The 57,671-nt window shown below is 42.5% G+C and carries 44 protein-coding genes and 1 other RNA gene (1 of these 45 cut by a window edge); 17 read left to right on the top strand and 28 right to left on the bottom strand.

The features are described from left to right. Positions 1-279 precede the first annotated feature (279 nt). Complete coding sequence (locus tag L2740_RS04780) at positions 280-1,911, bottom strand: methyl-accepting chemotaxis protein (protein WP_248948976.1); 1,632 nt, start codon at positions 1,909-1,911, stop codon at positions 280-282. A gap of 478 nt (positions 1,912-2,389) precedes the next feature. On the opposite strand from L2740_RS04780, the gene L2740_RS04775 reads away from it, so the two are divergent. Together L2740_RS04775 and L2740_RS04770 are read left to right on the top strand one after the other, a co-directional pair. After that, entirely contained in the window at positions 2,390-2,983 is a 594-nt protein-coding gene (locus L2740_RS04775; RefSeq protein WP_248948975.1) for a GNAT family N-acetyltransferase, read from the top strand. Then, a complete protein-coding gene (locus L2740_RS04770) occupies positions 2,980-5,178 on the top strand; it encodes a hypothetical protein (protein ID WP_248948974.1) in 2,199 nt (732 codons plus the stop codon). The genes L2740_RS04775 and L2740_RS04770 overlap by 4 nt, the downstream gene beginning before the upstream one ends. Before the next feature lie 49 nt (positions 5,179-5,227). On the opposite strand, the gene L2740_RS04765 is transcribed toward L2740_RS04770, so the two are convergent. The 3 genes from L2740_RS04765 to L2740_RS04755 form a co-directional block, all read right to left on the bottom strand. Beyond that, positions 5,228-6,274 (bottom strand): metal-dependent hydrolase, encoded by a 1,047-nt coding sequence (locus L2740_RS04765; RefSeq protein WP_248948973.1) that lies wholly within the window; start codon positions 6,272-6,274, stop codon positions 5,228-5,230. Positions 6,275-6,324: 50 nt separating this feature from the next. After that, the gene (locus L2740_RS04760; RefSeq protein WP_248948972.1) at positions 6,325-7,278 is read right to left on the bottom strand and encodes a glucosaminidase domain-containing protein; all 954 of its coding nucleotides are present in this window, start codon (positions 7,276-7,278) and stop codon (positions 6,325-6,327) included. Between the two features lie 176 nt (positions 7,279-7,454). Continuing rightward, complete coding sequence (locus L2740_RS04755; protein WP_248469817.1) at positions 7,455-7,703, bottom strand: DUF3297 family protein; 249 nt, start codon at positions 7,701-7,703, stop codon at positions 7,455-7,457. A 265-nt stretch (positions 7,704-7,968) separates the two neighbouring features. Between L2740_RS04755 and L2740_RS04750 the strand changes: the two genes are divergently transcribed. The 4 genes from L2740_RS04750 to L2740_RS04735 all read left to right on the top strand — a co-directional run bounded on the left by L2740_RS04750 (position 7,969) and on the right by L2740_RS04735 (position 12,983). Further along, a complete protein-coding gene (locus L2740_RS04750) occupies positions 7,969-8,562 on the top strand; it encodes a GNAT family N-acetyltransferase (protein WP_248948971.1) in 594 nt (197 codons plus the stop codon). Positions 8,563-8,975: 413 nt separating this feature from the next. Beyond that, the gene (locus L2740_RS04745) at positions 8,976-10,214 is read left to right on the top strand and encodes an NRAMP family divalent metal transporter (protein ID WP_248948970.1); all 1,239 of its coding nucleotides are present in this window, start codon (positions 8,976-8,978) and stop codon (positions 10,212-10,214) included. Between the two features lie 397 nt (positions 10,215-10,611). Continuing rightward, positions 10,612-12,039 (top strand): sodium:proton antiporter NhaD, encoded by a 1,428-nt coding sequence (gene nhaD / locus L2740_RS04740; RefSeq protein ID WP_248948969.1) that lies wholly within the window; start codon positions 10,612-10,614, stop codon positions 12,037-12,039. A gap of 119 nt (positions 12,040-12,158) precedes the next feature. Continuing rightward, positions 12,159-12,983, top strand: coding sequence for a hypothetical protein (locus tag L2740_RS04735; protein WP_248948968.1), 825 nt, complete (start codon positions 12,159-12,161; stop codon positions 12,981-12,983). A gap of 323 nt (positions 12,984-13,306) precedes the next feature. Here L2740_RS04735 and L2740_RS04730 read toward each other — a convergent pair whose 3' ends face one another. Next, on the bottom strand, positions 13,307-14,467 hold the full coding sequence (locus L2740_RS04730; protein ID WP_248948967.1) for a NapC/NirT family cytochrome c: 1,161 nt from the start codon (positions 14,465-14,467) through the stop codon (positions 13,307-13,309). 179 nt (positions 14,468-14,646) lie between these two features. Here L2740_RS04730 and L2740_RS04725 point away from each other — a divergent pair, with 179 nt between their 5' ends. After that, positions 14,647-17,283, top strand: a complete 2,637-nt coding sequence (locus L2740_RS04725; protein ID WP_248948966.1) for a molybdopterin-dependent oxidoreductase — start codon at positions 14,647-14,649, stop codon at positions 17,281-17,283. Between the two features lie 67 nt (positions 17,284-17,350). On the opposite strand, the gene L2740_RS04720 is transcribed toward L2740_RS04725, so the two are convergent. Further along, complete coding sequence (locus tag L2740_RS04720; RefSeq protein ID WP_248948965.1) at positions 17,351-18,457, bottom strand: M20/M25/M40 family metallo-hydrolase; 1,107 nt, start codon at positions 18,455-18,457, stop codon at positions 17,351-17,353. A gap of 228 nt (positions 18,458-18,685) precedes the next feature. Here L2740_RS04720 and L2740_RS04715 point away from each other — a divergent pair, with 228 nt between their 5' ends. Continuing rightward, the gene (locus L2740_RS04715; RefSeq protein WP_248948964.1) at positions 18,686-19,117 is read left to right on the top strand and encodes a dCMP deaminase family protein; all 432 of its coding nucleotides are present in this window, start codon (positions 18,686-18,688) and stop codon (positions 19,115-19,117) included. Between the two features lie 82 nt (positions 19,118-19,199). On the opposite strand, the gene L2740_RS04710 is transcribed toward L2740_RS04715, so the two are convergent. Continuing rightward, positions 19,200-19,997, bottom strand: coding sequence for a hypothetical protein (locus tag L2740_RS04710; RefSeq protein WP_248948963.1), 798 nt, complete (start codon positions 19,995-19,997; stop codon positions 19,200-19,202). Positions 19,998-20,298: 301 nt separating this feature from the next. On the opposite strand from L2740_RS04710, the gene L2740_RS04705 reads away from it, so the two are divergent. Next, positions 20,299-20,865, top strand: coding sequence for an imm11 family protein (locus tag L2740_RS04705; protein WP_248948962.1), 567 nt, complete (start codon positions 20,299-20,301; stop codon positions 20,863-20,865). Between the two features lie 91 nt (positions 20,866-20,956). Here L2740_RS04705 and L2740_RS04700 read toward each other — a convergent pair whose 3' ends face one another. Next, entirely contained in the window at positions 20,957-22,318 is a 1,362-nt protein-coding gene (locus tag L2740_RS04700) for an endonuclease/exonuclease/phosphatase family protein (protein WP_248948961.1), read from the bottom strand. Positions 22,319-22,656: 338 nt separating this feature from the next. Between L2740_RS04700 and L2740_RS04695 the strand changes: the two genes are divergently transcribed. Both L2740_RS04695 and L2740_RS04690 read left to right on the top strand, forming a co-directional pair. Next, on the top strand, positions 22,657-22,989 hold the full coding sequence (locus tag L2740_RS04695) for a hypothetical protein (protein ID WP_248948960.1): 333 nt from the start codon (positions 22,657-22,659) through the stop codon (positions 22,987-22,989). Positions 22,990-23,523: 534 nt separating this feature from the next. Then, complete coding sequence (locus L2740_RS04690; RefSeq protein WP_248948959.1) at positions 23,524-25,626, top strand: S8 family serine peptidase; 2,103 nt, start codon at positions 23,524-23,526, stop codon at positions 25,624-25,626. A gap of 114 nt (positions 25,627-25,740) precedes the next feature. On the opposite strand, the gene L2740_RS04685 is transcribed toward L2740_RS04690, so the two are convergent. From L2740_RS04685 to L2740_RS04670, 4 genes are all read right to left on the bottom strand, one after another. Then, positions 25,741-26,130: a glycine zipper family protein gene (locus L2740_RS04685; protein WP_248948958.1), complete on the bottom strand. Its 390-nt coding sequence runs from the start codon at positions 26,128-26,130 to the stop codon at positions 25,741-25,743. A 377-nt stretch (positions 26,131-26,507) separates the two neighbouring features. Continuing rightward, entirely contained in the window at positions 26,508-26,903 is a 396-nt protein-coding gene (locus L2740_RS04680; RefSeq protein WP_248948957.1) for a hypothetical protein, read from the bottom strand. A gap of 65 nt (positions 26,904-26,968) precedes the next feature. After that, positions 26,969-28,231: a DUF1963 domain-containing protein gene (locus tag L2740_RS04675; protein ID WP_248948956.1), complete on the bottom strand. Its 1,263-nt coding sequence runs from the start codon at positions 28,229-28,231 to the stop codon at positions 26,969-26,971. Between the two features lie 45 nt (positions 28,232-28,276). Then, on the bottom strand, positions 28,277-28,768 hold the full coding sequence (locus L2740_RS04670; protein WP_248948955.1) for a DUF6985 domain-containing protein: 492 nt from the start codon (positions 28,766-28,768) through the stop codon (positions 28,277-28,279). Between the two features lie 222 nt (positions 28,769-28,990). Here L2740_RS04670 and L2740_RS04665 point away from each other — a divergent pair, with 222 nt between their 5' ends. Both L2740_RS04665 and L2740_RS04660 read left to right on the top strand, forming a co-directional pair. Beyond that, positions 28,991-29,488: a phosphatase domain-containing protein gene (locus tag L2740_RS04665; RefSeq protein WP_248948954.1), complete on the top strand. Its 498-nt coding sequence runs from the start codon at positions 28,991-28,993 to the stop codon at positions 29,486-29,488. A 565-nt stretch (positions 29,489-30,053) separates the two neighbouring features. Then, positions 30,054-33,674, top strand: coding sequence for an Ig-like domain-containing protein (locus L2740_RS04660; protein WP_248948953.1), 3,621 nt, complete (start codon positions 30,054-30,056; stop codon positions 33,672-33,674). A 67-nt stretch (positions 33,675-33,741) separates the two neighbouring features. On the opposite strand, the gene L2740_RS04655 is transcribed toward L2740_RS04660, so the two are convergent. Both L2740_RS04655 and L2740_RS04650 read right to left on the bottom strand, forming a co-directional pair. Continuing rightward, positions 33,742-34,149: a MerC domain-containing protein gene (locus tag L2740_RS04655; protein WP_162618061.1), complete on the bottom strand. Its 408-nt coding sequence runs from the start codon at positions 34,147-34,149 to the stop codon at positions 33,742-33,744. Positions 34,150-34,358: 209 nt separating this feature from the next. Next, the gene (locus L2740_RS04650) at positions 34,359-35,516 is read right to left on the bottom strand and encodes a hypothetical protein (RefSeq protein WP_248948952.1); all 1,158 of its coding nucleotides are present in this window, start codon (positions 35,514-35,516) and stop codon (positions 34,359-34,361) included. A gap of 303 nt (positions 35,517-35,819) precedes the next feature. Between L2740_RS04650 and L2740_RS04645 the strand changes: the two genes are divergently transcribed. Beyond that, the gene (locus L2740_RS04645; protein ID WP_248948951.1) at positions 35,820-36,914 is read left to right on the top strand and encodes a hypothetical protein; all 1,095 of its coding nucleotides are present in this window, start codon (positions 35,820-35,822) and stop codon (positions 36,912-36,914) included. An 871-nt stretch (positions 36,915-37,785) separates the two neighbouring features. Here the strand turns inward: L2740_RS04645 and L2740_RS04640 are convergent. The 12 genes from L2740_RS04640 to L2740_RS04585 form a co-directional block, all read right to left on the bottom strand. After that, on the bottom strand, positions 37,786-39,075 hold the full coding sequence (locus L2740_RS04640) for an NAD(P)/FAD-dependent oxidoreductase (protein WP_248948950.1): 1,290 nt from the start codon (positions 39,073-39,075) through the stop codon (positions 37,786-37,788). 331 nt (positions 39,076-39,406) lie between these two features. Then, positions 39,407-40,246: an S-formylglutathione hydrolase gene (gene fghA / locus L2740_RS04635; RefSeq protein WP_275974003.1), complete on the bottom strand. Its 840-nt coding sequence runs from the start codon at positions 40,244-40,246 to the stop codon at positions 39,407-39,409. Positions 40,247-40,387: 141 nt separating this feature from the next. Then, entirely contained in the window at positions 40,388-41,518 is a 1,131-nt protein-coding gene (locus L2740_RS04630) for an S-(hydroxymethyl)glutathione dehydrogenase/class III alcohol dehydrogenase (protein ID WP_248948949.1), read from the bottom strand. 635 nt (positions 41,519-42,153) lie between these two features. After that, positions 42,154-43,131: a transposase gene (locus tag L2740_RS04625; RefSeq protein WP_248948948.1), complete on the bottom strand. Its 978-nt coding sequence runs from the start codon at positions 43,129-43,131 to the stop codon at positions 42,154-42,156. Between the two features lie 175 nt (positions 43,132-43,306). Then, the gene (locus L2740_RS04620; RefSeq protein WP_248948947.1) at positions 43,307-44,197 is read right to left on the bottom strand and encodes a GGDEF domain-containing protein; all 891 of its coding nucleotides are present in this window, start codon (positions 44,195-44,197) and stop codon (positions 43,307-43,309) included. A 490-nt stretch (positions 44,198-44,687) separates the two neighbouring features. Then, the gene (locus L2740_RS04615; RefSeq protein ID WP_248948946.1) at positions 44,688-45,350 is read right to left on the bottom strand and encodes a hypothetical protein; all 663 of its coding nucleotides are present in this window, start codon (positions 45,348-45,350) and stop codon (positions 44,688-44,690) included. A 298-nt stretch (positions 45,351-45,648) separates the two neighbouring features. Continuing rightward, positions 45,649-48,537, bottom strand: a complete 2,889-nt coding sequence (gcvP, locus tag L2740_RS04610; RefSeq protein WP_248948945.1) for an aminomethyl-transferring glycine dehydrogenase — start codon at positions 48,535-48,537, stop codon at positions 45,649-45,651. 212 nt (positions 48,538-48,749) lie between these two features. Then, positions 48,750-49,139: a glycine cleavage system protein GcvH gene (gene gcvH / locus L2740_RS04605; protein ID WP_220767468.1), complete on the bottom strand. Its 390-nt coding sequence runs from the start codon at positions 49,137-49,139 to the stop codon at positions 48,750-48,752. A 440-nt stretch (positions 49,140-49,579) separates the two neighbouring features. Next, the gene (gene gcvT / locus L2740_RS04600) at positions 49,580-50,674 is read right to left on the bottom strand and encodes a glycine cleavage system aminomethyltransferase GcvT (RefSeq protein ID WP_248948944.1); all 1,095 of its coding nucleotides are present in this window, start codon (positions 50,672-50,674) and stop codon (positions 49,580-49,582) included. A gap of 293 nt (positions 50,675-50,967) precedes the next feature. Further along, positions 50,968-52,188 carry an FAD-dependent oxidoreductase gene (locus L2740_RS04595; protein ID WP_248948943.1) on the bottom strand — a complete coding sequence of 407 codons (1,221 nt, stop codon included), beginning with the start codon at positions 52,186-52,188 and terminating at the stop codon, positions 50,968-50,970. Between the two features lie 126 nt (positions 52,189-52,314). Beyond that, the gene (gene ubiH / locus L2740_RS04590; protein ID WP_248948942.1) at positions 52,315-53,574 is read right to left on the bottom strand and encodes a 2-octaprenyl-6-methoxyphenyl hydroxylase; all 1,260 of its coding nucleotides are present in this window, start codon (positions 53,572-53,574) and stop codon (positions 52,315-52,317) included. A 96-nt stretch (positions 53,575-53,670) separates the two neighbouring features. Further along, positions 53,671-54,246: a UPF0149 family protein gene (locus tag L2740_RS04585; RefSeq protein ID WP_248948941.1), complete on the bottom strand. Its 576-nt coding sequence runs from the start codon at positions 54,244-54,246 to the stop codon at positions 53,671-53,673. Between the two features lie 358 nt (positions 54,247-54,604). On the opposite strand from L2740_RS04585, the gene L2740_RS04580 reads away from it, so the two are divergent. Together L2740_RS04580 and ssrS are read left to right on the top strand one after the other, a co-directional pair. Beyond that, positions 54,605-54,913, top strand: a complete 309-nt coding sequence (locus L2740_RS04580; protein ID WP_028766250.1) for a cell division protein ZapA — start codon at positions 54,605-54,607, stop codon at positions 54,911-54,913. Positions 54,914-55,006: 93 nt separating this feature from the next. After that, a non-coding RNA gene (ssrS, locus tag L2740_RS04575) (6S RNA) lies at positions 55,007-55,188 on the top strand. Positions 55,189-55,767: 579 nt separating this feature from the next. Here the strand turns inward: ssrS and L2740_RS04570 are convergent. Together L2740_RS04570 and L2740_RS04565 are read right to left on the bottom strand one after the other, a co-directional pair. Continuing rightward, entirely contained in the window at positions 55,768-56,103 is a 336-nt protein-coding gene (locus L2740_RS04570; protein WP_248948940.1) for a hypothetical protein, read from the bottom strand. 352 nt (positions 56,104-56,455) lie between these two features. Continuing rightward, positions 56,456-56,791: a hypothetical protein gene (locus L2740_RS04565; protein WP_248948939.1), complete on the bottom strand. Its 336-nt coding sequence runs from the start codon at positions 56,789-56,791 to the stop codon at positions 56,456-56,458. A 404-nt stretch (positions 56,792-57,195) separates the two neighbouring features. Between L2740_RS04565 and L2740_RS04560 the strand changes: the two genes are divergently transcribed. Further along, positions 57,196-57,671, top strand: the beginning of a protein-coding gene (locus tag L2740_RS04560) for a glycerophosphodiester phosphodiesterase (RefSeq protein ID WP_248948938.1). 985 nt of this gene lie beyond the right edge of the window; only the first 476 of its 1,461 coding nucleotides appear in the window; it begins with the start codon at positions 57,196-57,198; the stop codon falls past the right edge of the window.

Here is a 57,671-nt window from a genome sequence, read left to right as displayed (position 1 = left end):
ATATGGATAAAAACAGCTAAACTAAACAAGAAAAAACAAAGGCCTGCCAAGCTAGGTATTCTAGTTGTCATCCAGTTAACGCTAGAGATAGAGAAAACAGGAGAGCTAATGGCGACTATAGTCAGTAGCAAATTCGTTTGAAAGTAGAATCCTCATAAAGAATAGCGATCAATATAAGCAGTAAACCGAACTCAAAAGCCGACACCACGAGGCTATCTGCAATTGAATTCAGCCGCTACTAACACTTATCTATAGCTAAGTCACATTGTGCTCAAATAGTTATACCGTGCGGAATCGACGGATAATATCGGCCAAATTAACCGCTAGCTGGCTTAACTCATTACTCGACTGAGACACCTGCGCTGTGCCATCACTCACTCGACTAGCTGCATCACTAATATTAATAATATTCTGACTAAGCTCTTCTGTAACAGCTGTTTGCTGCTCAGTGGCGCTGGCAACTTGAATCGCCATATCATTGATTTGGGTAATTGCTGTGTTGATATCACCAATGGCTACGCTAGCGCAGTTTGCCTGCTCAACACTATGCCTCATTTTATCTCTGCTCGAATTCATCACGTTAACAGCGGTTTGCGAGCGGTTTTGCAATAACTCAATAGTCGTTTTAATTTCATGGGCAGAGCTTTGAGTGCGGCTCGCTAATGTACGCACTTCATCTGCAACCACAGCGAAACCACGGCCTTGCTCACCCGCTCTCGCCGCCTCAATTGCAGCATTAAGTGCCAATAAGTTAGTTTGGTCGGTAATATCCGAAATCACTTCAACAATTACTGATATTGCATCAGTATCTTGTTGTAGCTGACTTATTACCTCACTTACTGCGGTAATTTCAGATTCAGATTCGTTAATAGCGAGCATAGTATTAGCGACCACACGGCTGCCACTGTCAGCCGCGTTTACCGCCAGTAACGCTTGCTCTGCAGTTTGATTAGTATTGCGGGCAATTTCGGTAATCGAGGTTTGCAGTTCAGTCATAGCCGTTGCCACCTGATCAACCTCATATTGTTGCTGCCCCACGCCGTTAGCAGACTCACCAGCAATAGTACTCACCTCTTCAACCGCCGCAGCCAATTGAATTGATGACGCGCCAATTTGTGAGATCATATCTTGCAATTGATTACGCATTGTCAGTAATTCATTGGCCATTTCATTAAACTCACGGCTATTGAACTTTGTCATGTCGATATTAGCGGTTAAATCACCTGCAGCAATCATAGATAGTGCAGATTTAGTCGCATGCAATGGCGACAATATACGTCTTAATAAAAAGGCTGCGGAACTCACAAGCGCAAAAATAAAGATTATTGCGACAATAATCGTAGTGCTATTTAATGACTCCATTGCTTTGTCAGCTTCGTGCTTAGCTGCTGCGACTTTAGCGGCTTGTTGCTCCATCAGCACAAAAATACCTTGCTCGATATTATTGTAAATATGCCACGCTTCCATCGAGCTTAGCATTTCACCTGCAGCAGCCGCGCCTTGATTGCTGTCACTGGTTAAAAACTGCTTATGTAGCTGGCTAAACTCATTCACAGCAGGTTTAAGTCGGTTAATCTTCGCTAACGTTTCAGCACCAACTGTCTGCTGAGCGCTAAGAATTATGTCATCAATATCAATAATCTGCTGATCCAAATACTCACGTGATTCTTCACTTATCGGTGAAGCCTGTACTCGGCGCAGGCTATAGCCTAATTGCTCACGGCGCAGCCCAGAAACTTTATTGAGTAACTGAGCGATTAAGCCGCTCGTCTGGTTCTCATGCTCTAAGGTGTATATTTGCGCTTCTAATTGTTTACTATGGTATTTGATAATCCCAAGCGACAGGGCAAATATCATTAATAGGCTAATAAAAATCGTGATAAGTAATTGCTTGATGGAAATATTAGACATACTAAAACCGTTTTAACCGACATAGGCATATTAAAAGGGCTGAAATACTATCAGCTTGTTCAATATAAACTGTGATCGAACAGGGATAATTAAAGCACTAAAACCTATGACTAATTATTTCAAGCTTAATAAAGTTTATGCTGATATAAAAATAACATATTCTGTCGCTAACATTTATTATTTATACATCTAACTAGTAGTACACGACAAAAGACTAATTTAGTAGGGCGAATATAAACTAGAGGAAATTAACAAATTTAAATAAATTAAGCCCTTCCCCTATAACAGCATTTAACTTCAATATAAGCCGTAGCCAATATAGAAACGATATACATAACCAATTGAGGCAACTAAGCTCGTCATCACAGCTAACATAAAGTGGATAAAATCCAAGAAAAAGCCTTTGGTAATATTGTTTTTAGCCGAAGATTTAGGCAAGCTTTGCTAAGATTTATCAAACATAAAAATATAATAAATCATGCAGATAAAACAACTTACCCAAGCCAGCGGCGCATTATGGCAAAGCGCTATGGCAATATACTGCCAAGTCTTCCCAGATTGGGAACGTGAGCCAATAGCTGAGTTACAACAAGCCATTGATAGCGCTAGCTCGCGCTGTATTGTGCTTTGTGATGCTAACCAAGTATATGGCGTATCAATTACCGAGCTTTACCCCCAGCAAGGATTTGCGTTACTTGGCTACTTATTTATAGCTCCAAGTCATCAAGGACAAGGCCTAGGCAAGCTATTATGCGACGAACTGTTTCAGTTTATTGAGCAGCAAACAACACGCATTTTATTGTTGGTTGAAGCAGAATCAGGGCCAGCCAAGTTTTACCAAAAACTTGGCTTTAACGCTTTTGATATCGACTATTTATCACCGCATTATGATGACATGGGCTCAGCTCCTATGGCGCTGATGTATCACGCTCCTAGTCATAGCTCTGCCCCTTCTCCAAGCCAGATATGGCAAATGGTTGAACATATTTTTATTAATAGTTATTACTTAACACCCACGGATCCGAGACTCAAACAGCAGCGAAGCCACATACTCTCCAAGGAAGACTCATGACACTTGATAGAGACACACAGCAGCAATCTATTCTTGAACAATTCTTTCAATACATTCGCGCCGAAGATTTTGAGCAAGGTTTCCACTGGGCCAAAAAGAATTTACAACAGCGCCAATCTGCGGCATTCGCACTCGTTAATCAGTTTGAGCAGCAAGCGGTTATTAACGCTAAACAGCTTGAGACTCTTGCTCCAGCTGAAACACTATTAGTCTTTTGTGCCTGTTATAGCTATGCCCGCCACGAAGTAGAAGAAAGTAATTGGTATCTGCACGCCGAAACCTTGGTTCGCTCCAGTATTACCGCCCTTGAAGTGTTGCCTCAGTGCGGCATCACTAAAGTCCTACAGCAGTTTGCCGCCATTCAAATAGATATTTGTTACATTGACCGTGGAATTTATACCAGCCAAGACTGGTTAATGTCTGATGCAGCTAACAATATCGAAACTCACCTAGCTGCTGCACAAGCTATCACTCATCAGTTTAATGAATTTGAACGACAGTTTTACGCTGAGCACCTAAACGCCGAATTTGCTGCCTACCAGCACTTTAACAATGGAGTGAGTATTATTGCCGAGCTTTACGCAATACGCTGGGGAGAACCAGCGCTACTAACCACACAAATGGCTGAATTACGACCTAAATTTTTACAGGCTGTAAGTGCATTAACCGCTGATGACAAATACATAATGTCTACGGATCTTGAAGCATTATGGCCGCCGTTAACCTTCTTTAGTGAAAACAGGCAAACAGGATCTGGTGAGCTTTATGTCGAGCGAGGCTCTATCAGCATATCTTACTTTGCCAACGTCAATCATCTGATTACTCGAGAGCTAAGACAAACCTTAAGCAATATTGTTGCTAGCCCACCAGCAGTGCATCCCCTGCATTTAGCTGACTGGGGCGCCGAATCGCCACAAAGTAACATGCTCAACGATATTTGGGCTGGCATAGCCAAAGACTTTGAAGATATCTATTCATGGCAACTACCAAGCCTGAGCATGCCGTTTCGTAATAGAAACGCCAACAATAAGCAGCTTAACTTTGACGTTGAACTGATTTATTACCCTATGGGCATTTTTGCACTTAACCTTAAAGCCCCGCTAGACGACACCAGCGCCAGCGGCGTGCGTCATGCAATGTCTTTAGGCACGCCCTTTGCTATGGATCAAGATATGCGCTGGCATGAGCAACAGGTGGGACTACTAGAGGACTTTGCTCAGCAAAGATTTAGTGAGCTTGCCACCTTACTGAATTCGCACTACGCACATTACCAACAAGAAGTTGAAGACCTATTAATTTTTACCCCTTCTGAAAATCGCTTTGTTTCAACCTTGCTAGATAGAGTCGTTGAAAGAATTGACGGGCGCGATCATTCGGTTACAGCAAAATCCTTAAAATCACATTTTGCCTATCCAGCTTTCGTGCTACCACAGCGAGAACTGCGCAGCGCGGTTGATGACTGGTGTCTACGCACAGTTACCAGCGAACAACATAACCTTAATCGCGATTGCTATAACCAGGATGAGTTTGTTTTTACCAATCACCACGAATGTGTTTTAGGGCTATTACAGCAACCAAACTGGGTGCTAGAGCAGTCGGCAGAAATGATGGAAGTTGCTGCGGCGGTAAACAACCTGTTTCATTTAACCAATAAACTGCTCGATAAACAGTTAAAGATTAACTTAGAGCAGGCAGTGCCTAGCCTAAAAGATAAAGATATTTCTGCAGCTAAACTCAGAGCCCATGTTAAAAAGCTCACCGATGAAGGTGACTGTTTAAAGCAATTTACTAACGATGCACATTGGCTATTAGACTTAATTAGTGCTGGCAGCATGATGACCTTTCCCGATCATACTCGAATGATCCAAAAGGTATTTCATCATATGGATTTCGAGAAGTTACATACTCGCACGCAAGAAACCTTAGACAAAATCCAATACCGTCAAAAAGAGATCATTGCCGAAACTGCTAAGCTTTATGACAAGCTACGCACTCGCAACAGTAAGCGCTTTACCCGGATCCTTTCAGGCTCAATGGCGTTAATATCTATCGGTGCACTAAAGGATATTTTCGATATTCTCAATGGCAGTAAAATGGGCTTTGAGATCTCAGGCCCCTTGCAGGTCAGTATTGTTACCTTCTTTGGTATGCTGTTGATTATATTGCTTATCAACAAGAATGAAGGCGACAAATAGCCAATAACTAAAAGAGAGCCGCTATATCGTTAGCGGCTCGTTTACTTAGCTAATCATTAAGTTGTGAGGCGTTTAAACCACAAGGTGAGGGACACAGATCTAAACTTGCATTAATTTGCTGATCACCTAAGGCTCTATCTTTTAGCTTACTAAAATCACCTTTAAGCTCCCCTTGAGCTAAACGAGTCGGCACTATAGGTTGCCATTGCCCAGCGCTGTCTTGCTCGGCAAAGACAAACTTAAAAGCTAAATTGCCAAACATGCCTAAACGTAAATCAGCAACGACTAACTGCTTATCTTGCTGATCAAACCGCACAAAGCCATGGGTAAAGGTTTTTAATGCCTGCAAATGCTCAGGCTCTACAGGCAACGGCCAACTACCACGCCTTTGTGCAATAAACTCAACCTCTTGCTCGGCATCCAGCACAGATGCAAGCCCCTCCCAATAACGTTCACCATCAAGCACCACAATACGCCAAAGCAAAGTATTAAAAGGGGTAGGCGTAATAAACACCGCATCAGCATTAATCCCCAAGGTATCGAGGCTTGCTGCAGCACGTTGCTCAATGTAAGCCTTGGCCGCTAAACTCCAACCAAGATACATCGATGAAACACATAGGGCGATAGCACAATATCGACTCAATGCCGATTTTCGCGCCAAACCAAATCCAATCGCTATCAATAACGGCAATGTATACAAAGGGTCAATAATAAACACGCTCGACAAGGAGAAGTAGCCTGCTATTGGCCACAATAATTGCGTGCCATAACTGGTGAAATTATCGAGCAATGGATGAGTAATTAGGCAAGCAGCAATAAGCAACCACAGCCTAGAAAACGACCAGTTAGCAACAGGTTTAACCCGTTGGATTAATCCAGCCAATAACAAGGAGAACGGCAATAAAATCAGTAGCGAGTGGGAAAATCCACGATGCTTTACGGTATTACTAATATCATCACCGTAATCAATAAATACATCTAAATCGGGTAAAGTGCCCAGCAACGCACCAGCGAGCAATACTTTACCATTGCAGCGTTTACCGGCCATAGCACCAGCCACTGTGGCGCCAAGCGCCGCTTGTGTAATCGAATCCACAACATATCTCTTATTCGTAGGCTTATATATTCACTGCAGACTATCAGCAACTATTGGGCTGATTGCTTTACTGGAGTGCTAAAACGGTAACGAATACTGGCTGTACCTGTCAATTTAGCCTCATTAAAATCATCTAAACGATGCCGTTTAATCAAAGCTCTTAAGTTATCGACATACGCTTCACCACGAGTTGAATAATGGGTTAATGCTTGCACTAATTCATCACCATTTAACTTATTCTGGCCGCGTAATTGTTTGCGCAGTAATCTTAGCTCTTGGTAGGCTAGCGTTGTATTAAGGTTATGCATATAGCTCGCAGTGCTTTGATATAAATTAGAAAATGCAGCGACTTTTACATGTCCACCTGGTGTTGTTAAATACTCACCACCACTGGCAGATAAATGTTCACCGTACAAATTATTCCCCGCAACCGCAAAATAACTACTGCCCCATCCGCTCTCATCAATGGCTTGGGCGAGTACCATACCGCTAGGCACAATATCGAGTTGTAATAATAAATCGTCTATTCGAGCTGATTTAACCACATAGCTATCAAACAAACCTTGTAACCAGTTCTGCTCGGCTGCAGACCACTGTGATTTAGGCTTTTTTTCAAGTTCAATCACTTGGGATCTGACGGTAAGTATTTGCTGATTAACCGCCTTAATCGTGGGTAATAGCAAGCGAATAAACAGTGAAATCTTTTGCTGTACGGGCAAATCATTTAGATTCGGTGGCAAGTTTTCAACAAAATAACGCGGCAACTGACGTGTATTAATAACTGACTCGAGTTGATAGTTTTCTTGATTAAATTCAGCCATTAAAGCTTGAGCATTGTTAAGCTCAACCACAGCTCCTGATGGGTAGGCTTTTATCAACTGTATCGGCGGCTGAGGTAGCTGCTTAGCCAAGGGCGCATTTGACGCTAAAGTTTGCGGAGTACTGGCAGTGACTGCAGGAGAAACAACTAAAATGATACTGGCAATAATTTTGGCTAAAGACATTAAGCCCCTCTACTGAATCTGGTGAGATTTGATATCAAGCAATATATCAGCAAGACAATATTAACGACTATGGCAATCATTACTTGAATAATACCAGCCATTATAAAAACACTACATAAATTAACTGACACCAACAAAAAAGGCCGCAATAGCGGCCTTTTCAGTCAAGCATGTTATTACTTATAAAAAGCTTCAACAGTGCCTTTTACAGTAATCATCAGCGGTTGACCACGACGGTCTAGTGCTTTGTGAGATGGCACTTTAACCCAACCTTCGCTGATGCAGTATTCTTCAACATCGAAACGCTCTTTACCGTTCACTTTAATACCGATATCGAACTCGAAAATAGCCTCTACGTGGTGTGGGCTACGTGGGTTAACTGAAAGACGATCTGGTAAAGCTGGTTGTGCTGTAGTGTCAGACATAATTCTGGCCTATAGTAAAAATTGCTGTAAATAAAAAGTGCGCTATTGTAGGCAATACAGGGGCTTTGCTCAAGCGAAGAAACGCCCAAAGCAAGATTAAAAACACCGGCTATCGCCTCGTTATAACTACATTCATAGTTCAATGTGCGCCAGTTATCAAACTTAACATAGCAAGCTGAGTTTACTAGCTAATGAGTAGTATCAATTGCTATTATCAGGATCTCTAATTAACAATGTTCAACCAATAAATCATCTATCGCATCTTATGGATAATTACCTCGAAAAATATGTGGCTGCTACGCAAACTCTTTGCAGCTCATTTATGCAGCAAAATGCCTATATTTCTCCTTTAGTTGCTGAAGATATTACAGCACTTAAGGCCATTGGAATGGATCCTGATATTTGGCGATTTGCACGGTTTCCCAAAGATACTACCGACGCCTTTGACAGCTATTTTGACAGGGTGCTGAGTGATAGCGACTGCTTATTATTCACAATAAAGTGCGGCGCAAGCCATAATGTGATTGGTTTTACCCGCCTCAAAAATATCAATGTTACTGAGAAACGCGCAGAAATTGGTACTTGGCTCACGGGTCAATATCAAGGTAAAGGACTCAACCACTTTATCAAGCAACAGTTATTAAGTGTTGCCTTTAAAGTCTTACAACTCGATGAAGTCTATTGTTATGTGAGCGAAGATAACCAACCATCGATTAAAAGTCTACTGAAGTTTGGCTTTGAGGTGGATGCTAGCAAACAACGTTTCTCGCCAACTCGCAAGTCGACGATAGAGATCCCGCAGCACTATATATTTATCACTGCGGCAAACTTTGCTTCAGCTCACCAGACTAACTGTTAACTAAAAAGCAGCCTTTAATAATAGCCGCTATATTCTAGCGGCTTTATATAGATAAATACTAAAGTAATAGCTTAACGTTGCTGCTCTATTCGTTTCACTCCGCCAATAATTCAGCTTAATCTCCAGCTCTACATCCAATAACAACAGAGAATAGTTGAACTATACCGATCAAAGCCAAAAGCAAAACGTGATAGCGGTAGCACTGTTGGCTAGTTTAGTTGGCTTTAGAAATAAACACCTGAATTTTATCTATAAACGGTTGACTTGTTTTTAGTGAGTCATTAATATCCGCCCCCAGCAAAAAACGGCCCGCTGCGGCATATCCTATCTTTGTTTTTTGCTTTATATCAGCTGATCTCGGTCAGTTGTTTCTCTATTTTTATAAAGTGAGAGACAACCATTTTGAGAACAGTATGACCAGCCAAACTACAACAATAAACAACAACTCCAGCACATCAGTTTCTAGCTCTTGGAAGAATAAAGCGATCATTAGCGTTGCCTTTTTAATGGCAATGACCTCTGTTGGTCCAGGCTTTCTAACTCAAACAGCGGTATTCACAAATATCTATAAGATAGATATGGCGTTTCCTGTTTTTGCCTCCATGTTTATCACCTTTGCGATTGTGATGAACCTATGGCGCATTGTGGGTGTTTCTGGTTTACGTATCCAAGATATCGCAAATAAGATTGCCCCTGGCGCTGGTTACTTTATTGGTATTTTGCTTGCCCTTGGCGCCGTAGCTTTTAACTTTGGTAATGTCAGCGGTGCGGCGCTGGGTCTGAATGTGCTCACCGGTGTCGATACAACATGGGGGGCGCTATTCACAGGCGTTGTCGGTTGCTTATTGTTTGTTTTACATAACGCCTCAAGGCGTATGGATCAGATGGCGCGCTATTTAGGCCTATTTATGATAATCCTAATCGCTTATGTTGCTATGACTAGCCTACCACCTATGGGAGAAACCTTAACGGCAGCGGTGATGCCTGCAGACGTTGGCAGTCTGATCTTACCAACTCTCACTATCGTGGGCGGTGCTGTAGGTGGTTACTACACTGGCGCACAAAGACTGGTTGATATTGGCCTGCAAGGCAAAGACAACATAGGTGCGATTAAAACAGCTGCATGGGCTGGGATATCAATTGCAGTGATTATTCGCATTTTGCTGTTTTTAGCTGTGTTTGGCGTTATTGCCGCTGGTGGTGTTTTAGATACCAGCAACCCTGCTGCCGATGCATTCAAGCAAGGTGCTGGCGACCTAGGTTATTTCATTTTTGGTCTTGTACTGTTTGTCGCCTCGATTACCTCTGTGGTGGGTAATTCTTATATGGCTGTTTCGCTGGTTAAAACCCTGTTCCCGGTAATTGAACGCCAAGAAAAAGCATGCTGTATTGGCTTTATCGTTATTACCAGTGCTGGCACAGTATTAATGGATATGCCAATTTTATTATTGATGTTGGCAGGCCTGATTAACAGCTTAATTTTGCCTATCGTACTGGCGTTTATGCTTGCCGCCACTCGCCGCAAAGACATTGTTGGTGACTACAAGCACCCAGTTTACCTATCAATTATGGGCGTGCTAATTGTGATTGGTATGGGCGTAGCAAGCTTTGGCAACGTTGGAAACTTTATCGCCAAGTTTATGGGAAGCTAGCAATATGAGCCGCTAAAAATTATTGCCGACTCACTTTCCCCTGTTAACTCGTTTTCTATCTTACAAAAAACGTTAGGCGCGGTTGCATTAACACCGCACCTATCTATAAATCTTCTAACTTCTCAGCAATTTTAAATTCCAAGCGACTTCAAGCAATTATTCGCTAATCTCAGCTAACAGCCTTTTTTAACTTAAGAATTGATAGCTGTTCAAACTAAGTTATCCACTAAAGTCCTAACTACAAATACAGTATTCACCTGTATTGTTCTCTTCATTCACGCTAGAATGCGCAACAATTTTAAAACCAGCACTTAACATTACGTTCTTTGCAAGCTCTGTTGAAGTCCTGATGTATAGGTTGAACATTCCTCTATGCCGCAAGGAGCCTAGTCGTCACATGAAAGTCAGTCACTTAATATTAGCCATATTATTCTGGGGGTTGGCAACGCCAGCCTTTGCCAGTGAAGCCGGGTTAGATCTAACCCAGTCCGGCGTAGGCTATGCAGCATTAATTATATTCTTTCTGGCTTACTGCTTAGTAATGGGGGAGGAGTATTTACAACTACGTAAATCAAAACCGGTACTATTAGCAGCCGGCATTATCTGGCTAATGATAGGTTTTGCCTATCAACAGCAAGGCCAAATAGAGGTGGCAAAGCAAGCTTTAGAACACAACTTGCTCGAGTACTCAGAGCTATTACTGTTCTTGCTAGTGGCAATGACTTATATCAGTGCGATGGAAGAGCGTCGCCTATTTGATAGCTTGCAAGCATGGATGGTAAGTAAAGGGTTTAATTTCAGAACCTTATTCTGGCTAACGGGCTTTCTCTCTTTTGTGATCTCACCTATCGCCGATAACCTAACTACCGCCCTGCTGATGTGCGCAGTCGTAATGAAGGTCGGCGGTGATAATTTAAAATTTATTAATATCGCCTGTATTAATATCGTGGTTGCCGCCAACGCGGGTGGCGCATTTAGTCCTTTTGGTGACATCACCACGTTAATGGTTTGGCAAGCCGGTCTAGTCAGCTTTATTGAGTTTAGTGATCTACTCATCCCATCTCTGGTTAATTACATTATTCCAGCGGTCATCATGTCATTCTTTGTGCCAAAAACTAAACCTAATTGCGCTAATGAAAAAGTCGAGCTTAAACGCGGTGCCAAACGCATTGTTGCGCTATTTATTTTCACTATCGCAACTGCAGTTAGCTTCCATGCGTTGGTCCACTTCCCACCTGTGATCGGCATGATGATGGGCTTAGGTTACTTACAGTTCTTTGGCTTTTACCTACGCAAGACTCTGCCACGTTCACTTGAGAAAAAGAAAGCCGTTGCAATGGCCAATAAAGATGAAGCGGCACTAAAACGCTTAGGCTCAGTGGTACCATTTGACGTATTTAAACGTGTATCACACGCAGAGTGGGACACCTTATTGTTTTTCTACGGCGTGGTAATGTGTGTGGGCGGCTTAAGCTTATTGGGTTACTTAGGCATGGTATCAGATGTAATGTATAACCAGTGGGATCCAATCTGGGCCAACGTGATGGTCGGCATACTCTCGGCCATTGTCGATAATATTCCAGTTATGTTTGCAGTATTAACCATGCAGCCAGAGCTTAGCCTAGGTAACTGGTTACTCGTCACTTTAACCGCTGGAGTGGGCGGTAGCATGTTATCTATCGGCTCAGCCGCAGGTGTGGCACTAATGGGCGCTGCCCACGGTAAATACACCTTCTTTGGCCACCTGAAATGGATGCCAGTAATTGCCCTTGGTTATGCAGCGAGTATTGCTTGCCACCTATGGCTTAATGGTCACCTGTTTTAAGGGTCAGAACAAAAATGATATAAACAAAAGCTCGGCCTAGGCCGAGCCAAACTGATTGATTTTATAGCAAGTACCTGCAATCAGTTTTAAGGATATTTACATAACAAAATGGATTCGGAATGAGTATCAAACAAATTTTATTTGTATTTCTATGTTTAGGATTTGGCATAAACCTATGGGAGTTCGACATTTTTATTAGCTCAGCTTTAGCACTAGAGGGGGCCCTATTTATTATAGCTGCACTGATGTTAATACTGACTCAACAATACAAAATCCCTGTCACTATTGGGGCAATTGCAGCAACCATAGGACTTTATGATTCAATATTTATTACAGGTATTGCAGACAGCATTGGCTATTTTATCATTGAAGTGATTGCAGCCATCGTTTTCTATCATAACGCCATGCTGATATATAAAAACCAGCCTCTATTTCCCAAAAATATAAGCGATAAACTACCACAGCTTCCTTTAAAAGAACTCATCACAGATTATCAATTCGATAAAACAAAAGACAGCATATTTAAGGCTCTCAATATCGTATCCCTGATAATTTGTATACTGCTTGTCTTTCTCATTTTTATCTACTTTATTAGCCAATTTTATATGGCTAGCTTCTTCGGAAGTGAATATTTAGATATGATTTATGAAAGCATAAAAATAGAGTTAGGTTTTGAAAGCAATTTAGCAATGATGCTCTTTTGGGGCTTCTTTTTTATATGCTTATTATTAATTTGTGTAATTTTTTACTATGCAGACTCAAAACCAAGTGTACGAATTTTTGCTTGTGCTATTTACGCTTCTTTTATCACTGATACTATATTAACTATCTTTTACGGCCTATCTATTACTGACCTTTTTGTTATTGCTTATTGCGGTGCAGCACTTTATTACGGGATCATAGTTCATAGTGTTCAATCAAAAAATGAAGGCGTTCAGGCTTGATAACTTCCGTACCTGAACCACTATAGAAGCTCGGGTTAGGCCGACAACTTATAGATGTTACCCTGAGAAAACGAATAATGTTTAAAGAGACAAATTAATCACTGAGGGCACAAAAGTCACCAAGAAAAACTAACCCGAACTTTTCTTGGTGTCCTCCATAGGAGAAACTAAGCAAGCCTTCGTGGTGTATAGCTTTTAAGGCAAGAGTCCCATGCACAGGACTCTTAGATGTGCTTCACCATAAGATTCGTACTTCACTTACTATTATTACCCTATGCTGATATTTTATATCTTCAACTCTATACATAAAAAACACTTCAGGGTCAGTTTAACTTCGCTATGTCTTTCCCATGCACTTGCAGATACTTTAGCAGTGTCTGCTCCTCTGTCGGCGTAAGAGAGTTATAAGGCTTCATCGACTTTAACGTACTTATCCACTTATTAGCTGGCAAAAAATCTGGATCTTTCACGGCATGACAGGCACTACAGGTTTCGTTGTACATGCCTTTCGCATATTGCCAAACAGAGTCGATATTAGGCTGCAAGTAAGCCTGAGTTATCCAAGCTGTTACTTCTACTTGTTGCCATAGCAATCCAGTTAAGGGATCAACCTTTTCTTGAATAAGCTTCTCGGTTGCTTTAGCGGATTCTTTCAACTTAGCAACATAGATAAACTTGCCAAGTTCTTGGTTAATAACGCCACTTTGCGTAGACTTTTCATGCCAGCCGGAAAATTTAATCTGCAACATACCATTTTGGGTCGCTAATACCGTTACTGCAGACGCTGGCAAAAGCACTCCCTGATTGGTACCGCTTTCATCTGGGCTAGGATAGAGTTGTTTCTCAGTTAAGGTATAAAGCGTAGCGACTGACGGCGCTATAGCAGAGTTAGCTTTTAACTGCTTAAACACCTCATGGAACTTCTCACTCACAATAGGCAATTGATGTGCAATTCCTTTATGGCACTCAATACAGTTCATATTTTTAGCTGCTGCGCCAGTCATCGCGGCTGCGGCAGCAGGCGATTGCTTAGCATGATCCATAGCATCATAAGTGTGACAACTTTTACAAGGCGCGGAGTTAGTATCGGCCATCATTTTCCAAACATCTTCAGCCATCTTTTGCCGATGTTGCTCAAACTTTAACGGCGTATCGATATCACCAGAAATATACTCGCTATAGATATCACCTAAACCGCCAATCTTAGCTTTAAGAAAGTCTATCGGGTTATCCTCCGGAATATGGCAATTACGGCATTCAGCCCTGACTCCTGCGGCATTTTTAAAGTGAATAGTATTTTTATATTCGTTGTAGTTCTCATCCATTGAGTGACAGGAAACACAAAACTCGGTACTCGAGCTATATTCAACCGACTCATGAAACGCAAACACACCAACAAGAGTCATAACGACTGCAATAAGCGCAATAGTAAAAACCGAGTATTTAGCACTCGGTTTAGTAAGAAAATGCCAAGCTCTCTTCATATTGATATTCCATCTTTTTAATCCGTGTCAGCTTTTTATCTTGAACTACAATAATGATAGTTAAAGTTTAAAAAACAGACACAAGAATCCGCTATTTGATGACAGAAACCCCATTCGAACAGTGACGATATGGGGAGCACGATAAGCGGGGTTGCAGGCAGTTTAATTAGGAATAAAACATGGCAATATCAAGACGTCACTTTTTGAAAGCTTCATTAGCCTCAGCTTTCGCTGCCCAAGGGCTGACTTTATTCCCTGCGAGCAAAGTATTTGCAGATGATACCCAAGTTATCCATCATGCTTCTCACTACGGTCCATTCAAAGCCGTGGTTAAAAACGGCAAACTCATTGGCATTCAGCCCATCAATGATATTGATGAATTCCCTACAGAGATGCTAACTAAAGGTGTTTTAGGTCGCACCTATAGTGACACTCGAGTGATGTATCCCATGGTACGTAAGTCCTTTTATGACAATCCATTAGGTGACCATAAACCACATCTTCGTGGTAAAGAACCTTTTGTGCGAGTTGACTGGAAAACCGCTATTGCACTCACTTCTTATGCCATTGCTAAAACCATACAAGAGCACGGTAATGAAGCTATTTTTAGCTCTTCATACGGCGGCTGGTCACATTCAGGGCTAATGAGGCCACAAACGTTACAAGGACGTTTTTTTAATCTTATCGGAGGGCAAAGTAGCTGTAGCGGGGACTATTCTGCTGGCGCATCAGAAGTGATCTTACCCCACATAATTGGTGACTTAGAGGTTTACTCTCCGCAGACTGCTTGGGAAGTTATCGGGAAGAATACCCAAGTCTTTATCTTTGTCGGTTGCGACCCCTTTAAGACCAATCGTATTGAGTTTACCGTTGCAGATCATCAGATGCATCAGCATTGGCTAGCCTTTGCTAAAAAGGGTATCAAATTTATCTCTATTAACCCGCAAAAAACCTATTCAGATGCTCACCTTGGCAGTGATGTGATCCACATACGGCCCGGTACTGATACCGCGCTGTTTACGGCAATGTCCTATCACTTATATAACAGTAAACAACATGATCAAGCCTTTTTAGATAAATACACCGTAGGCTTTGATAAATACCTTGCCTACCTAGACGGTACTGAAGACGGAGTAAAGAAAACCCCAGAGTGGGCAGCTGCCATTACAGGACTATCTAAAGCACAAATTATTGAACTTGCCGAGATAATGGTGATTAAACGCACTCAAATTGCTGCTGGCTGGGCACTGCAGCGTGCCGATCATGGCGAGATGATCCATTGGGCAATCATCAACTTCTCAGCCATGGCGGGTAAAATAGGTAAACCCGGTGTGGGCTGCGGCTTTAGTTGGCACTATGGCTGTGGTGGAATGCCGCAATCAGGTATGCGCATGCCTATCGGATTATCTCAAGGACGAAACCCTGTCACCAAGACAGTTCCCGTTGTGTTGATTTCAGACATGCTCAATAATCCCGGTAAAGCCTTTAGTCGTGATGGCAGTCCTAAAACCTTCCCTGACACTAAGTTAATTTATAATTCTGGCAATAACTTAATGTCCCATCAACAGAACACCAACGAACTAATTAAAGCCTTAGAAAAAGTCGATACGGTAATTTGCCAAGACCCATGGTGGTGCGCCTCTTCTCGCTATGCCGATATCGTACTCCCCTCAACCACAACACTTGAGCGTAACGATATGAGCTCTGGTGGTACCTATAGCAATAATAAAATTTACGCGATGAAGCAGGTTATTGAACCAGTTGGCGAAAGCTTAGATGACTATGAGATTTTCTCGCGACTTGCATTCATGTTTAATGTCCATGACCAGTACACTGGCGGCAAAACCATGATGGAGCATTTGCGTCACTCCTATGAAAACTCCGACGGCCCCGATGACTTTGATACCTTCTGGAACAAGGGCATCAGCCATTTAGCCACACCAAAAGCTGCGGATGCTTATATTCGTCATGCTGAATTCTATCAAGACCCTAACAAGCACCCTCTACACACACCTTCGGGCAAAATTGAACTGTATAGCTCAACTGTCGACTCCTTTAACATCGCAGATTGTCCAGGAATGCCTAAGTGGATGCCGCCATTTGAGTGGCTAGGGAATGCAAAAGAGGGACAAGTTCAAGTGCTCAGCCCACACCCTTGGATGCGACTCCATTCGCAAATGGCCAATACCGAAGTCAATTCCCACGAGTCTGTAACAGGCCGACAAATAGCCATGATCAATGCCACTGACGCAAAAGTAAGGGACGTAAAAGATGGCGATATTATCGAGGTCTATAATGAGCGTGGTACAACGCTATGTGGAGCTAAAATCAACTCAGATTGTATGCCCGGTGTAATATACATACACGAAGGGGCATGGTTACAACTCGATGCTAAAGGCCGCTGTAATTCTGGCTCAATTAACATGCTCACCTCAAGCAAGCCTTGCAGCGGCCTTAGCCAAGCGACAAGTGCTAATACTTGCTTAGCCTATTTCAAAAAATGTACCGACCCATTATCAGAAAATCTTGCATATACTCCACCAGCAATAATTACAGCCAAAAATGCCATTGATATATGGAGCCTCCAGCTTGGCACACGCCTAAAAGCGGTTAGCGGTAATAAAAAAGGTACCCAATCAAAAGGTGAAACACTCTTCTATGGTAGCTGTAGCTTATGTCATGCCTCACCGCACCCAGATGAATACACTATTAATCAATGGAAGGGGATCACCAAAAGTATGTTTCCACGCTCAGGGCTAAATGCAGCCGATCAAAAACTAGTGCTGGAATTTTTAGATAAGCACGCTAAAAAGTAGCTAATTGCTAATCCATCAAACAAAAAAGCTCGGCCTAGGCCGAGCTTTTTTATCTTTAAAGCAGGTATTAGCGCGTTAGATAACAGTGCACAAACTCGGTAATCGCCGTCAAATCCGCAACCGCAATAAACTCATCAGTGGTATGTACCTTGGCCATGCCTGTAGATAAGTTCACTGTCTTTAAGCCATTGGCGTTGAAGATATTAGCATCTGAGCCACCGCCAGTCGGCTTGGTCATCGCATCAATACCAATAGCGGTAAAAGTGTCTTTAATTGCGAGTACATGGGCGTCGTCATCTGCGATATGGTAGGCGTTGTAAGAACGAGTTGAATCGATTTCGATACTGGCGCCATGCTTAGCGGCAGACTCTTCAAAAGTCGACACCATATGATTAACTTGCTTTGCTAACTTGTCGTCATTAAGTGAGCGAGCTTCAGCTTCGATATAAAGCTCTGGCATCACGATATTAGTCGCCTGACCACCTTGTACCACACCAATGTTGGCAGTGGTTTCATCATCAATGCGGCTAAGCTGCATATTGCTAATCGCATCCGCGGCAACCGTTAAAGCATTAACGCCAGCTTCTGGTTCAAGCCCTGCGTGAGCAGGTTTGCCTTTAATGGTTACCTTTAGGCTTTGCTGACCTGGCGCTGTGGTAATAATAGTACCAATTGGCCCACCTGAATCGAGTACGATTGCTTGTTTAGACTCTATCTTACTTATGTCGAAATTCTTAGCGCCGTGCATGCCACGCTCTTCATAAACAGTAAACGCCACTTCAAGGGTTTTGTGGGCTTGGCCGCTCTCTTGAATACTGCGCACCGCTTCCATCACAGCTGCGATACCCGATTTATCATCGCCGCCCAAAATGGTGTCGCCTTTAGATCGAATAATGCCGTCTTCAATAATTGGCTCAATACCATTCCCCGGCGTTACTGTGTCCATGTGACTACTGAAAGCAATACTGTCATCAAGCTCGCCTTGTAACTTACCGTAGATATTAAAGCCGTTAGTGATCCCACCAGGTACCGCTAGCTGGGTCACTTCAAAACCTAACTGACTAAGTTGCTCTGACAGCGCCTCAGCTACCGCTTTTTCATTGCCTGATTCACTGTCGATTTTGACCAGTGAGATAAAATGTTCAACGAGTCTTTGTTGATTGATATTTGTCATCTGTGTGCGACTTTTGTTATGCAAAATAGATGGTCATCATAAACCTAAGCCCGAGGCGGGATCGCGGGGCTATATCAAAGAAACACAACAAAGCGCCACAAAACAGAAATCGAAAAGCATCTTACGCTTTATTGATAGCTTATATATTGATTTATCATTGTTCTGCATAGAGAATAACGACTAGTTAAGCGGTTTATTCAATGGTATAGATTTAGGAGATTCAATTCGATGATGACAAAGTGGGCAACACGTTTTTTACAGATGGCTGAGCTCGTTGCATCTTGGAGTAAAGATCCATCAACTCAGGTAGGTGCGGTGATCACCGAAAACAACCGCATAGTTTCTTTAGGTTTTAATGGCTATCCCCATGGCGTATCTGATAGCGCCGAAACCGATAATCGCGAAATGAAATTACTTAAAACCCTGCACGCTGAAGAAAATGCCATTCTTTATGCTAAGCGCGATCTTAGCGGCTGTGAAATTTGGGTGACTCACTTCCCTTGCCCTAACTGCGCCGCAAAAATTATCCAAACAGGCTTAAGCACAGTGCATAGCCCAATGCCAAGCGCAGACTTTCAGTCACGCTGGGGTGACAAGATAAAGATCAGCGAAGATATGTTTGCCCAAGCGGGCGTAAAAGTTGATTGGATGCAAGCTTAATATTTAAACAATACGGTCAGGTAACTTATAAGATTGTAATAGGGTGGCTAAATCGTCATTTGGCCACCCACAATATCAAGATTTACTGAGCAATACTCAACGCATCAAAAGGTTGACCATGCGGATTACTATACATGGTGCGCAATACTCTTTCAGCATTATTGTTAAATGCTGCGCCATCACCAAATCCATCAAAGTGATTACTCATACCAAGCGCGTGCGCCAACTCGTGAAGAGTTACCTCATTACTGGCAACATTTGTACAACTTGTTTCAGGTGTAGCGCTACCACTGTCTAGATTAATCCAGCTAAACGTGTCCCCTACTGGTTGATTGATACCATAATCTAAACCCACACTGTGATTGACAATGCTGTTCATCATTGGACCAGTCGATACTGTACCTGAACTGCACTCATCTAAAGCTGTGCCTTGGCTCCAGATAAAGCCCCATTTAGTCTCAACACTAGAATAATCAATATTGTAGATATTGCTAATATCTAAATTGATAACGCCTTTTCTATCAAATAGCTTATAACCGACTAATTCTTCAGCCTTATTCATTGCATAAGTAAAACGCGGGTCTTCGCTATTTAGAAAGTATACAGGAATAAGTTCGCCTTCACGCCAGCGAGTTAAATTTGGATTTTCGTCTGGCTCACTGCCATCTTCAAAACAATACAAGCTATTACAAGTAGCCCATGTCAGATCCATCTGTCCCCAAGCATTAGAAACATTTTGAGAACATAAACCGCCTTCAGCTAAATTTGTACACTTAACGGTTTCAGCAATGATTGAATCCGGTAAAGGGGAGTCGCTGTCACTACCGCCACAACCAACTAAAACAGCACTACCGAAAATCAATGGGAGTAAAGATTTCATGAAGTCAAAATTCCTAAACTTATCAAAAGACACTTCAATGCCCACCTAAAAACAATAATTAGGTGTAAGCTACTAAATTAAAAAAAGAAAGCTTTGACATTATATGATGTAAATCAATGAAACATTCGAACTGAATTAGATTTATTAAAGACTAATCACATATTATTTATTAAGCCTATTCTAAATCGCTTAATAATTGATTAGTGTATATTTATTTTCATATATTCAACCGAGTGGTGTGACAAAGTTTAATCAAATAATAATGTCGTCTTAAAGCTGCCACTACATTTGGAGAAAGATAATGAGTGAGTACTTTTTTGCCATTGAGAACATGGACATTCCTTTTTATGACTTTCCCGACGAGTTCTCAGGCGCAGTACCAACCAATATGTTCACTCAGCCAGCAGAACCCGTACCCTTAGTCATAAAATTTACCGGTGATGATGTAAATCAACTGGCAGATATCTTTTTAGTACCTGGGTTAAGTATTAAGCAATCGTTATTCCAACAATTAGAATTTAACGATATCTATGCCACAAACTGGGTTCAAATAAACTTATTTGATCAAGGCCAGCATCTTTATCAGATGCTACAAGTTGAAAACGAGATAAAAGCTATTGATCGCGAGCAAAGTGAATTCGACTTTTATGATGAGTTCAATGGCGGTGAGTTTATTTCAGGAATGAACAAGCTAGTATTAAACCAAGACCTGTTAAAGCAAATACCTCTGCAACAACGACTTATTTTTCGTGATATCGGCTGGAAGGACCAACTGTTTTTCCATAAAAGTATTGTTGACGCAATTATGCAGCACCAACCAAAAGGGATAGAGTTTATTGCTGCTGATGGCTATAACGAATTTAGCTAACTCTATCTCTTAACTGGTTTCCTTTCTTTTTATTCTGCAACAAAAAAGCCCCGTTAATAACGGGGCTTACTGTTTTTAGTTAAAGGATTAATTAAAACTGTGCTTTAACCCAAACCATACGATGGTCTGAAGAGATATCTTTCTTCTTACCGCCACCAATACGATCGTCGTTAAACAGCTTGCGGCCTTCTTGGTAACTTGCTTGCCAGTACACACCAGAATCAACTATATTTAGCGATGCAGAAGGAATTGCATGGTCAGCATTTATGCCGCCACTTCCGAACTCTGCAGTAATGCGGTTCGGGTATGGGTGATTAGGGCTACCTTCTACAGCATACTCAGCAGCGCCATAACTTGTTGGGTACAAATCACCGTTAGTCACGTTTTGATTAACGACTGGATCAGCATGCAATGCAGCCATCACTTCAGTGAAGCCGTCACCCGCTCCCGTCGCCGCATCAAGGTTTTGATCGCCTACGATAACAAAATGTGCACCATCTTTTAGTGCGCCAGTTTTGCCTGCATCATCGTAGAAGTCTTGTGCGTTGGTTACGTAATTATGCCAAAACTCAACTTCAGCTGCGTTTTGTAGCTTATTTTTACCGGTATCAAATACTGGCGGAGTTGGGTGAGACATAAGAATGTGGATGGTTTCAGTACCATCTTTAGTTGGCACTAAAATAGGTGCGTCAACGTGGTTTTTAGAAGACAGTGTCATTTGTTGCCACTCTTCATCTGTGTACCAGTTTTCGCCATCTAAGAATGGGTTTTCAGCGCCTTCAAGATCTTTCCATTTAAAGTTTTGGAAAGTACGAGTGTTCTTAGTATCGATTTCATACTTAGACATTAACGCAAATGCGTATTGTCCGTGGTACTTACCGTGTCCCCAAGAGTCATTAGCATAAGCAAAAGAGCCGATGTCTTCTTTCGTCGCGATATAACCATCGTTATTTAAATCGAAGCCACTTAATAAACCAGTATTGGTGCCATAGCTTTCAGCAAATGGGTACTCGATTGGTTCTAGGTTAGCTTCACCACCAGCACCATCAAGACTTTGTGCAACTGAAAGGTAGTTATCTTGGAAACCTTTAAGTGCAGATAAATCTTCACCAGTACCATCGTTGTTGTATTCACCCATCATTAGTACATCTGGGCGAGTCTTTTGAATAATCGCTGCAACGTTACGAATTTGAATCACTTTTTCAGCTGTAGTTTTATCAGCTAGTTCCATCGCATCGCGATCTTCTAGGTAAGCTTCAACTAAGCTAGTTTGCTCTGTAGAAGTCAGCGCCATTTCAGCAACTAAGTCTTCAAAGGTATCACGATCAAAAGAAAGGTTATAAGTGGCAATTTTAACTTCAGTATGGTCTACATACTTTACATCATCGTCATTACAACCGGTAAGAAGTGCAACACCTACAGCCAAAGCTGCAGCAGTTTTTAGTAGTTTCATATATGACCCATCTTTAATTATTTATTATATTTAGCTCAATTGCTTTGAGCTTAGGGCGGAGTCTATACAGGTGTATAAGAAAAGAAAGCTTTGTCATGCCTTTTTGTGACTGCCGACATAAACAGTTACAACTTACAACTCAAGCCAAACACAAAGCAACAACTACGTAACAATTAAGAGTTAACTATACAATCACGCTTTGGGTCGTTTAGCGTTCAACAAATGATAAAGGAAATACATAGCAATAAAATAAACCCGATAACAAACGGTTAAGTTTCGGTACAGCATACTGCCGCTATATTGATTGTCAGATTAGGATGATTAAGCCGAGGTGATAGATGAAGCAACTACCCCGAAAATTAGCGCAAAAAGCAAAATTACTCGCTACATTGACCTGTGGCTTAATGCTGTCATTTAATCCCGCCTACGCCTCAAGCAATACCGCGGTTACCGCTAAACTGGTAAAATCTAAAGCACAAGACAACTTATTGATTTGCCAGTACCAAACCGTCTCTGCTAGTCATTTTCAGGTGTTTGATAAACTACTCGACAATGAGCATACCTGCCCAAGCAACCTATTGGTCGCCCCTGAGCCTATGATTAGCCAAGCAGAAGCAGCCCAGCTCAAGCAACTTTTCTCTCAGCAATACGAATCGCATCTATCTCACTAAAATAACCTTATACCACTGGCTTACAGCCTTGATTTATAGCAATCAAGGCTCAGCTAATATTCAATTTGTAATGCCATTTATTGCAGCATTATTCACTTTACAACTCACTCAATAACGGCTTGAACCAACTAAAGCAATAGCTTGATTATTTATACTCTTGATTTATAAGTCATTCTGTTAGGTTATAGTATTTTCGTTAACTCTAATTTACACCTAAAAAAGCCAACATCAAATCTACTCAAATTTTCCCACTTAAACAGTTGTTCCCACTAAAATAACCTGCCATCGCTGAATCTTTACTCTAATCGTAGCTAAATGTTTACGCTATTTTTAGCATTCACAAATAATAACCCTACAAAAGCTAAGTCATTGATATTTAGTTTGACTGCAGCAAATTCTCACGCTTAGTTATATGCAAGTAATGTGAATAATTAATTACTTACATTACTTGTAAGACATGTAAATACACGGCTCCTGTTACGTGTTAAGTTGTCGCGTTTTCACAGCGAGCTTCACACAATGTGAAGGTACACAATGAAAACAATAAATAAACAAAAACTCCCGCTGATATCAGCATTTACCCTCAGTCTTGTCGCTACAGCAGTGAGCGCTCAAGTGCAAACCTTGCCGGAACCAAGCGTTGACCAAAATCAGGCGCAGCGCTTTATTGTGCAGATGACAGATCGCAGTATCTTGAGCTTGCAGCAATCAAAGTTATCGCCAGCAGCGATTACTCAGGCAAAGGTTAATTTGATGCAAAACACAGCCGCTTCAATCAGTGCTGATGTTGTTCTATCACTGCCTGAGGTCAATTCAATGGCCGTTATGCTCGATACTGAGCAATATAAAAGTTTGTCTAATAACCCAAATGTTGCTTTGATTGAGGTTGACCCGAAACGATACTTAATGGCAGAGACATCTCCCTACGGTATTGGCATGGTGCAAGCTAATTTAGTCTCTGATAGCCAAACAGCTAATCGTAAAGTCTGTATCACAGATACTGGTTACGATTTAGGTCACGTCGATTTACCAAGCTCAGGTGTGACTGGCGATGATGGTTACAGTAGCAATAACACTGGCAATTGGTATAACGATGGCAATGGTCACGGTACCCATGTGGCAGGCACCATCGCCGCAATTGGCGGCAACAATCAAGGTGTAGTTGGGGTCAATCCATCGGGATTGGTTGGCTTACATATCGTTAAAGTCTTCAACGACAGTGGCAGTTGGGCTTATGGCTCTGACTTAGTTGCTGCGGTTAATCAATGTGTAAATGCCGGAGCTGATATCATTAGTATGAGTTTAGGCGGTGGTGGCTCATCGTCAGCTGAGCGTCAAGCATTTGCCAACGCAGCAAATCAAGGTGTACTCAGTATCGCTGCCGCAGGTAACGACGGTAACAGCAAAATGTCATACCCGGCTTCCTATGACGAAGTTATGTCTGTTGCAGCTGTAGACAGTTCTGGCAATAAGGCCTCATTCTCTCAATATAACTCCCAAGTCGAAATTGCGGCACCTGGTGTTGATGTAAATTCAACATGGAATGATGGCGGCTATAAAGCTATCAGCGGCACTTCAATGGCCACACCACATGTAGCAGGTGTTGCAGCACTGGTGTGGAGCCATTTTCCTAGCTGCTCTCCAACAGAGATCCGCGCTGCACTCAATGCTACAGCTGAAGATCGCGGCAGTAGCGGCCGTGATACCTCCTACGGCTATGGTATTGTCAAAGCTAAAGCTGCTTACGATTACCTGCAAAACAGCAGTTGTGGCGGTGGTAGTGTTGAAGATAGTGCTCCAACAGCGAACTTTAATATCTCAGTCAATGGCAGTACTGTTAGCTTTACTGATGCTTCCACTGATGACAAAGGTATTAGCAGTTACTATTGGGATTTTGGCGATCAAACCAGCTCAACACAAGCAAATCCAGTGCACACATACAGCAGCAATGGTGACTTTAATGTCAGCCTAACAGTGACTGACACGGCTAACCAAAGCAATACTCGTTCAACTACCGTCACTATTGGTAGTAATGGTGGTAACGGCTGTGATGGCGTCAACGCTTGGGATGCAGCAACCGCCTACTCAATAGGCGATTTTGTTTCCTATAATTCAGGCAAATATGAAGCCACTTGGTGGTCAACTGGCGCTCGCCCAGATGTTTATACCAATGTGTGGGCAGACCGAGGCCAGTGTAGCGGAGGCGGCGAAAACCCAAATCAGCCACCAGTTGCTAGCTTTACTGCATCTGTTTCTGGTTTAACAGTAAGTTTCTCTAGTCAGGCCGCTGATGACAACGCTGTCGTGAAGCATGCATGGCAGTTTGGTGATGGTGCTACCTCTAATCAAACCAATCCAGTACACACGTTTAGTACTGCTGGAAACTACCAAGTCAGCTTAACCGTTGAAGATGCTCAAGGTCTAAGCCACACCCAAGTGCAAACAATTACAGTGAATGACGCGGTTCAAGGTTGTAGTGGCTTAAGTAATTGGTCAGCAGATACGGCTTATACGGCCGGAGCACAAGTGGCTTACAACAATGTGAAATACACAGCTAATTGGTGGACTCGAAACCAAAACCCTGAGCAAAACTCAGGACAATGGGCGGTGTGGAGTAACAACGGACGTTGTAACTAAATCTCTATCTCAACTCAAACATTGGCTATAACGCAATGCGCATAATAGCCAATACATGCTCAGACTAGCTGTACTAGTCTGAGCTTTTTTCTATCCTGCTAAGAAAAGGCTAAATCAATTAAGTACCACATAACCACGATTAATCATGCAGTTCTTGATCACCATATTTTGTTCATTCGTATAAGCCGCTTGATTATTGCGTCTCTCTCGACCTTTAGACAGTACGCCTACACCTAAACCAATTGCTGCGCCTTGTTTGGCACCATCAGTACCAGATCCCCCAGCTATCGCCTTACCTGCCGAGCCAATTGCCGCGCCTTTTGCTGCACTGCCTATGGCACTGCCTTCAGTTTGCTGTTTTTGTACTTGTGTTGATAACTCAGTACATTGGTGCAAATCATATACATAGTCTTTCTCGTCTACACCCGTCTTATCAACAATAATATTGGCAAATACACTCATTGGCGCGAACAATACACTTAACAGTAATAAATGACGTTTCATTAATTTTCCTCTCTGTGCAGACAGTAAGCTTCAAAGTTAAGTTTAGCTAAAAGCTGCGTGCCTGATCTAAATTCAAACTTATTGTGGCAATAATAGCCAATGTAAGCTGTCAGTTAGATGAACAGAAATTAATTTAAGCAGAAATTTAAATCATATTTTTATCCCGGTGACATTCCAAATATACCTCTAGCAAAAACATGCTTTATCTAACGAGTTCATAAAGTATTTGAGCCCCTCTAAGTCCAACATTTAAACACTACGCATTACACTGGTTAGACAAAGCGAGTTATTCCCGAACTAAACTTCTTAAAAGTAAATAAGGTATAAAAAAGGCAGCATATTTGCTGCCTTTCACTCTGTTTAGCTTAGATCTCGATTTACAGCGATAATCTCAATAGGTCATGCTCAGCGGCCACAGCGTTAGCCACGGCAAGCAACCTAGTTTTAATTTCCCGTTCTATACCTGTGCCACTTTTAAGTAAATCTTCAACTGCAATATAGGCTTTGGTGTGCAAGTTTTTTGGTTCAAACAGATAGGCATAACCACCAGCAACAACCCAACTTGAGCTATCCGTCTCTCTAGTTTGCTGAGCCATGGCATCAGTTAAACTGCGGACTAAGCTAAAGTTAAATTGCAAAACATGTGCTTCGTTGCTGTACCAATCAGCTTTTAATGCCTGAAAGTTGAGCCACATTTCAAGCTCAGCAAGTAACGGCTTCAAAGAGTCTGAAAAGTTACCCGCTGCGCTAATTGTCATTGGAAATTGCTGCATGGGATGCTTATCCTTGGTTATCTATAACCATATAAAGTTGAACACTCACCACAATAAAGTAGAAGTTAATCTTGGCAAAAAATATACCTCAGTTGCTGCCAGTCACTATTATCTCCATGCAGTGCCTTACTTGGAATACTGAAGATACAGCTACCATAATCGCAATAAAGATAACTTAAAATGGCAATATGCTCCGCAGGTAAGTAGGGTTGTTCAATACAGGAGCCATCTTGGTTAAACACAAGCTGAGTCCGCTCCGATACCTGTGGCATTAAGCCACTATCATAATCACAATCGGTATAAAGCTCAGGATCAATTACAGTCCCGATATTCTCTAGCGCTAACGCTATTTGCTCAGGATCATCAGGCAGCTGTTTATATGGCCGCCAACATAATGGATAAGCTCCCGCTTTACGACATTCAATACCAAAGTTTGATGGGGCAAACATATCACCTATCATCACTTTATCAGTCGCTTCTTGCCAATCAAGAGCTTGTAATTCAGCGTCGCTCCAGTATATCGCTTGGCACTGTCCTTGCGGCTCTTCGCCATCTTCAGGCTGCGGCATATAAACCTGTAACAAGCCTGCTGTTGGTAAGCGATGATTAAGTAAATCAGGCTCGGTATTATTCAACTCTGAAAAGTTGATTTGGCAAACAAACTTCAAGCTAGGATCTGACTGAATAAGCTCAAGTTGTTTTAAGTTAGCGCTGTCAATGTCAGGCGTAGCGCTTGGTAACCAAGGCGCACCTGTTATTCGACTTTGAAACGGATTGTCATACTCTGCCGCGAGCATATGAAAACCAACATTTAGCTCATTAAACTGCGCTTCTAACAAAGCAAGCTGTTGTAGCTCTTGTTGTTTGTCGGCAAATGCCTGCTGATAATATTGGCAATTCGATTGGAATGGATTAGTGAGTTCTGCGGCTTCAAGTTTTGCCAATAGCATTAAATAAGGCTCTGCTAAACGTTGTTTTGCAGCAAGTTCACTCGTATCACACCAAACTGACGGCATTAGCTCATCTAATTTGTCCATCATATTGTTGGCTTTAGTGAGCTGAAAACACCCTGCTGGTAAATCGATATCATAAGGGTAAAGGTAAGCTTCTTTATTCACCGTAAACTGCGGCAAATTTAACAGCCATGCCACAGCTGCCTTACTTGGAAACGGCTTAGCAAAAATATACCCTAATGCAGTGCGCCCATTAGCATCTAGCTCATGCGGATCTTGCCCAGTATCAAGCAAGCGCTGCAATGCCGGCTGATACTCAGCAAACAGCTGATCTGACTTTATTTTTTTGCACAGCCAAAACCACTCTTTTAACATACCAATCCTTGAACTGCCGTTAATTGTGCTAACCTAAGTGAAGTTTTACAACCATTCACAATAGGCGACGGTTGCGCCTTCTTGTTTAATAACTTCATCGCCTTGGATGACCAAGCCAAAGCCGTGCTCTTCATCCCAAGCACACTCAAACATAATACCAAGGGTATTCTTTTCAGGGTTAAGCAACACAAAACCAGACACTTGCATTAGCTTAAAAATATCACCTGCGCGCATATCGGCTTCAGTCACTTCACCAACTGGAGTGGGATAAGACTCCTCTTCGTCAAACACATCCAAAAATTCAGACTCTTCAAGCAATTCTTGGTAGTGCTGCTGAACATAATCGCAAACGATGGCATAAATGCGCTTTTGGTTGTCGAAAAACCATTGGCCTAAGCTGTCTGTAAGGCTTAAATCCTCTTGAGTGAGAAAGCCTATGTTGCCGTAGGCTTTAAAATCATGCCAAGCATTGAGATCGGTTGTTGCTTCATGAAACTCTGCACCCGGTTTCCAAGTAATATTGACTTCTTTCATCATGAGCTCGCAAAAATATGGATTATATTCAAAGTGATGTCACATTAATGTGGCGTCATGGTAGAAATCAATACTTATCTAAAACCCTTTACTTTATGTGGCTACTTTTCATGCAACACTTTACCCCTAAACCGATTGATTTTGACGTTTGCTATTTACGCTTATAGCAACTTACACTGAGTAACATAAATTGCGACAAACTTAATAACGATGTAAGGAAGTTTTATGTCTCATCCCTATGATTTTTTCACATTGGATAACGGTGCCAAGTTAATTTTCACTCCATGTCCGGGCACTAAAGATGCGAGCCTTACAGAGGCTGTTACAAGCTTAAAACAAGCCGGTGCTTCGGCTGTGATTTCGACGGTTACCGCAGAGGAGATGATTAAGTTAAATGTACCTACCTTGGGTAGTGAAATCCAAATCCAAGAGCTAGCTTGGTTTGCACTGCCGATTGAAGATGACTGCGCACCAGCAGCTGATTTCGATGTGGCTTTTACCAATGCTAAAAAGCAAATTTTGTCGCTGATAGCAGACAAAAATACCGTTGCGATTCATTGTCGCGGGGGCTCTGGCCGCACAGGCCTAGTAGCAGCTATTATCATGTTAGAACTCGGACAACCTTGGCCAGAGATTAAATCACGTATTCAGGCTTTACGCCCCAAAGCCTTAGTTGTGCAAGCGCACCTCGATTATCTTGCCAAGCATTACTCTATAAACTAAAGCTCACACTTATGGGCATCTTATATCTTATGAAGTATTAAGATGCCCATTCATTTGTTTAAACACTTAACGATTTATTAAATTAGCGTTTTAAAAACCACTTTAAAACCGACAGTTAATAAAACTTTTATTGCTAATATACGCTATTTATAAACATCTTCCTTGCATACAACCACGAGTCAACACACATCTCTAGCCTCAGCACAAACAGTGAATTCAAGCCGGCAATACAAAGTCAAAATTCCGACCTAAGTCAATAACTTAACATAATCAAACTAGTTTGGTTCTTATTTATTCTATCGAGCTTTAAGGCATTAAAAACTGAGTGTATTGCAGGCCTCTAGCTGATATCTTCGCCGTGAATGTGTTTCCTATATTAGCTATTCATATGGCTATTTATCCAGCGTGTTTAATGATGTCTTTAGCGCTATAGGTAACGCATTTTTTATCTATCACAAATTGAGTTGTTATACCGAGCTACCAATTAGCAGCAAGCTATAACTCTCATCTTGAATAATTAATCCACCTATCGACTCCGATAAGTGAATAAAAGAAGAACTAATCCTTGATAAAAATAAATAAAATAACTGTCGCATTGACCAGTGTTATGTTCAGTGGCTACTTGTATGCCGCCGACACAACACTAACATCGAATATCATTACTTTTGTTCCGGGAGAAACAAAAGTTCAAAATGGCGATATGGTTGCTTTTAATGGCGAATGCTTTATTGCCAAAAACAACCCGGGTGTTTGGGAATCGCCAAAAGCAGGCTCATGGTTTTGGGACGCGAGCGAGTGCTCGGGTGATCCAGCACCTGAACCAGAGCCCGATCCTGAGCCAGAACCGGGTGAAATCATCGCTTTCATTCCAGGGCAGACCAAGGTTAACAATGGTGATATCGTCTCTTACGCCAACCAGTGCTTTATTGCCAAGAACAATCCTGGCGTATGGGAAACACCAAGCGCTGATTCATGGTTTTGGACGCTAACTGAATGTTCAAGCGAACCAGGTGAGCCAGATCCAATCGAGCTATCCATTCTGGCACCTGTGGCAGGCCAAGTGCTAACTCTTGATACTGCAACTACGATCCAAGCCAAGGTAGTTGGTAAGCTAGCTGCCAAAGTTGAGTTTTGGGTAAACAACCAAAAGCTAGCGCAAAAAGCAGTTAGTTCAAACCAAACCTTGTACTCACAGAACTGGATACCGACTGCAGCGGGTAGCGCGACGGTTAAGGTATTTGTATTCGATAAAAACAACCAAAAAATCGAACAACAATCTGTTGCTGTAACCGTAAAAGATGAGACAGAAGAAGACTTTACTGCACCAGCTGTGAGATTCATTGCCCCTAACAATGGCGCAATCTTTGATGAAACAGACACGGTTGCTATTTCAGTTAATGCCACCGACGTTGATGACGACTTAACTAAACTGGTCATTAAAGCTAACAACGCGCAGATCTGTTCGTTTAATGCAACCTATGCAACGACTTATGCCTGTAACTGGCAGCCAACTCAAGCAGGCAGTGTTAACCTAAAAGCCATTGCTAGCGATGCAGAAGGGCTTTCTTCAACGGTGAGTGTAAATATCACAGTTGAAGCGGAACAAGAGTTCACCGCGCCAGAGGTAAAATTCATCAGCCCTAGTCATGGTGCAAGCTTTTATGACACCGAAAGCGTTGCTATTTCGGTTAATACCACCGACGTTGATGACGACTTAGCTACACTGGTGATTAAAGCCAATAATAAACAGATCTGCTCATTTGATGCGGCTCAAAGCCAAGTATTTAGCTGTGATTGGCAACCAACGCAGTTAGGTGGTGTCACGCTAAAAGCGATTGCGACTGATGCTGAAGGCCTTTCTGCCACAAGCAATGTGACAATCCAGATTGAAGAAGAGATTATCGACCCGCCAGTGACCCCACCGGGTGGACTGTGTGCCGATTTTAATGTTTACCCAGACTGGACTCGTGGCGACCATGCCACTGGCGGCGACATTATGGTGCACAACAATATCGCCTACTCTGCAGTTTACTGGACCCAAACCGTTCCAGGAAGCGACGCTTCATGGGCGCTGCACTTAAACTGTGATGGTACCGAGCCGGGCACTGCACCGCTACTTTCGCTACCTAATCCAATGGATCCGGTACGCCTTGAAGTGGCAGGTTGGCCAAATACCTTAGTGGTAGCGAGCCCTTCAACAGCAGCCCCAATAAGCTTGCGTATTGAAACCAGCAACAGCGCTGATATTACAGATGTAAACAAGCTAACTGCCGGCTTTGTATCGATCATGGAGCAAGCAGCACAAGTTGAGGCTGCATCAATCATTATCAGCAGCGACCTGCTTGATAAAGCGACTCAAGATAACGCGCTAGCAACCAGTGCAATTGCAGTTAAAGATGCACTAATTAAGGCGATGGATATCACCGGCAACCGTATTGACCTTGATGAGATCAACGCACTGAGCAACGATCTAAAAGGCTGGGCGCAAGCGCATCAGCTAATTATTGCTACGCTTGCCCCACAAGCGACTTACGGTTGGTCATTAACCATTGGTGATTTTGCTTTCGATACTCACTCAGGTCGCCAATCAGTGTGGGATGAAGCATCGGTATTTACCGCTGATCTACTCAACAAACTTGAGCTATACAAAGCTGATGCAGCCAACAAGGCGGACTTTGTTGCTTTCACCAAATCGGCAGCTACTCAGGCGCTATCAAGCGAGCAATGGCACAACGCATTAGAGTACGTTAAGCAAGTTACTGATTTTGTCGATACCCCTGCAATGCTAAACCAGATCCCTACAACGCAAGCTGCAAATTACTTTATGGGTGACCACACAAGTAAACCGCAACTACGTAAGGCAGCATTCAGCAACGTATTTGCCATTTTGTTTGACCAAGACTCTGAGCAGTTAAGCAATAAAATTGAGCAATACCAAGCTGCAAAAATGCCGCTGTACTATGTGGGTGAAACAACTGAAAGCGGCAATCTAACAGTGATTGAAGCTTTAAACCGTGAATTAGCCGATGCTGAAGATGCGATGAACAACAGCGCATTCTTGTACGAAACGCCACAATCACAATGGATCCCGTCAACGGTTTATAAATGGGCTGACTTTATGGATGGCCTAAATGCCATGCATAACATAGGTGTTGCGGGTAATAAGTTCTGGCTACTTGATGAAAATGCAGATGATGCAACCAACATCAAATATGCCAAAGTCGCTATTGCCGCTTTCTTAGCACAAAGTATGCAAGAAACCATTCGCTACAATGCCTGTGACGAAAACAACTGGTCAGAAATCAAATATGGCGCACCAGCCGACTACCCAATGTCGGCAAGTTGTGGTCAGCTAGGGCAAAAATATGCTGACTACGGTGTTAACCCAGATTCAGGTTTAGATCATGCTTACTCTTGTCCACGTGATAACAAGATGGAAGTCAGCGCGTTAACCCATGCTAAGTGGTACGGTGCTCCTGCGCCAGTATTCGCTGCACCTGATGCGGTACTGGAAGAGCGCGGTTTACTGGTTAACGGCAGTGTTGGTCGCTGGACTAACAATGGCCATTGTAATGATGTCCCGAGCGCAGTAGATACCTCAAAGCAAGTGTGGGAACGTGACGAATGTAAGGTTTACGTTGACCAAAAAGCCGGTAAGTTTATTTGGGACGGCAGCAGCCAAGAAAGTGTTGAAGGTTGTGGTTGGTGGGGCCGTGGTGTAATTCAAACCACAGGTCGCCAAAACTTCGGTACCCTTAACCACTACTTAGGTCGTTCACACGTAGACCCAGCCACCATTGGCCAAACCATTGATGGTGTAACAGTGGAAGCACCACCAGCAAATCCACTCTATGCCGAGCTAGATTTCTGTTCAAACCCAGGGTTAATTTGTAGCTCTGAAGAGAACCGTGAAATCAAGTGGATTGCAGGTCTGTTCTACTGGGTCACCTCAGTACAGGCTTACCCAGATGAAAGCGGCCAATACGGTAACTGGAACTACCACAACGAACTGAAAAAGTATGTTGAAGGTGGTATGAAAGGCACTGAATTTATTGATGATGTGTCAGGTATTGTTAACCGCGGTTGCCCAGCCCTAACCTGTTCAACGGGTGAAGTGCACAACGTTAAAGAGCGTCGTGAAAACTTTAAGTTGGTACTAGAGCAACTTGGTTTAACACCACAATAAGCTCAATTTTCATCGTTAAAATTAAAGCCAGTTTGCATAAGCAGACTGGCTTTTTTTATCGGTGGTGTTACTCGCTTTTAGCCTTCTCACAAGAGTCACTGCGGCAAAGTGAATAATTACGCCAATGTGCAGCGACTAGAAATAAACTTGCTGCCAGTGTTGCCACTTTCTCACCGACTTCACCCAAAAAGTCATGACCATAAATAGCGCTAACGCTCAGCCCCACAATACCAACAACAGCCAATGCTAACACCTTAGTGTCTTTATGGTTTGAACAGCCCATTAACACCGCAATCGAGCTAGTTGGGATCACCAGCCACACCATCAGCATATGATAGAAATGATCACCAACAGGCAGAGCCAGCAACGAAGGAAATAACACCAATAATAATGGCGTAGCGATACAGTGTAGTGCACATAATGCAGAGCCAGTAATAGCAAGACGGTCGAGTAAAAGTTGTGCAGGCTTATTCATATCCATTCCTAAGATTTGTGACAATTGCTACTCACAATAAAAGTGAGCCCATAATGCAGCGTCAATAACCTACCACCAAACAACATTAGCAAACAATTAATTAATATGTTTATAGCAGAAATTTACATACGTTAAGCGCAAACAAATTCAGCTCATACACGACAAAACTGACCATCTCTAATAACCAGCAGCATAAAGCTTATCTGCTTTTATAAATCATCGTAGAAATCTTGTTCTTCTTGGACACTGGCAAAACCCGGGCTAACGCGAGGCTCACCCAACCGTAGCTGACGTGCTTGCCCTTTTTCGAGGCATTCTCTTCTAAAAGCTGAGCGCGAACTGCGACTATAAGTTAAGGTTAAAGCGGCTGTCGGCAGCTCACTTTTTAACTGCGCAGCTTGCTCGCCCAAACTGCTCCCCATGAATGGTGTCGCATCTACAATTGGCATGACTAAGCCGGCCTCTTGTTCATCCCACTGGTCAGTATTCGGAAAAACTAAGGTTTGAAACAGCGATAAGACAGCGTTAAAACCTTGCTCGCAGTCTGCATCTATCAGCATAGCTTGCTCTGAGAAACGGCTTTTAACTTGCGCAACAAAAGATTGATATTGTTCAGGGTGCTGCTGCAGATACTCACCAAGACTTGGCAATATAGGCTCGTCTAAACAACTATCGTAACCGCAGTAAAAACCTAATCGAGCAGCTGGGTTATCGCAATAAACATAGGCTTTAACTAAATCTGCCGACCAGCCCTCTCGCGCCAACAAAGCATGTAAAAAGCACAGATAAAACTGTAATACTTGAATGTCCCACTCAGGAATCATAAAGCGCGACAATAAGTAACTGTACTTAGGCTTATGCCACGCCAGTAAAAACAAGGCGTCAATACCAAATATTGTTTCACTGTCACGCCACATATTGCCGCTATCGTTGAGTCTACGAGCAAAGGCAATCATTGACTCAGCTGTAGCGACAACATCAGCCTCTAATTGAGGAAAACCAAGCGCCAAAGCAAACAGAATGATTTCTGAGATAAAAATCTCGTCACCGTCTTCAATATACTCTTGCTGCCAGCTAGCGTAATCCAATACCGTATTGAGCTGTTCATCGTGCGTGTCGGTATACATGCCAGCAAAGGTTTGCTCATTTAGTAATGGCGCATCACTGACTTGCAAGCGGCAAATATTGCCCGCTTGCAGCACTTTGAATTCAACATCTAGATAGGGATAACAATCTCCGAAAAGCACATCATTACAATCAAGTAACTGGCGGTATTCACTCAACGCCGCAGCAATGCTTTTGGGATCTGCTGGATCTAACAAAATGACGTTATGCCGTTGTCCATAAGGTACAAGAGGAAGTTTCATTTCTAAGCCTTTTTTACTCTACTGTCTGCGATTATAAATCCTATCGATGTTAAAAACGTTGCTTAAATCGAAAACAATCAATAAGACCAAACATAAGCCCAGAGTAAACCAGAAACTACATAGGCAAAAATACAATAACTCAAAAAATAAGCTGCTCTTCAACATAAGCAAAGCAGGGGCTAGTCTGAAACTCCCCTAACAACTAAAACATGAGGCTCATACATATAAGCTGAATAAACTTGCTTTATTCAATTGATTAACAGAATCCAACACCTAATTTTAATGATTATGGAAGACAGCAATATGAATACTTTCAATAAAAACATTTATTTAAACAAAAAAATATATACTTTAATGTTAATAAGTGTACTTTTATCAAGCTTAACTGGTAAAGCAGCTTTAGCCGCGAATAAATACGCCGCCCCCACAGACGCCATACCTATCCTTAAGATAACAAGCCATAGAACACCTTTAACTGATAAAAATAAGATTTATGCAAATGGCCTCATGCAATCCCCATTAGCGATTGAGTATAAATTAGGGCCCAACTTTATTAACCCTCAATTTTTAATAAAAGAAAGATATACACATAATATACTGCCACGTGATGGGTGGGATGTTGAACATGAATTCAACAGACTTCCTCACTTTATAAGTAATATTGGAGGTAAAATCAGAAAAGGCAAAAATCCCCCTAAAAGAACCAACCCTGTCAGGATATTTTATGTGACTAATAATACAGGTCATCCCGATAAGATAGATGTCTGTGTAGAGCTAACGGTTATTAATAAAACCACGCTGAGTGAGATAACTCGTGATACATGCGATAGTAGAGATAAGAAAGATAACGCGGTGACAATCCAAACGCTCATACCTACTAAGTATCAGGCGGCAGATTTTTCTTTAACTCAAAAAAATAAAGAAGCAAAAGATAAATTAGGTAAAAAACTATACTTGAGATATTACGAATTAACATCAAACAACTCAAATAAGTTCACATTAGCAAACCCAAAAAGAATAAATATCAGAAAACCAGATTCTGCTGCAGATGTTTACTCAATGCCAAATGTAGCTGCGCTACGAGTATCAAAAGGAGATCGTCTCTTCTATGTTGAAGCCCTTAAAGACGAAGCCAAGAGCTTTAGACGTCCAGATTATGTAGGCAATATAACAAACTTCAGATTGAATACCAAAAGCTCAGCAAAAGTTAAGCCAATACTCAAACTTGCTGCCATGTACGGAAAAGAGTTTCCTAAAAATGTTTGGCCCTTATCAAAGAAAACGCAATTAGCAAACTCTATAACAATACGACTAATTGATAAATACGGTAACCCTGCCGATTTAAATTTAACCATAAGTAATTGGTACTTATATTTTGGAAACAAATTAATATGGTAGTCATTTGACTTGCTGTGAGGGGAAACCTTACCCTCACTTATCTTTTTTTGTCGTAGTCAGCTAAGATTGTAAACCACTAAAAAATAGCAAAAAAGCCACTTTTAACTGTTATTGTAATTATATCTCTATACAAAATAATTTTCTCAATTGCACAGAAAACCCTGCCGAATAGATATTAAACACATATACCTGCAACAATATTAATGACCATTAAGAAAACAAGAAAGCTAAGCTTAGCAGTGTAGCTCCATAATTAACCAACCATATCGCTTTATGTGAATCTTGAACGCGTGTTGTATTTACGAAAAAATACAATAGTGCTAGCTTGTATTTCAAACAGGATGTTTAACTAAAGAAATAAGGACATTTTCAGTTTCACAATGACAATGACAATGCTGAAAATCTATTAATAAGCAGTCATCCAAATAACCCTATTAGCTATACAGCTGAAGATACAACCTATATAACCAGTTTGTTTCGTACTATCAGTAAAATCCCAGGACAGCAACAGCGTATAAAAGAAACCGCAGACTTGTTGGCTTTTCTATCACAGAAATACCAGTTATCCACCCAAGCAAACTGGAAAGATCACGTCATAAAAATTCACTACACGACAGCAGATAGCGGCTCGCTACACAGATTATCTAAAGACTTAAATAGAAAAGAATTTGAAATTTTGCTCAAGCAATTTTTAAAACAGCAAAACAATAAAAACTCAACCATGCCAAGCATATAGCTATTACAAGGCTAGAGTTATTGGTTAAATTAACAGCGTTGAGATTATGGGCTTACTTTAATGGAGGAACTAATAGAGAAAAGTTACCTCCTACTTCAGCAACACCTGAAGTAGAAGGCAAGCATGTTTTTGTTATTACCACAGCTTCAGTTGTGGGCGAAGTAAGCGGTTCAAGCCGTGGATCATTAAAATCATTGATCCTTTAAGCGGACCGTGTAGCGATATAATGTGTCTACGGTAAAGCGACGCGTAAACAAAACGCGCAGGGCAGCCCACTACCTGTAAACCACCGTGGAAAAACGAGAACATATTACCAACAGTATTGAAGTGCGCTAGGTTAACAAAACTACCTAAATCTTTGTAAACGTAACGATCCAACTTAGCATTCGGATCTTTCAACAATCGAGTCAGGTTAGTGCCTATCATCAATGCAACCTGTCTAGCTGTTTGGCCTCTCGGTGGTAAAAAACTACCGTCTTCTTGGGGAATACTTGCGCAATCACCAAAAGTAAAGATCCGTTCATCCGACAAAGTACGCCCAGTATCTGCAGCCATCAATTGGTTAGCACGATTAACTTCTAAGCCGAGTGTCGCTAACACTTCTGGCGCTTTAACACCTGCAGCCCAAACAATTAAATCAGCCTCAATTAACTGGCCATCTTTAGTGGTTAAACCTTGTTTGGTCACTTCGGTCACCATAGTGCTTGTGCTGACTTTAACGCCCAGCTCTAGCAATTTATCGTGTACCGATTGGCGAAGATCTGACTTAGGTAGCGCAGGCATTACAGAGTCTGATGCTTCGACTATCGTTAAATCTAATAAGTCTTGTTCTAACTTGTATCCGTAAGTACGTAAGGTCTGAGTCATATGATGCAGCTCTGCCGCCATCTCAACACCCGTTGCACCCGCGCCAACAATAGCCACTTTCATCTTACCTTGGCGCTGACCACTGGCGTGCTGCATAAATTGATCTTGAATACGTTCACGTAGGATCATCGCTTGCTCGGTCAGATCTAGCGTAAAGGCATGCTCTTTCACTCCAGGAATACCGAAGTCATTGCTAATTGCACCAATCCCAATGACCAGATAGTCGTAGTCTAGACGACGCTCATCTAAAATCAGGCGACCATCAGCACTATAAAGTGGTGCTAGAATAATTTGTCGATTTTCGCGATCGATACCGGTTAGTGCACCACGCTGATAAAGGTAGCCTTTATTCGCGCCATGTACTTGATAATCAACAGCGTTAGTCCCTTCATCTAAACTACCTGTAGCGAGTTCATGTAAAAGTGGTTTCCAAATATGATGGTTAGCAATATCCACTAATGTGATTTCAGCTTTACCCTTTTTTCCAAGCGTTTTACCCAGTTTGGTTATTAGCTCCATACCGCCAGCACCACCGCCGACGACGACTATCTTTTTCATAATTTTGCTCCAATTTAAAAGCAGCGCTATTTGCTTGTATGATTGAGTTTAATCACCTATTGCTAACACGCTTAAAAGCTTTCACTTGTATTGTTTAATCGCCTCTAAGATGACTTAGTGGCTAAGTAATGGTGGGGTTGCAGTCATTTATCTAAGCTAAAATTGGCTATTTTTTGTAGCCGCAAAAAGCCGCTAACAAGCAACAGGCCGCCAACGTCCATATTGCGGTGTGCAATAGTTCCTTTGTGTAATAATTACGTTGTGCGCTAAATTTTAGTTTGATACGGCTGGGGTTTTCATAAGGCCGACTGCGATATTAGCTAAAGTGAGATCACAACCACTTAGCGTGGAAGCGTAAATGCGCTTCAATATAGCTAGCAATAAAGTAGTAGCTATGATCGTAACCTAGGTGCTGATTCAGCGTCAGCGGATAACCAGAAGCCTCAGCAGCATTCAACAATGCTTGCGGTTGTAACTGTTCAGGCAAAAAGTCATCTGACAGACCTTGGTCAACTAACGCAGGTAGTTGCACTGAACCAGCAGACGTAGCCATTAGCGCGCAACTATCATATTGTTGCCATGCTGTTTTATCGCCACCTAAGTAAGCACTAAACGCTTTTTGGCCCCACGGCACTTGGCTTGGGTTAACAATTGGACTAAATGCTGATACTGAGCGATAACGTTCAGGGTTACGCAGCGCAATCATTAACGCCCCATGCCCCCCCATGGAATGACCACTGATGGCACGCACATCGGTAACGGGAAATTCTGCTTCTATCAATGCTGGCAATTCATTTACCACATAATCATACATATGGAAGTGCTTATCCCATGGTGCTTGAGTCGCATTAACATAAAAACCAGCCCCTTGACCCAAATCGTAAGCTTCATCATTGGCAACCTCGTCTCCACGCGGGCTTGTGTCCGGTGCAACGATAGCGATACCTAATTCAGCAGCAATACTCTGAGCCCCCGCTTTCTGCATAAAGTTTTCGTCAGTGCAAGTCAGGCCCGATAACCAATACAGCACCGGCACTTTTTGAGTTTCAGCCTGTGGTGGCAGATAAATAGCAAAGCGCATATTACAGTTCAGTACATCGCTGCGGTGCTGATATTGCTTATGCCAGCCGCCAAAGCTTTTGTTGCTAGAAAGATGACTTAACATTGACATAATAACTCCCAGAAAAACTAAGCTGGAACTCGAACCTGCAAGCTCCAGCTTATGCAATTTGCTTAAGCGATAAAAAACGTCTCAAGCAAATTGCCTTGGCCACTCAGCTACAACTGCTGAGCAACACCTTTTAATGCTTACTTAGCGGTTCATATGAAGAACGGTACGGATTGACTTACCTTCATGCATAAGATCGAAGGCTTCATTCACTTCCTGCAAGCTCATGGTATGGGTAATAAAGTCATCCAATTTAAACTCACCATTCATGTAGCGCTCTACATATTCAGGTAATTCAGAACGACCTTTAACGCCACCAAATGCAGAACCTTTCCATACTCGACCGGTAACCAACTGGAATGGACGAGTAGAGATCTCTTGACCTGCACCAGCAACACCAATGATTACTGACTCACCCCAACCTTTGTGACAACACTCTAGAGCGCTGCGCATAAGATGTACGTTACCAACACATTCAAATGAGAAGTCTACACCACCGTCTGTCATCTCTACGATCACGTCTTGGATTGGCTTATCGTAGTCTTTAGGGTTAACACAATCAGTAGCACCTAATTTACGAGCTAGATCGTATTTGTCAGGGTTGATATCAATCGCAATGATTCGACCAGCACCCGCCATCTGCGCACCGATAATCGCAGACAAACCGATGCCACCTAAACCAAATACAGCAACGGTATCGCCTTTTTTAACATCAGCAGTATTGGTCACCGCGCCCATACCTGTAGTTACACCACAGCCCAGTAGGCATACTTCTTCAAGTGGTGCTTCTTTGTTGATCTTTGCAAGCGAGATCTCTGGCAGCACCGTATATTCACTGAAAGTTGAACAGCCCATATAGTGGAAAATTTGCTGACCATTAACAGTAAAGCGGGTTGTACCGTCTGGCATCAGACCTTTACCTTGAGTTTCACGGATTTTCTGACACAGGTTAGTTTTACCTGACTTACAGAATTTGCACTCACCACACTCTGGCGTATATAGCGGGATCACGTGATCACCGACCTGAACGCTAGTCACCCCTTCGCCGATAGACTCAACAATACCGCCACCTTCGTGACCTAAAATTGAAGGAAAGATCCCTTCTGGATCATCACCAGACAAAGTGAAAGCGTCTGTGTGGCAAACACCCGTTGCCATCACTTTTATACGTACTTCACCGGCTTTTGGTGGTGCAACAGTAACAGTTTCTTCTTTCAGCGGCTGACCAGCAGCCCAGGCTACCATTGCTTTACAAGTAATTGGTTGTGCAGTCATTATTCACTTCCTTTAAATTAAATAAGCTCTATAAGATTTGGCATGGGAAGCACTGTGACTCCCCTCTGCAGATGCCGACAATTATATTAACTAAATTAACAGTGATAATCCCCTATTTAGGTAAATAATTATTACCAAGGTGTAATAATTATTAGATTTCAGATTTTGCTTAAATTTCTATGATTGAGTATAGGTACTCACAAGAAAGTTTCACAAAATCATCCTAATTAGTTTTTATTAAAAGAAAAAGTAGGGGGAGGATTAAAATGAAAAAAAACAGAGCCACTAGAAAAACACAATAATAATCAACAACATAAAAATTAACGTTAACACCTACGATTTTAAGCTAAACATAGATAATCAGATACCTTGTTTATTGTTAAAGGTAGTTAGGAAGTAAAAACAGCAAAAAAGCAAAAAGGACAAAGCCACCCATTATTAATCAACAACCTACTGGTCTATGACTATGATTTTCGGCTAAGCATCGATAATCAAACGTCTTGCATCTTGCTAGGGGAAGTTTAGGAAGTAAAAACGACAAAAAAGCAGGGATTCAATTGAAAATTGACGAGTTATAGGCAAAGCAAAACAACCCATAGTGTCATTCTATGAGTAAGGAGAAATGTTTGAATAGCTTAGCTCCCAGAGAGGTACTGACAACTACTGGCAAAGTGCCGTCGTCGCTTTTCTAAATGCTCACAATAGTGAGTTAACTCCTGTAGTGAACCCACTGGACAATGGAATAACTTACCAAATTCAGATGTAATTTTAATCCAATTATCCATTGGAATGTTAAGCCTATTCAGAATGTTATCTGCTTCAGGAGAGATAGCACCGCGCTTATCATCACGTATAACACGACCGGTTTCATCTACAAGCATTAAATAATCTTTCAGTGAAAAGTTAATCCCTTTTGGCTGGTACTTTCTTTCATTGCCAATGAAAGGGAGCAATTTAGCAGGCTGCTTTCCTTTCAGTGCCGCATTTACCCTTAATTGCAAACTGGTGTAATCTGACTTTTCAGGTGTTTTAGCCATCTTGGCACGAATTGGGTTGAGTTCAACGTACGCCATACAAGCAAGTACAGCGGCTTCATCAAGTAATGCTTGGCTCTTAAACCGCCCCTCCCAAAAATGGCCTGTACAGTTATCTTCATAATTAGCTTGTCGTGCGATAGGTTCATTTAAACAACGCATAAACCAGCTAATATCACACAAGCGCGAACGATAAGTCGCTATTAGCTGCTTGAGTAATGCAACCATACACTCGTCTATCACTTCACCTTTAGCAAACTTCTGTGTTAAATCAGTACCATTAAACAGCTTATGCCATTGCTCAACCACTTCCCTATCTGACCAACCATTCACCTTATCAAGGTCGATATAAAGCACTACATGCAAATGGTTGCTCATCACTGCATACGCAGCTACGTCTATCGCAAATACCTCTGTTAACTTGAGTATTTGCGCCTCAACCCAACCTCGGCGGTGGTCATAATTCTTACCAGTATATTTATCATCACCACATAAGAAAGCACGCCGAACCACACGGCTACAACAGTGGTAATAAGGCGTGTCTTCCAAGCTAATGAGTGTACTTCTAGGACGGGGCATAACAACCTCCTACTTCTGCAATAACTAAAGCTTAGTAAGAGGTCTACAAACATGCATTAACGATGGGTGTCTATGATTGGTTGTAGGAACCCGTGAATAAAGAGTTCCAGCTAATGAGTGCACTTATAGGGCGGGGCGAATAAAGAAAAAAGCAAAATGCCGGCTATTATAGGTTTTACTCACCCTGCAAAACTTCAACCCTATTTCTGCCGAGCGTCTTGGCATTATATAGAGCTTGATCTGCTCGGTTAATTAACGCCTCAAGGCTATCACCTTCTATCATTGTGGTAACACCAAGGCTGACCGTAACGTGTGGCCCTTCAGCAAAACGATGTTGTTCAATAATTGCTCGACATGCTTCAGCCAAATCTATTGCGTTATCTAAATTAGTTTCAGGGCACAAAATTAAAAACTCTTCGCCTCCCCAGCGTCCTACAGTGTCCAGTACACGAGTATTATTGGTCAATATTTCAGAGGCTTGAATTAAACATTTATCTCCCAAAAGGTGACCATAGTTGTCATTCACTTTTTTAAAATGATCGAGGTCAACCAAAATAATGCTTAGCGGATATTGAGAACGTCTACATCTTTCAATTTCATGACTAAGCCTAGTATCAAGCTCTAACCTATTAGCTAACCCTGTCAGCACATCTGTCTTAGCCAGCTTCAACGCTTTTTCTTCCAATAACTTTTGAGTAGTGATATCCGTCGATATCCCTAAAATTCCGATAACTTCATTTGGATTAGTATCTGAATAAATTGGGGCTTTTACATTGAGATAGATTCGTCTTTTAGAAGTTCCTGCATCAACTACAACTTCTTCTTCAGTTGACTCACCCGATAACACTTTTAAATCCACAGCTCGAAGTTCATTTACTACGTCCGAGGGGAAGAATTTAGTGTCAGTAGCTAAATAAAGCTCTTCAGCAGTACACCCAAAAAGTTTAAGCGTATGTATGTTTGCGTATACATATTCGAACTTACGATTTTTGATATAAACAAAAGACTGGACGTGATCTAACGCTGCATATAAGCCACTCAATAAACTAACATGCTCTTCTCGCATTTATCAGCCTTATAATAATATTGGATATGTTCTAAAAAGCGTAAAAAATCTAATAAAAAATATGATTAATCATACCAAGAATATGAACTAAGCGATTAATTTAAAAGCAATTATAAGTATAAAACAATAATTGTAAATCTATTCTTCTGGCTTTTTATAGGCAGTGCTGCTGAAAAAGTAGGTTGGAGGTTTGACCCAATTATTTGTAATCTGCCTATCCTTTTGAGTCTATATAGAAGTTAAAACGAAGCCACCCATTGTTCATTGCTAATCTCACATAAAAGAGAGACCAGAAACAAAAGACAGGTCAGTCATATCTTTTATGCTTTAGCACATCCTCTACTAGGCTTTGTTGTACCTCCTCTTTGCCTAGTGCCATTAACTATGGTGTCAATGGTTGGCTTTCGTAGACCCTAAAAATCCCAATAAAAAAACGCACCACAAAGGGTGCGTTCCAAATAATTGCATCGCTGTCGGTATAGAGCTTAATCTATAGGACTCGAAGTGGCTGCCACAACTCTTTCGACTGCTTCAGCGCTGAAAGCAACGAGTAATATTTCACTTTATACGGCCATTGATTTGATGGATGCCAAAAGTCGACAAAGTAATAACCTTCTGCTTGATACAACCATTCGGCAGACTTTTTGGGGTTACCTAACTTAGGCGCTACAAGTGGGTAGGTCGCACCGCAAATGATCAAATCTGGGTTAATAGCTTTGATTTGTTCAAGTAATAACTCCCAATCACTATCAACATATTTCGATAGATCATCTGCCGCAGATGAGCTTTGACCTGCACTCTTTTTGATATTGATAATAGCGCAGCTTTGAAAGGCCTCTTCGACCTTGAGATCTGATTTGTAACCTTCATCAAATGACTGAACTTCACCAGTAGCGATAAGCTTATTTAGACCATCAAGCCAGTGCGCTACAGACCACCACATCGGCTTACCTAGCTCTTTTAACGTTTTAGAAGCTAGATATTCATTTAGCGCCCATTCTTGTTCAGTTTCAGTTGAACTTTCATAAGCCTCTTTCATCAGAAACAGCACTTTGACAGGTGCTTTTTCCCAAAGGTCTTTGTTAAGAATCCCATCTTCAATGAAAAACTTTTCCTTGTGCAGTTCACGCTTCCGCCATGAAATAAAATCCATTTCTTACTCCTTTGTAATTGTGTTCCTTACAATAGGGGTTTTCAAACCTCCTCAGGGTGATAAAAATCAAATTATTTTACTTTTACTTTAAAGTCATGCTCTTAAAAACAAAAAAAGCGACCACAAGGTCGCTTTTTCAATTCTTTAACTACCAGAAACCACTAAACTCACAATTTCCATAATTGCGTCGCTGGCGATGCTAATGCAAGGCGAACCGAAGGCTCTAGCCCGGAGTTGACTCCAGTCGATGAGGACTGGAGCCGAGGTTCAACGCCGCAGTAGCAAGCCCAAGCAGCAATTACTCGTAGTCGCTGACAGGTGCGCATGAACACATCAAGTTGCGGTCACCAAACACATCATCAATACGGTTAACCGTTGGCCAGAACTTATTCGCCTTAACCGCTGCTGTTGGGAACACAGCTTCTTCACGGCTATATGGACGCTCATCAAATGCAGGATCCATAATGTCAGCTAGTGTGTGCGGTGCGTTGTGCAGTGGGTTGTTATCCACTGGCCACTCACCTGCTTCTACCTTAGCGATTTCGCCGCGGATAGACACCATTGCCTCGATGAATCTGTCTAGCTCAACCTTAGACTCTGATTCTGTTGGCTCAATCATTAGCGTACCAGCAACTGGGAAGCTCATGGTTGGCGCGTGGAAACCGTAGTCGTTTAGACGCTTAGCAATATCCATTTCAGTCACACCAGAGGCTTCTTTAAGCGGGCGTAAGTCGATGATGCACTCGTGCGCTACACGGTCATTACGGCCAGAGTAAAGCACTGGATAATGAGCAGAAAGCTTCTTCATCACGTAGTTAGCGTTTAGTAGCGCTACTTGTGTTGACTGACGTAGGCCTTTTTTACCTAGCAGCTTAATGTACATCCAAGTGATTGGCAGAATACCTGCGCTACCAAATGGTGCTGCTGATACCGCGCCGTTGTTGTCTGACTCTAAGCCGTGCTTAATAACACTGTGACCAGATAGGAATGGCGCTAGGTGCTTTTTAACACCGATTGGGCCCATACCTGGTCCACCGCCGCCATGTGGAATAGCAAAGGTTTTGTGTAGGTTAAGGTGCGACACGTCTGCGCCGATAAAACCTGGTGATGTTAGGCCAACCTGTGCGTTCATGTTGGCGCCATCTAGGTAAACCTGACCACCGTGCTGGTGAATAACTTCACAGATCTCACCAATGCCTTCTTCATACACACCGTGAGTCGATGGGTAAGTCACCATGATGCAAGATAGATTATCAGCCACTTCAGCCGCTTTCGCCTTTAGGTCATCCATATCGATGTTGCCGGCTTTATCACAGGCGGTAACGACGATTTTCATGCCTGCAAGCTGCGCTGATGCTGGGTTAGTGCCGTGGGCAGATTGTGGAATTAGACAGATGTTTCTGTGCGCGTCGCCACGTGACTCATGGTATTGCTTAATTGCCAGTAGACCTGCGTACTCGCCCTGTGCGCCAGAGTTTGGCTGTAGCGATACTGCGTCGTAACCTGTGATATCAACTAACCATGCTGATAGCTCTTCAAGTAACTGAGTGTAACCTTGCGCTTGCTCTGTTGGGCAGAACGGGTGCATGTTACCAAACTCAGGCCATGTGATTGGCGCCATCTCGGTTGCCGCGTTTAGCTTCATGGTACATGAGCCAAGTGAGATCATTGAGTGATTTAGGGCTAAATCTTTGCTTTCTAAACGCTTGATGTAACGCATCATCTCAGTTTCGCTGTGGTAGCGATTAAAAGTTGGGTGCGTCAAGATTGCATCAGTACGTAGTAGCTCAGATGGAATTGACTGGCTGCCGTTAGCAATAATATCGCCATCAAGTGCAGCAACATCTAAACCATGGTCAGCGCCAAGGATCACCTCAAATAGCTCAGCAACATCGCTGCGAGTCGTGGTTTCAGCTAAGCTCAAACCGACAATGCCATCGCTATCGATACGTAGGTTTAGACCGGCTGCAACCGCGCGCGCTTTAACAACGGCAACATCTAAGCCTTTAATTGATAGGGTATCGAACCAAGTGCTGTTAACTAGCTCAACGCCTTTTGCAGTCAAACCAGCAGCGACGATATCCGTTAAGCGGTGAATGCGCTCAGCAATGGTTTTAAGACCTTGTGGGCCATGGTATACCGCGTAGAACGATGCCATGTTGGCAAGCAGTACCTGCGCAGTACAAATGTTTGAGTTGGCTTTTTCACGGCGGATATGTTGTTCACGAGTTTGCATAGCCATACGCAGTGCTCGGTTACCGCGAGTATCTTGTGATACACCGATAATACGACCCGGTAGTGAACGCTTATGTGCGTCGCGAGTCACGAAGAAAGCAGCGTGTGGACCACCAAAGCCCATTGGTACACCAAAGCGCTGTGAGTTACCAAATACTACGTCTGCGCCCATTGAGCCAGGCGACTTCAGTACCACTAGCGACATGATGTCAGCAGCGACTGAAACTAATGCTTTTTTCTCGTGCAGCTTGGCAAATAGTTCGCTGTGATCAACGATTTCACCGTGTACGTTAGTGTACTGGAACAAGGCACCAAATAGCTCGTAGTTAACCGCATCCTCAGCAGGACCTACGATAACTTCAAAACCAAAACACTCAGCGCGGGTTTTAATCACGTCGATAGTTTGTGGGAATACATCATCAGCCACAAAGTAGATGTTAGCTTTTTTAGCTTTAGAAACACGCTTAGATAGCGCCATTGCTTCAGCAGCTGCGGTTGCTTCATCGAGTAGTGATGCAGATGCTAAGTCTAGACCGGTTAGATCCATCGACAGCTGCTGAAAGTTCAAAATCGCTTCTAGGCGACCTTGAGCAATCTCTGGCTGGTAAGGAGTGTACGCTGTGTACCAACCTGGATTTTCTAATACGTTACGCTGAATGACGCTTGGTACTTCAGTGCCGTGGTAACCCATACCAATGTAGCTTTTGAATACTTGGTTTTTATCAGCAATTTTACGGATATAGGCTAGACCTTCAGCTTCGCCACATGAGTCGCCGACTAAAAGATCACGGTTAAGTAAAATAGCACCTGGCACGATTTGCGCGGTTAAGTCATCTAATGACTCAGCACCAACAAAATTAAGCATCTCTTGCTGATGCTCAGCACCTGGGCCGATGTGACGACGAATAAATAATTCGTGCTGCTCTAGTTGCGTAAGGGTTTCAGTGGTCATGGGTAACCTAGTTCCTATTTGCCAGTATCCTACCTGTAGGGGGGAGGAGCTACCGGTCTCTTTAGTTTAGAATTCGATTGTTGTTTGGCAGCATTTAGCTTGTTGAACTCTGCCATTTGGCGTTATTGCCCTGACTATTTACAAGGGTATAAGCCATAAAACGAACAAAGCCCCACTCAGCGATGAGTTGGGGCTTTGTTTATCATCGACGCTTATTCTTCGTCGATAACTGCTTGATAACCTTCGGCATCAAGCAAGTTGTCTAGTTCAGCTAGGTCTGTTGGCATTACGCGGAAGAACCAACCATCACCGAATGCGTCGCTGTTTACTAGCTCTGGAGAATCTTCCAGTGCTTCGTTTACTGCAACAACTTCGCCTGATAGTGGTGCGTAGATGTCTGATGCCGCTTTAACAGACTCTGCTACTGCGCAGTCTTCACCAGCGCTAACGTCGTCGCCAACTTCTGGTAACTCAACGAACACCATGTCACCCAAAAGCTCTTGAGCGTGCTCACTGATACCGACTGTGTAGCTACCGTCTTCTTCTTTACGGATCCACTCGTGAGAAGAAGCATATTTAAGTTCAGCTGGGATATTGCTCATTGGTCTAAATCCTTATTCGATGTTCTAATTCTGTATTTAATAAGACGTTACACTGATTTGCCTAAGTAAGGCTTATATCAATTTTTGCACCTTTTTTACATCATAAGTGCAGTGATTTCATCTAGTTTTTGACGTTTGCCACATTGATTTAGTTCAACGGGATAAATCTATTATTTTTAAGCTTTATTAAGCGTTAGCTAAAAATAGATGAAATCGTTAATTTTGCTCTATCTTACATACCGCGAATACATTTTATATTCGCCGCATCACAAACGGTTTAAACAAACCTTTTTCTGAGCTAATCAAACTCAGTAGCCATTATATGGTGGGGTTAGCCGATAGTTGCTTTGGATTCTAGGAGAAAGCGCGCAGTTGATAAGCATCAATGAGCACTTTCGACAACGAAGCCAATGCAAATAGCTATAACCCCACCAATATAATTAGAATGCTTGTTTACCGTTGCGCACAAACGACGGTGCGATAACTTTTACCGGTACACGCTTTTTACGCATTTCTACTTCAGCCACATCACCAATGGTATTAGGTACGCGCGCCATAGCGATTGAGTAGCCTAATGTTGGTGAGAATGTACCACTAGTAATCGTACCTTGTTGCTCAACGCCATCGCTGTCGGTAAAGAATACCGCCATGCCGTGACGGATAACGCCTTTAGCGTCCATGATCAGGCCAACTAGCTTGTCTGTACCTTCTGCTTTAATCTTTTCTAGCGCTTGGCGACCGTTAAAGTCACGATCGCTTGGCTCCCATGCTACCGTCCAGCCCATGTTAGCGGCGAGTGGGTTAACGCTTTCGTCCATATCTAGGCCGTAAAGGTTCATGCCCGCTTCTAGACGTAGCGTGTCACGTGCACCTAAGCCACATGGGCGAATGCCTGCTTCTAAAAATGCTTGCCATAGTGCTTCGGCTTCAGATTCTGGCACAATCACTTCATAGCCAGTTTCGCCGGTGTAACCGGTAGTGGCAATAAACAGTGAACCAGACTGCATACCAAAGAATGGCTTCATGCCTTCAATTGCTGCGTTTTGCTCAGCGTTAAATACAGTTGCGGCTTTTGCCTTCGCGTTAGGGCCTTGTACGGCGATCATCGCCAGCTCGGGGCGCTCAGTCACTTCAACGCTGAAGCCTTGAACTTGCTCGTTGATCCACGCGAGGTCTTTTTCGCGGGTAGCTGAGTTAACCACAATGCGGTACTCAGTATCTGATAGGTAATAAGTGATAAGGTCGTCGATTACGCCGCCGTTATGGTCGAGCATTCCGCCGTATAGGGCCTTACCTGGCACTTTAAGCTTAGCGACATCGTTGGCTAGCAATTTACGTAAAAAGGCACAAGCGTCATCACCAATCACATCAACCACTGTCATGTGAGATACGTCGAACATACCTGCGTCTTGACGAACCGCGTGGTGCTCTTCGATTTGTGAACCATAGTTAAGTGGCATATCCCAACCGTGGAAGTCTACCATCTTGCCGTTTGATTCTAGATGCTTGTTAAAAAGTACAGTTTTGTTAGCCATTTTTATCCCTTCTTTGGGGTCTTTTAGTCTGCTGCTGATGCCGGCACATATAGGCTGTGCTTGTGTAAGGTAGTGGCACCAGATTTATGTCCTCGCATTAAAATGCGGCGAAATTATACCTTGAGTCGTCACTTTGTATACAAAAGAATTTTCTAATCCGAACAGTTTTTGGATTAGTTTTTCTTATTGCAAAATTGTTAAAACAACCACAAACATTCAACCAAGCTAAAAGCCCAATAAACAAACTCATGAAATAAAAGGCTTATTTAGCTGTGCATGAAATTTGATCATGATTAATTTTGGTTACGGCGACAAAGCTTCGGTAGGTTGTTCTTGTTACCTAACGCCTGTTGAATAAACAGTGTTTTCAATGGCGCAAAATTGTCGACGAAATTTAAGCCAATATCACGGATCGCCTTAGTCACCGGATTCGTACCTTGGAATAAGCGCTTGAAGCCTTCCATTGCGGTGATCATTTCTAGTGCTTCCGCTTTACGCCAGCGCTCTAAATCGCGTAGATGTTTGTAGTCACCAATGTCTTTACCTTGCTGTTTTAGCTCGCTCACCACTTCAACAATGGCCGCAGCATCAAGAAAGCCTAAGTTAACCCCTTGGCCTGCTAGCGGGTGGATAGTATGTGCCGCATCGCCAGCTAATACTAAACGCGGTCCTGCAAAGTGACGCGCATATCGCATACGTAACGGGAACGACTGACGATCACTTTCTAGGCTACACATACCTAAACGGCCATCAAAAGCAGCGGTCAATGCCCGCTCAAATGCCACTTTATCTAATGCTAATAGTTGCTCGACTTTTTCGGGTGACACTGACCAGACGATAGAACACAGATCTTTTTCATATAGCGGCAAGAAGGCTAATGGCCCTTCTTTGTCGAATACTTGTCTGGCGGTTTCACCATGGGGCAGCTCAGTGCGAATAGTGGCAACAATGGCGTGATGATTGTAATCCCAGAAGGTCATTGGAATTTTGCATTGCTCGCGCACCCAAGAGTTGGCGCCATCAGCTGCAACAAGCAGTGCAGCGCTTAAGCTTTCGCCATTATCTAAGGTTAACCATGCTTCGCGCTCACCGAAGGCGATGCGCTCTAAGCGGGTGTTTTCGATATAAGTCAGCTCAGTTAACTCCCCTGCTCGCTCTGCTAATGCAAATGCGATGGCGTCGTTTTCGATAATCGAACCAAGATGAGTTTCGCTAAGTGAGTGGGCGTCAAAGTCAATTTTTCCTAAGCTATCTTTGTCCCACACTTGCATTTTTTGGTAAGGACTTACTCGCGTGGCAGCCAAGTAAGGCCAAGCACCTAAGTTAGTAATAAGCTGCTGGCTTGCCTTATTAATGGCGCTAACTCTTAGTTTGGGCTCACCGGATACGGCTTGAGTTTGTCCGGCATCGATCACCACGACTTTAATGCCTTCCATCGCTAAACCTATGGCAGTAGCTAGGCCAACCATGCCTCCGCCAACGATTGCGACATCATAAGTTTGTGTGCTTAACATCTTTTACCCTTACTCAAAAATGGCGAATTACGCCAACAACATACCACTTTGGCTGCTTGCCTCGTCATGACAGTGTGCATGTTTATTGTTAATTTGACTTTAATACGGCGAAGTTACTGCTAACGATTAACCTTTACGCCAGCCCATTGCTTGGCGCGCCACTGGCGCTTTTAATGGTGGAAACCATGACAATAGTCGTAGCCCAAGATTACGGCCGATCACCAGCGGCCAATAATCGTTTGAAAAACCGCGCACTAAAAACTCGATGTTATTCATGGTGCTTTGTCTGTCGGCTTTTCTGCGCTCAAGATAAGCGTGCGTGACAGCAACACTGCCTATATCATGAGGTTCTGGGTTAGCGAGTACTTGCTTTAGTACATCGATCACACATACCACATCGCGTAGCCCCAAGTTAAAACCTTGGCCAGCAATCGGGTGCAGAGTTTGCGCCGCATTGCCTAAAAAGATAGTGCGCTGATAAATCGGTCTTGGCATATACGACAGCATTAACGGGTAACTAAAGCGCGCACCAATATCGATAAAGCGACCTGCGCGGTAGCCAAAGGCATGTTGTAGTTCGCTAATAAATTCAGCCTTAGGTGCGTTTAATAGTCGCTCGGCATCAGAAGGCTCAAGCGCCCACACCATAGACAAGCGTGACTCACCTTGATTAGCCGCCATTGGCAACAGGGCCAGTGGCCCAGTTTGAGTAAAGCGCTCATAGGCCCACCCGTGATGCGGTTGCTCTACTTGAATATTGGCAATGATGGCAGTTTGATTAAAGTCGACTTGCTCAAGCGGCTGGTTAAAGGCTTGGCGTACTTTGGAGTTGACCCCGTCTGCGGCGATAAGTAATTTAGCGGCAATTTGCTGACCATCTTCTAACGTCAATAGTTGTGAATCTATGCCTGCAACAACATTTTGTAACTTAGCCGGGCAATAAAGTGCTACATCACTTTGTTCAAGTAGGCTAAATAACTTATTACCCACTGCCTCCAGTTCAACCACTTTTCCAAGATAAGGCAGGTGAAATGACTCGCGATTAAGCTCTGTCATGCCAAAATTGCCACGCTCAGAAATATGGATATTGTGAATAGGTTCAGCAAGCGCGTCTAAATGCTGCCACAAGCCTAACTGCTTAAGCTCGAAAATAGAGCCGTGGGAGATAGCAATTGAGCGGGCATCGAAGCCTGGATGCTCAGAGCTGGGTTTGTGCGCTTCAATCAGCGCTATTTTTATTACCCTGTTGCCAGCCTGCTGCTTTGCAAGCTCAGCTAAGCCAAGCGCTAAGGTTGCCCCTGCCATTGCACCGCCAACGATGGCGATATCGACATGATTAATTTCAGTGGTACTTACTACATCAGCGTGTTGGTTATGGTTCGCCATGGAATGTATTGGTCCAATAACAAGATAAGTTAGCTGTTGCTGATACAAAAACCGCCATGCAACAACAGCGATGGCGGTGATTAGTTTAAATAAGCGTTAGTGCATGACGCCTACATCAATTGGCTCGTCGTCATCAACGGCTGGGCCAAACTCGGCGTAACACATTAATGCCGCCATACGGGTAAACTCCATCAGCTCAATCAGTGCAGCTTCTGACTCTTCATCTTCGGCAACGTCAAATTCAACTTGAGCAATTTCAGATAAATCTTGGATCACTTCACGCACGTCTAGTGGCGCTTGATTTAACTTAGGCTGAATAATCGCAATACCGGTTAAAAAGCTCTGCACCCAAAGTGATAAGGCTTCAACGCGCTTTGGTAGCGACTCTTCTTCTTGGGGCAACATAGGGCTAAAGCCAAAGTCGGTATCAGACAAACGAGTCACCGCATCTTGGTATAAGTCGTCAATCAGGCTTTGTAATTCTTTTGGCAGTGCTTGGCCGTCGTTCATCAGCTCAAGCAGTGGTTGTGTCCAACCCGATGGGTTTTGCTCTACACCACCACAAATAAGTCCGACAAGTGCGCCATGAACTTCGACAGGGTGCTGACCAATTTCAGCGGCATTGAGTGCAGTAAGGAGTTTGTCCATCTGCAAGGTAGGTAGGCTAGCCATAAGGTATTTTCCAATCACAAAATTTACTCACTTCATGCTAGCAGAAGTGTGAGTGTCGACCAATAGTCGGCACCATAAAGTCGGCAAAACTTTGTGCTGTGTGCCACAAATGCTGCAATCGTAACCAATACAGCTAATTATCCTTGTAATAACGAGCTTAATGTTAACTGAGCAAAGACTTAAGCTTGTACGATAGTTTATTAATGAAAGCCCTTAACCGCTCTATGTTTGTACGCCAATGGCGATCTAAACAACAATTAATCTAAACTGCGCCAGTTTGCGCGTAGATCGTGTTGCACTTTGCTAGTGAGACCGATATAGTCCGCTCAAGTACACGGTTTAAGGAATTGTTTTCGGGATGAGTAGCAAGGCGATTGACATTACTCTTTTGGGTCGTACCTACTCTATTGCTTGTCCAGAGGGGCGAGAAGCTGCGCTTAGGCATGTGGCCAATAACCTCGAAAAGCAATTAACCTCGCTTAAGGCGCGTACTAACAATATTAGCCGTGAAGAAATTGCCATTATGGCAGCATTAAATATCGGTTATGAGCTGTTAGAAGAACAGCAAAAGAATCAAGAATATATTAAGCAAATGGATGAGAAAATCGGTTTGCTGCAGTCAACACTTGAAGTCGCGCTGGTTGATCGCGCTACAAAAGCTGACTAAAAATAGCTATAATCGCAGTTGCTTTATTAGCACTGAAAACAGTTTTATCGTAAGCCCATTTTAGTCACCCGACTGGTTTACGAACACAAGTTTTGTTCCCTGGGGTATTCGCTAGCTGGTAATGTCCCTGTGCCGATACTTACAAACCCAGGGTGAATGTTTTACTGACATTGTGCAAGCTCGGCTCGTATCGAGAAGCCTTAGGAGGTACTCATTTACCCGCCTTGAACCTACGGTTCAAGGGCTACACCAGCGGTCGGTATTCCGGGGAACATCTAATTACAAAACCATCGTTAGCAATAATGATGGTTTTTTTGTATCTACGCATTAGATATACCGACCTGTCGGACTCTCAGCCAAAACATTGAGGGGAACATCTACTTTTTACATTAAGCCATCTCACTTGAGGTGGCTTTTTTGTATCTACGCATTACTGTTACCGACCGGTCGGACTCTTAATCAAAACATTGGCGGGAACATCTATTTACTAAGCCACTTTGTTGATAACAGAGTGGCTTTTTTGTATCAGTGTATTGGTGATACCGACCTGTCGGACTCTCAGTCAAAACATTGGTGGGAACATCTAATTTTTACATTAAGCCACTTCAGATTGAAGTGGCTTTTTTGTATCTGCGTATTACTGTTACCGACCTGTCGGGCTCTCAGTCAAACATTGGCGGGAACATCTAATTACAAAACCATCGTTAGCAATAACGGTGGTTTTTTATTTGAGCATTAGTTAACCGACCAGTCGGACTTTTAATAACTACTCCATATAATAGGGTTATGAAATATAACTCTTTACTAAATACACAGTAGCAATTGGAATAAGATTTCATCTACTAAAAATAATCTTAATGCTCCTGAATAGAAACAGAGGTTACCGTATATTCCGCTTTTGCCAAAATATCAAAAACAATATCTTTAACCTGACGTTCAGCATTCTTACCTTCTTCACACAAAAGGTAAACCGAGCTTACCAATGGTGTTTTCAGAGCAGGTATTTCACCTTTATGATCTTCCCAATTATTAAGGCTTAATCTAATTTTCCTCTCAGGTGCAACCGCAAGGCTATTTTCCAGATGACGATTTAAAGTATCGCAATCATAGTCTTGTTCTAGGGAGTACGGATTGGCATACAAGTTAAAGATAAAGCAATTGCAAATAAAAAATATTAAAACTTTTTTCATTTCAGTCCTCCTGACAATCTCATTGAAAGCAATGAAATACAAACAATTCAGCAAGTTACCTAGAAATAGAGGCTAAATAACTCAGATTTCCGTTATTACTAGTCTTCAGCATCCAGACTAGGAAGGTAACTATACACGTGCACACGCAAAAGTGTAGCCGCTGTCGAATATTCTTGAAATCAATCACATTTTTAATATTTACATTTTATATCGTCAGTACTTCTAACAACTGCTAGGGCTCTTGAAAAATGGCTATTTATAACGAGAGTTGAAACATCAACTATATACATTAGGTCCACAAACATAAGACTGATTTTTGTACATTTTAAATTTTTCCCATCAAACACCGACCTTAATGACCTAAAACGGAGTTAAGTCGCTCGCTCCATTGTGCTTTTGTCAAAATATCAAACACTATGTCTTGTACCTGACGGCTGGTATTTCTATCTTCTTTACATAAAAAATAAACAAGGTTGACTAACGATATTTTCAGCTCAGGTATTTCACCTTTATGCTCCTGCCAAGTATTCAAACTCGCTCTAATTTTTCTCTCCGGTGTAATTGCAATATGGTTCGTCAGATCATCGTTCAACTTATTGCAATCATAACCTTGGTTTACATCATACGGGATCGCAAATAAGTTGAAGCTCACGCTATAAACAAGCAAGTTTATTAGTACTTTTCTCATTACAAGCACCACCTAAACAATTAAATAAATATATCCGCTTGCAGTTATTATCACTTTGCTGAGTTTGACTTTACAATGGCGCTAATGGCTAAACATAAAACCAAATTCGCCTAACTCATTCTCAACTAATTCAGCTAATGGAAGCTATTAACTAGCAGGCAGTTAATAGCGAATTCCAGCAGTAAAAAAGCAAATCCCTCTAGCCAATATACTGACAAATCGAGCAATTTTGACAGATACCTAGTATTCATATGTCACATTATGTAAAAACCGCATAGCTCAAAAATAGATCAAACACATTAATATCAACAACTTGCATAATCCTGCCTTTATAACCAACATTGTGTTAAACCTTCATTTCGAGTATAAAGCGTGCATAATTAATAACTTGTAATTTAGGGATTATGGCAAGTTACATAAAAAACCCTCGCCGTTACTACGCGGTACTGCTTATTTCACTCTTCGCTCTTTCTGGTTGTAAATCGACTCCTGAGACACCACCTGCTCCTGCGAAGGTCATTCCAGCTCAATTAAGTCATTTACCTTTTGATGTTAAGGTTGACGGCGAAGATATAGTTGATATTCAGCTCACCTTGGGCGATCGCAACCTCTATCTTGCTGAAAATGGTCACATCAAAATGGTATCGATTGCCCAGTGTCCACTGGATATTTCTGCCCACCGCGGTGACTTTCGCTTACCAGAAAGTAGCGACCTTGCTATTGCGTCAGCACTGTTTGATAACTACAACAGTGTCGAAATTGATGTTATGCAATTAAAAGATGGCACTTGGGTGAATCACCATGACAGCCAAACAGGTCGAGCAACCGTTTATTACACCGGCGAGCGCTATAAACTTGAGCGTATGAACCGCCAGCAATA

The organism is Shewanella pneumatophori (assembly GCF_023283895.1).
Lineage (GTDB): Bacteria > Pseudomonadota > Gammaproteobacteria > Enterobacterales > Shewanellaceae > Shewanella > Shewanella pneumatophori.
Note: the sequence above shows the minus strand (reverse complement) of the source record. Positions and strands in the feature narration are given on the sequence as shown.

What these genes read in the sequence shown, in the direction of transcription:
- L2740_RS04595 (WP_248948943.1), bottom strand. Translation starts at nt 52,188, where the DNA reads ATGTTAAGCACACAAACTTATGATGTCGCAATCGTTGGCGGAGGCATG.
- L2740_RS04565 (WP_248948939.1), bottom strand. Translation starts at nt 56,791, where the DNA reads ATGAGAAAAGTACTAATAAACTTGCTTGTTTATAGCGTGAGCTTCAAC.
- L2740_RS04775 (WP_248948975.1), top strand. Translation starts at nt 2,390, where the DNA reads ATGCAGATAAAACAACTTACCCAAGCCAGCGGCGCATTATGGCAAAGC.
- L2740_RS04665 (WP_248948954.1), top strand. Translation starts at nt 28,991, where the DNA reads ATGTCTCATCCCTATGATTTTTTCACATTGGATAACGGTGCCAAGTTA.
- ubiH (WP_248948942.1), bottom strand. Translation starts at nt 53,574, where the DNA reads ATGGCGAACCATAACCAACACGCTGATGTAGTAAGTACCACTGAAATT.
- L2740_RS04705 (WP_248948962.1), top strand. Translation starts at nt 20,299, where the DNA reads ATGAGTGAGTACTTTTTTGCCATTGAGAACATGGACATTCCTTTTTAT.
- L2740_RS04675 (WP_248948956.1), bottom strand. Translation starts at nt 28,231, where the DNA reads ATGTTAAAAGAGTGGTTTTGGCTGTGCAAAAAAATAAAGTCAGATCAG.
- L2740_RS04760 (WP_248948972.1), bottom strand. Translation starts at nt 7,278, where the DNA reads ATGTCTTTAGCCAAAATTATTGCCAGTATCATTTTAGTTGTTTCTCCT.
- L2740_RS04615 (WP_248948946.1), bottom strand. Translation starts at nt 45,350, where the DNA reads ATGGATTTTATTTCATGGCGGAAGCGTGAACTGCACAAGGAAAAGTTT.
- L2740_RS04645 (WP_248948951.1), top strand. Translation starts at nt 35,820, where the DNA reads ATGAATACTTTCAATAAAAACATTTATTTAAACAAAAAAATATATACT.
- L2740_RS04650 (WP_248948952.1), bottom strand. Translation starts at nt 35,516, where the DNA reads ATGAAACTTCCTCTTGTACCTTATGGACAACGGCATAACGTCATTTTG.
- L2740_RS04770 (WP_248948974.1), top strand. Translation starts at nt 2,980, where the DNA reads ATGACACTTGATAGAGACACACAGCAGCAATCTATTCTTGAACAATTC.
- gcvP (WP_248948945.1), bottom strand. Translation starts at nt 48,537, where the DNA reads ATGACCACTGAAACCCTTACGCAACTAGAGCAGCACGAATTATTTATT.
- L2740_RS04585 (WP_248948941.1), bottom strand. Translation starts at nt 54,246, where the DNA reads ATGGCTAGCCTACCTACCTTGCAGATGGACAAACTCCTTACTGCACTC.
- fghA (WP_275974003.1), bottom strand. Translation starts at nt 40,246, where the DNA reads ATGTCAATGTTAAGTCATCTTTCTAGCAACAAAAGCTTTGGCGGCTGG.
- L2740_RS04680 (WP_248948957.1), bottom strand. Translation starts at nt 26,903, where the DNA reads ATGCAGCAATTTCCAATGACAATTAGCGCAGCGGGTAACTTTTCAGAC.
- L2740_RS04715 (WP_248948964.1), top strand. Translation starts at nt 18,686, where the DNA reads ATGATGACAAAGTGGGCAACACGTTTTTTACAGATGGCTGAGCTCGTT.
- L2740_RS04710 (WP_248948963.1), bottom strand. Translation starts at nt 19,997, where the DNA reads ATGAAATCTTTACTCCCATTGATTTTCGGTAGTGCTGTTTTAGTTGGT.
- L2740_RS04685 (WP_248948958.1), bottom strand. Translation starts at nt 26,130, where the DNA reads ATGAAACGTCATTTATTACTGTTAAGTGTATTGTTCGCGCCAATGAGT.
- gcvT (WP_248948944.1), bottom strand. Translation starts at nt 50,674, where the DNA reads ATGGCTAACAAAACTGTACTTTTTAACAAGCATCTAGAATCAAACGGC.
- nhaD (WP_248948969.1), top strand. Translation starts at nt 10,612, where the DNA reads ATGAAAGTCAGTCACTTAATATTAGCCATATTATTCTGGGGGTTGGCA.
- gcvH (WP_220767468.1), bottom strand. Translation starts at nt 49,139, where the DNA reads ATGAGCAATATCCCAGCTGAACTTAAATATGCTTCTTCTCACGAGTGG.
- L2740_RS04735 (WP_248948968.1), top strand. Translation starts at nt 12,159, where the DNA reads ATGAGTATCAAACAAATTTTATTTGTATTTCTATGTTTAGGATTTGGC.
- L2740_RS04695 (WP_248948960.1), top strand. Translation starts at nt 22,657, where the DNA reads ATGAAGCAACTACCCCGAAAATTAGCGCAAAAAGCAAAATTACTCGCT.
- L2740_RS04730 (WP_248948967.1), bottom strand. Translation starts at nt 14,467, where the DNA reads ATGAAGAGAGCTTGGCATTTTCTTACTAAACCGAGTGCTAAATACTCG.
- L2740_RS04700 (WP_248948961.1), bottom strand. Translation starts at nt 22,318, where the DNA reads ATGAAACTACTAAAAACTGCTGCAGCTTTGGCTGTAGGTGTTGCACTT.
- L2740_RS04640 (WP_248948950.1), bottom strand. Translation starts at nt 39,075, where the DNA reads ATGAAAAAGATAGTCGTCGTCGGCGGTGGTGCTGGCGGTATGGAGCTA.
- L2740_RS04620 (WP_248948947.1), bottom strand. Translation starts at nt 44,197, where the DNA reads ATGCGAGAAGAGCATGTTAGTTTATTGAGTGGCTTATATGCAGCGTTA.
- L2740_RS04580 (WP_028766250.1), top strand. Translation starts at nt 54,605, where the DNA reads ATGAGTAGCAAGGCGATTGACATTACTCTTTTGGGTCGTACCTACTCT.
- L2740_RS04755 (WP_248469817.1), bottom strand. Translation starts at nt 7,703, where the DNA reads ATGTCTGACACTACAGCACAACCAGCTTTACCAGATCGTCTTTCAGTT.
- L2740_RS04720 (WP_248948965.1), bottom strand. Translation starts at nt 18,457, where the DNA reads ATGACAAATATCAATCAACAAAGACTCGTTGAACATTTTATCTCACTG.
- L2740_RS04745 (WP_248948970.1), top strand. Translation starts at nt 8,976, where the DNA reads ATGACCAGCCAAACTACAACAATAAACAACAACTCCAGCACATCAGTT.
- L2740_RS04780 (WP_248948976.1), bottom strand. Translation starts at nt 1,911, where the DNA reads ATGTCTAATATTTCCATCAAGCAATTACTTATCACGATTTTTATTAGC.
- L2740_RS04630 (WP_248948949.1), bottom strand. Translation starts at nt 41,518, where the DNA reads ATGACTGCACAACCAATTACTTGTAAAGCAATGGTAGCCTGGGCTGCT.
- L2740_RS04625 (WP_248948948.1), bottom strand. Translation starts at nt 43,131, where the DNA reads ATGCCCCGTCCTAGAAGTACACTCATTAGCTTGGAAGACACGCCTTAT.
- L2740_RS04570 (WP_248948940.1), bottom strand. Translation starts at nt 56,103, where the DNA reads ATGAAAAAAGTTTTAATATTTTTTATTTGCAATTGCTTTATCTTTAAC.
- L2740_RS04725 (WP_248948966.1), top strand. Translation starts at nt 14,647, where the DNA reads ATGGCAATATCAAGACGTCACTTTTTGAAAGCTTCATTAGCCTCAGCT.
- L2740_RS04670 (WP_248948955.1), bottom strand. Translation starts at nt 28,768, where the DNA reads ATGATGAAAGAAGTCAATATTACTTGGAAACCGGGTGCAGAGTTTCAT.
- L2740_RS04690 (WP_248948959.1), top strand. Translation starts at nt 23,524, where the DNA reads ATGAAAACAATAAATAAACAAAAACTCCCGCTGATATCAGCATTTACC.
- L2740_RS04750 (WP_248948971.1), top strand. Translation starts at nt 7,969, where the DNA reads ATGGATAATTACCTCGAAAAATATGTGGCTGCTACGCAAACTCTTTGC.
- L2740_RS04655 (WP_162618061.1), bottom strand. Translation starts at nt 34,149, where the DNA reads ATGAATAAGCCTGCACAACTTTTACTCGACCGTCTTGCTATTACTGGC.